This is a genomic window from Echinicola shivajiensis (assembly GCF_018642165.1).
Taxonomy (GTDB): Bacteria; Bacteroidota; Bacteroidia; order Cytophagales; family Cyclobacteriaceae; genus Echinicola; species Echinicola shivajiensis.
Window position 1 is genome coordinate 346,029 of the sequence record NZ_JAHHZM010000002.1, and the last position, 57,671, is coordinate 403,699.

Consider the following 57,671-nt stretch of genomic DNA (forward strand, 5'->3'; position numbering starts at 1 on the left):
AGCATATTCAAGCACTTATTTTATTGTTCTTTGCGACTACGCTTTTTGCTGCTGCGCAATCAGATAATATTAGTCCTCAAAGGAAACAGGCCATTGACTCTTTGGCGCTAGAAAAGGTAAAAGACCTTAGTAAATATATCAGTATCATTGGTAGCAAAGAGACCCAGTTTTCTGAAGCTAACCGTGTAATGGACAGAGCCGAGGAATTGTTTGCTCCAGGAGCTGAAATGGGAGTTTCCTCTATCAATTCACAAGAAGTGGCTTACTATCCAGTAAGAAGATACTTCGAGAGATTGATGGCCCTTAACTATGATAATGTAAAAATCAGCTGGTATGATATTCATTATATCTCTGATTTGGAAAGACAGCCTGACGGCCGTTATGTAGGAGTGGTAACTATCTATCAAAGATTTGAAGGTACTTCTGCAGAGACTGGTCTGAACTATAAAGATACCACCAAGAAAGATATCACCATTTACGTAGAGAAGAAACAAACTCAGGTAGCTGGTAGAACTATCGAGTTTTGGGACGTGATGCTGGGTGATATTAGAGTGACTGAAACTTCCGCATGAAGAAATTAAGCGTATTAGTAATTATAATAATTACATCCATACAATTTGCTCCGGGGCAGGGTTTATACGGCCCCGGACAAGTTAAGGATGATGGCAGATTTGCTGCTTCAACCAAACAACTAAACCAATTCTTTCGTCGATTTAACGCTGAAGAAAGCCAGGATGGTCTGACAAGATACTATGCTGGTGATGAGGAATATCATGATAGGGAGCTGAGAACTAAATACATCAGTTTACTTTTTGATAACCAGACTTCCAATATTCCCGAGAATCTTAAACAAGAATTTAAAGATCAAGTCTTATCAGAGAGCTATCCGCAATACCTTAATTTCCACAGGGGAAATTGGTTTGCAGAAGTTTCCACCGTTTTCCAATACAAGGGAAAAAGGGAGGACATTACCTTATTTATGAAGTTGGAAGAAGAAGGGCTAGGTTATGAATGGGTAATCGATAAAGTAACCTTTGATTCTTTCAAACGCTTTTTTGATAAGGCTGATGGAAATAAGAAGCCTTTCTTACACCCCTTGAGTCATGAACTTGGCTTCATGAATCTTAGAAAAGCATTACAGGATAATAAAAAACCCGAATCCTATACGCCGGATGAATTTAAACCGGATTACCTGACCATATTTCTTTATGAAATCAAAAATGGTAATATAAAATTTGAAACCGTTAAAGGAGTGAAGTTTCATTTCTTTCAAATAGATAACTGGTATTTTGAGGTTGCGCAGTTTAACAGGCCTGGTTTCAATACCGGATGGCTGGTAAGCAATCTTAGCAAGTACAGTGATGAAAAAGAAAAAGAGGTTATCCTAAACTATATTTATGATCAGGAATAAGTATTTTATTTTCTTTTGGTGTTGTATCATTTTGGCTCCCGGAATGGGGATTGCCCAGGATATGGGTGGCTATTCCAAGCAGGAAATCAAAGATTTCAGCCAAAAAGTAGAAGATCAGGTTCAGTTTTTGGAATATTTCCTTAACACGGTGGGGAGTGATGAAACACCTGCCCGTGATAAGGATGTGATTATTACCGAAAGTTATAAGAAGATTTTTAGAGACAGTAAAGTCCAAGTGGAGGATGATTTGGTGCTTGACCGCCAGGTAATTACCAATAAGGACGTGACAGCCTATTTAAAGGATGTTGAATTTTTCTTTAAGGATGCCAGCTTTAAATTTAAAGTGAGGGAGGTTAAGCCATTTCTTAGAGATAATGGTGAATTGTCTTTTAGTGTATCCATGGACAGGACCCTTTCAGCAACAGGACTGGATGGGGAAGAAATTGAAAATACCAAACCTAGATTTGTAGAGGTGAACCTGGATAGGCAATCCAATGAATTGAAGATAGCCAGTATATATACTACAAAGCTTAGTAGGGATAAAGAATTGATGGAATGGTGGGGTACCTTATCCTTTGAGTGGGAGACCTTTTTTAGGGAAAGTATTGACCTTAGTATGGAGGACTCCATTACCGTTGATCATTTGAATCAAATCAGTGCCATCGACAGCCTGAATTTGTCCGGAAATACATATATACAGGATCTAAATCCATTGGAAGCGCTTAGAGATCTGAAGTATATTGATATTAGTAATACCATGATCAGCGAATTGGGACCGATAAGTAATGTCACCTTTTTGACCTATCTGGATGTTTCCAATACTCCAGCGCAGGATATACAGTTTATTAAGTATGCTGAGAATTTGCAGTATCTGGATATTTCCAATACGCTTATCCAGCAAATTGATGATCTGCAATATCTTAGTAACCTGAAGGTGCTAAAGGCTGTGAACACACCGCTTATGAGCTTTGCTGCCTTGAATTCATTTGAGGTTCTAGAAGAACTGAATTTGGGAAGAAGTGGCTTTAATAATATTGAAAGTATCAACCAGCTAAAACAACTTAAGAAACTGGGGATCCAAGATAATTACCTGATTAATTTTAACTTTTTAGCTGAGCTTGAAAGCTTAGAAGAAGTGGATTTGTCACAGACCAATATAAGAGATTTGGCGCCATTAGCAGGGCTTGAACATTTGGAAGTTATCAATATTAACCAAACAGATGTGAACAGCCTAGAGCCAATGAATGGTAAGAAAAATATTCAGAGAATCTATGCTGACAGAACAGGTATTTCAGAAGGTCAAGCAGATGATTTTGCCAGAGAAAATAGGAGAGTGCTATTAATCCATAATGTTGAAAACCTACAGACCTGGTGGTCAACATTGCCAGAAGGTTGGAAGGATGTTTTGGAGGATGAATTAATAGGATATAGAGGAGGAACACCTTCTGTCGAAGCTATTTCAAGAATCGTTGGAGTGGACTCATTGGATCTTTCAGGAAGTCAAATAGTCAATCTTCGCCCAATTCTTAAGTTCAAAAAATTGGTGTCACTGAAATTTAATGATACCAAGATTAGCGATATGAGCCCTTTGAGGGAATTAAAAACCTTGAAGCGTATTTCTGGAAACTCAAGTGTCATTACTAATGTAGAGGATCTGGGTAAATTGCCAGGTTTAGAATTTATCTCCCTTAATAATACTGGCCTCGCTACAATAGCTCCATTGATGAGTCTGTCTAAGCTAGACTACCTTGATGTAAACGGTACTGATGTGCCGTTATGGGAGGTACAGGACTTGCTTCAGGTGGTGCCGAATGCTAATATCATCTTTAGAACGGAGGAGTTGAAGGCATGGTGGAATGGCTTGGATGGTGTTTGGAAAGAGATTTTTACTGACGCAGCGAATTTGTCCGAGGCTCCAAATACCCGTGAGCTGCATAAATTAACTTCTATCCGCAAGCTTACTATTCAGAAGAAAGGTATCAATTCGTTAAGGCCTTTGGTTGATTTTATTAATCTACAGGATCTGGAGATCCATGATTCGCCACTATATGATATTAGCGATATTGTGACTTTTGAAAAATTAACGAAGCTACAGATTTCTCAATCGCCTATTTCTAATTTGGAACCTATAGGCCAAGTAAAGAGCTTGGAATATTTGAATCTCTCCAATACAGGAATTGAGGATTTGCGTCCTTTGGAAAATTTGAAAACCCTTAAGAGTTTGATTATTTCTGGAACAGGAGTAAAAAGGTTAAAAGGATTAGAAACACTTTATGAATTGGAAGAGTTGGATATTGCCAGTACCAATGTAAAGAGTATAAATCCTATTGAAGATTTAACCAATCTTAAGCGTTTGATTTGCTTCAATACCAGAATCAATAGTCGTCAAATAGATAGTTTCAGGGAGTCTAACCCTGAGTGTGATGTGAGGTATTATTAATAAGCGTTTCCCAAATTGTGTTGAGGCATTGAGATCTATAAATGAATTATTAGAGTTGTGTTTTGTTTTGGGTGAGACTTGAACAGAGTAGACTTAAATAATACTCAAAAATTATTATTAAGGCATAAAAAAAATCCGATATCTGAATGATATCGGATTTTTTTTATGAAAGGTAAAATACTGATTCTATTTCATTCCTAAGGTTTTTTGAGGAGCATCTTTGACACATCTAAAACCTACATTGGATGTTCCACTGTCATAGGCATGTCCCTGTCTTGCGCTGGGACGATAGTTGATACAATAATTATCTGAGCAAAGGAAGGAACCTCCTTTTATCACTCTTTCTTGCGCGTATGGATTGGTAGGATTATAGCATTGGTTCATATTGGAATCCAATAATGGAGCACTTCCTGATAATCTTTGAAACTTAATGGCATCAAACCAATCATCTGTCATTTCCCATACATTTCCGATAATATCATACAGTCCAAATTGGTTGGGAGGGAAGTTCTTTACAGGAGCCGTTCCCATAAAACCATCTTCTCCTTTATTTCCGTTAGGGAAATTTCCCTGGAAAGTGTTGGCCATAAATTTGCCTTTTGGTCTTAGTTCAGCGCCCCAGGCATATCTTGCGTCCCTAAGGCCACCTTTTGCTGCAAATTCCCATTCAGCCTCTGTAGGTAGTCTTTTACCAGCCCATTCTGCATAGGCTACAGCATCATCAAAGGATATATGAACAACTGGGTGGTTCCATCTTCCTTCTAGATCTGATCCTGGACCCTCAGGATGCTTCCAATTGGCACCATCTACCCATTGCCACCATTGTGAAATGTCACGCTTATCTACAGGGTGTTTTGGAGCTACGAACACCATCGATCCCGCTTGCAATAAGGATTCATCTGGCTTAGGAGTGTCTGGGGGAAGTTGTTTTTTCATTTCTTCCCAATCTGGTTTCTGCTCAGCTACTGTAATATAACCAGTTTCTTCGACAAACTTTTTGAATTGGGTATTGGTAACTTCCGTTTCATCCATCCAAAAACCATTTACCGATCTTTTTACTGCTGGTTTTTCGGCTGGATAAGCTTCGTCCTCATTCGTTCCCATGATAAATTCTCCTCCCGGGATCCAAACCATACCATCTTCTTTTTTTACAATTTCTTCAGATGTTTGGCTATTTGTGGTTTTGGATTCTACCTCCTCCGCCTTTTCTACACTCTTTTCAGAACAACTTATAGTAGCTCCTAGCATACTGCCAGCTAATAACATACTATAAATTGGAGTTTTTATTTCTTGCAATAATTGCATTCTTCTTTTGATTTATTGTTTAATCGGATTTGCCATAAGGTCTAATATATAGCAAATTATAGCTAAGTTCTATAAATGTAAAGGTAATCATTAAGAATTTTATAAGCGGTTCCTAATCATTTAAAAAGTATGATATTTGTTTCGTTTGGTTCCTTTTTGAGCTGATCCCTTTAAGTGTTTGATGCATGCATTAAATTCAATAATGTATTCCCCTATAATTTTTTGTGGTTAAAGTAGTAATAAATTATTGTTAAAAATTGGTCAGAGGTTATTGAATGCTTATTCTATTTTTTATAATTACCTAGCTATATCTAAAATTGGTTTTATGAAAAATCGAATAAAAATAGGAATTTCCTTAGTTGCATCTGTTATTATGTTAATCGTTAGCCTATTTGGTATTGGAAAAGGCTTTTATTATAATCAGCTATGGAAGGTAATTGGAGCTACTTTATCCTCTGTAGTATTTTTGGTGTTCGCTATAATTTATATTAAAAATCTCAGGAAAATATCGATCGGTAAATAGCTCGTCTTTACCATCAATATTTAGTAAAATTTCACCTTTTGACATTTTTCTCGTAAAGGACTATCCAATCTTTTACACTCACTTTTTTTACAAGTTCCGCAATTAAAGAATAGGGTATATGCTCAGGCTTTTTAAACCTTATACAACTTTTTCCCATGTCTAGTTTATAGTTACTGTGTTTAGGGAATTCATTGACAAACCAATCCAATATTGCTTTATCAGCATAAATTCCACTATGGTAAAGGGCAATAAAGTGTTTTTGAGAAGCTATGCTCAGAAAGGGTAGGGGGAGCTTGGGATCGCAGTGATAACCTGCAGGGTATAGCTCATGGGGAACTACATAACCTATCATCCCATAACTCATGGTTTCCTCAAAACCTTTTGGGAGGTTGTTGATAATGGTATCCCTTAATTTTGAAAAAGCGGGTTTCCTATCTTCAGGTATTTTCTCTAAATATTCCTCTGGGCTTTGGACTTCTATTTTCATCTTGGCCTTTATTTTATCTTAATATAAGATGTAATAGCCTTGATTGAAATAGAAAAAGCGATCATTATATGATCGCTTTAGTATTTTTATGCTTTTGTTGCAATTAAGCCTCACCCACTTGATCGTGCAGTTTTCCCAATTCCTGATCAATGGTCCAAAGGCCGACTCCTTCTTCACCAATGATGTCAAATAGTTCGAGGGCTCTTCTTGCCAAAGATTCTTCTTCTCTTTGTTCAGTGACATACCACTGCATAAAGCTGAAAGAAGCGAAGTCTTTAACACCAAAGCAATGGTCCACGATAATATTGATAGATTTAGTTACTTGGATTTCATGCTCCAGAATAAGTTGAAATACTTCCTTTAAGGAATTAAAATGATGCTTGATACCAGTGATTTCTGGTTGAATGGCATGGCCACCAGCTTCATTGATATAATGTAAAAGTTTAAGCATATGTTGTCTTTCTTCTTCTGCATGGGCATATAGAAGTTTGGCCGCATTGTCATAACCCATCATATCGCACCATGAAGCCATGGAAAGATAAGAGGCTGAAGACTTTGCTTCCATCTCTATCTGCTTGTTCAACATTTTTTCTGTATCGTGAAGTAAAGAACGCTGAAGGGTAACAATTTCTTTTTCCTTAGTTTTCATAATCCATGGGTTTTATTTTGTATAACAAACATAACCAAATTTTGAAACAATAGTTCAGCATTTAGTCGTAAAATCTGAATTTAGAATTGGTATAAGTAAAAATATAAAGAATAAAATTTGGTTTATGTTAATTTGAATTAAATATAAATAAACTATAAGCACAGGTAATACAGACTGATTTTTCGATCAATTGATTCCTGTCCAATTAGCCCTTTCCACTGCTACATTTTACGATAAAAATGGGTTTCTGTTTAGGTCTTTGCATGGATAGTTGCGATTGATGTAATTTTAATTATCTGATCATTTTATTGTTGGTCAAGCTATGATGTACTAAGTTACTTTTCTGATTAGGGTGTCTAAGCAGTATATTGAGTAGAAGGATGGAAATCTGTGTTTCAGCTGATTTAATTCAATAATTTTGTTTAAAATTGCCCTATGAAAATAGTAGCAATGATTCCAGCCAGGTACGGAGCAACCCGTTTTCCAGGTAAGCTTACTTCTGATTTATGTGGCAAGGCTGTGATAGCCAGAACATACTTGAGTACGGTGGCTACCGGACTTTTTGATAAAGTTATAGTGGTTACTGATCATGAGAAAATCGCAGAACAGATCAGGGCTGAAGGAGGGGAGGTTTTTGTAAGCCAAAAGGAACATGAAAGTGGTTCTGATAGAATAGCTGAGGCTATGGTGAATGTGGATGCAGATGTGGTGGTGAATGTTCAAGGGGATGAACCATTTCAGGATAAGGAATCACTATCAGATTTGGTAAAGGTATTTGAAGATCCAAATGTCAAGGTAGCCTCTATGATGCGGAAAATTGAGGATGAAGTAGAGGTTATTAATCCTAATGCTGTAAAAGTGGTGGTAGATAAGGCCAATTTTGCGCTTTACTTTAGTCGTTCACCGGTTCCTTATGTAAGAGATAAGTTTTCTCCTGTTTATTATAGACATATTGGTGTTTATGCTTATACCAAAGAAATTTTATTGGAGTATACCCAATGGGAAAAATCTATGCTCGAAAAAGCGGAAATGCTAGAGCAGCTACGCTTATTGGAAAATGGAATAAAGATAAAAATGGTGGAAACTGAACATGAAGCCGTTGCCATAGATACCAAATTAGATTTGGACAGGGCTATAGCTTTTTACCAAAGAACGCATTCCTGATTAGGCTACTGCCTTAAGTCCGACGATTGAGCCTATCAGTAACATCAAAAATAAGATCCTTGGCCAGCTGGTAGGCTCATGAAAGAAGAGTATGCCTATAATTAAGGTTCCTGCTGCACCAATCCCGGTCCAGACCGCATAGGCAGTTCCCATTGGGATGCTTTTTATGGCATTATTGAGCAAGAGAAAGCTAAGTCCAATGCAGATAAAGAAGATAATGGACCATTTAAGGTTGGTAAAGTTGTTGGATAGTTTTAATGAAGTGGTGAACCCCACTTCAAAAATACCTGCGAGTATCAATAATAGCCAAGCCATACTTTTTTATATGTTTTTGCAAAAGTAGGTTTAAAGTTCTGTTGAACTTTTTACATAGGTTAAAAAATGACTTAATATTGGCCTCTGATTCTGCTCAGAGAGACCTGACTAATTCCTAGGAAGGAGGCAATATTGCCCAGTGAAATACGGTTTAAGATTTCTGGATGTCTATTGATCAGGTCCTGATACCTAGCTGTAGCAGACTTGGTTTGAAAATCTATCAAGCGTTTTTCTGTCTTTACCAATTCAAGTTCCGTTAATTTTCTTGACCAGTTGGCAATCTCCAAATTGCTCCTATTAAGGTTCTCAAGTTCATTATTGGAGATTCTCCAAAGCCTGCATCTCTCTAGTGTACTTATGTTTTCGTATCCGGGCTGATTGGAAATTTTACTGTTATAAGAGAATAAAAAGTCACCTTCAAAACCAAACCAAAAATTGATGTTTTTTCCATCATGATTAAGGTGTGCCTTTGCACAGCCCTCTAGAATTAGGTAACTGAATGTTTCTATTCTTCCTTCATGTATAATTGTTTCATTTTTGTTGACAACTTTTATCTCTCCCAAAGAGAGCAATTGTTGGGCGGATTTTTGGGAAAGCTGGTGTTCTGCAAGGAAGGTTTTTTCAATTTCCATTACTGAAAATTCTTTAGGCTTAAAGTGTGTACTGCAGCTAATCCAGCGGTCTCAGTCCTTAACCTACTATGTCCAAGACTACAGGCTTTAAATCCATTATCAAATGCCAATTTGATTTCTTCTTCCGAAAAATCTCCTTCAGGACCTATCAGCACCAGGTATGACTTCTTTTTTTCGGCTAGATCAAACAAGAGATTTTGGTTGTTTTCATCCACATAGGCGATGAATTTTTGTGTATCGCTTTCTTGTGTGGATTGAATAAGGTCTGAAAAAGTCCTTAATGGATTGATGATAGGAACCCTTGTTTTTAGACTTTGCTTACATGCTGAAATCATCTTTTTCTCTAGCCTTTCAGTTTTAAGAAAACTTCTCTCAGAATGGTCTGTCTTCAGTAAGCTGAGCTCATGAAAACCTATTTCAGTTATTTTTTCCAACATCCACTCGATTCGGTCGGTGTTTTTGGTAGGGGCAATGGCCAAATGGATATGAAAAGGATCAGCAGGGGTTGACTCCTTTTCTATAATACTTAGAATGGTTTTCTTTTGATTGATTTCTGTGATTTTACAGGTGTATAAATTGCCCAAGCCATCTGTAAGGTGTACTTCATCACCGACAGATTTTCTCAATACCTTGGCAAGGTGCTTTGACTCTTCGGGAGATAAAATGATGGTACTATCTTGAATGTCTTTGTGGAAAAATAACTGCATGTTAAAGCTCTTTGTATGCAAAAATAAAAACTTGAATGGATTTTATAAATGGCCAAGAATCAAAAAAGCACAAATCATACGATCTGTGCTTTTTTAAACCTTAATTAACCTTTATATAATTACTTAACCTTTTGAAAGTTCCATATTTACAGGTTTTCCTTTGATGGTATTGCTCTTCATTACGTTGATTACGTGAGCAGCATCTTTAGAAGGAACATCTACGAATGAGAAGCTATCAAAGATGTCGATTCCACCAATCTGTCTTCCTGGAATTCCTGTTTCACCAGCAATGGCACCAACGATATCATTTGGTCTAATTCTGTCTTTTTTACCTAGGTTTAGGAAAAGTCTTGACATATTGGCTTCTCTTTTTCCTTTTTCACGAGTACCGCCTCTTCTAGCACCTCTTTCAGAACGCTCGAAACGATCTCTTCCGCCTTTTCTTCCGCCTTTATCAAAACGATCTTTTCCTCTTCCTCTTTCGCCTCTGTCTCTATCTCTACTTAGGTTAAGGTCGAAGTTCATATCAGAAAGCTCTTCAATTGACTTACCGAATTTCAATTTCACCAATGCAAGTGCAATTTCATCCATAGTAAGCCCTTCAGCCAATAACTGACCTAAAGTAGCTTCAAAGATTTGGTTATCCTCTTCGTTAGAAATTGCTTCAGACACCTCTTTTACCAATTGATCCTTTTTCTGATCGATCATTTCAGATACAGAAGGAGGAGTCATTTTGGTCAGGCTTGTTTTGATGTATCTTTCAAGATCTCTTAATCTGAAAATGTCTTTTCTTCCTGTGATGAAAGAAATGGCCATTCCAGAACGACCTGCTCTACCAGTTCTACCGATTCTGTGTACGTAATATTCTTCGTCCAATGGAAGGTCATAGTTGAAAACAACTTCTACATTGTCAACGTCAATACCTCTGGCAGCAACATCTGTAGCTACAAGCACTGAGCAATGTCCTTTACGGAACTTGTTCATTACTTTGTCCCTTTGAGCTTGGGAAAGGTCACCGTGAAGTGCTTCAGCCATAATGCCATTAGCAATTAAGCCTTCAGTTACTTCGTCAGTCACTCTTTTGGTGTTACAGAATACTACACCTAAGTTGAATTGGTGGATATTGATCAATCTAGTGATCAATTCCATTTTAAGGTTAGGTTTAACCTCGTAGTATACCTGAGAAATATTTTCTACAGTAAGTTCCTTTTTAAGGATCTTAACGATTTCAGGATTGGTTTGGAATTTTTTGGTCAAGTCCATAATTGGCTTGGCCATAGTCGCTGAGAAGAAGATGGTCTGACGATCTTCAGGCATTTGACTCAATACCATTTCGATATCTTCTCTAAAGCCCATGTCAAGCATCTCATCCGCCTCATCCAAAACAATGGTTTTTACTGTTTCCAGCTTGATATTACCACGTTTCATATGATCCATTACCCTGCCAGGGGTACCTACGATGATTTGAACACCTTTTCTCAAGGTTCTGATCTGACGATCAATGGATTCTCCACCATAAATGGCAGTGCTATAAATTCCTTTTTTGTGTTTGGCAAGCTTGCTGATTTCTCCTTCTACCTGAACAGCTAGTTCCCTAGTCGGGCAAAGGATCAATGCTTGAGGCTTGTTGCTTGATGCGTCAATCATGTCTACGATAGGAATACCAAAAGAGGCAGTCTTACCGGTTCCTGTCTGTGCTTGGCCGATTACATCACGACCTTCTAGCATAAGAGGAATTGATTGAGCTTGAATTTCGGAAGGTTGGGTATAGCCCATATCTTCCACTGCCTGAAGAATTTCTGCTGAAATTCCCAGGTTCGAAAATAATAATTCGTTTTCCATGAAATTTACCTTACTCCTGTGCCCTGATTTCCTTTAATACATCCCAAAAGCGACCGAGTAAGGAAACTCACGACTCAGAAAAGTTCTGATTAATTGAGCTGCAAAAGTAGGAGGAATATTTCGATAAAGCAAATATTTTATGAATATTTGTAAAATAAATATAAAAATAATCCCCTTTTACTAAAGATTTATTTGGTGGGGATAGCTGTTTGTTGAATGAAATTTATCTAAAATTTTATCTTACCCTTTTAAGTGTGCTGGGCCTTTTTGATTCCATTTTGAGATATAACATTAGAATAATATTGTTTCAAGGAAAATTGGCAAAATATTTTTTATCCTTGAAAAGTAATGTGTGGCAGATTTAACCAATAAATTTAAAAGGATCTTAAATAAAAAAGCGGAATACTTTCGGATCCCGCTTTACTAAATATTATCTAATATTAATCATCTATCATTCATAGATACATAAGGTCTTTCATTAGCACCAGTGTAAACCTGTCTTGGTCTACCGATAGGCTCACCGTTTTCTCTCATTTCTTTCCATTGTGCTATCCAACCTGGAAGTCTACCCAGTGCAAACATTACTGTAAACATATCAGTAGGGATGCCCAAGGCTCTATAGATAATTCCAGAATAGAAATCTACGTTAGGATAAAGTTTTCTATCCACAAAGTATTGATCTTTAAGTGCAGCAGCTTCCAATTCCTTGGCAATTTCTAATACGGGATCATTAACGCCTAGTTTAGACAATACATCATCAGCAGCTTTTTTGATGATTTTTGCTCTAGGATCGAAGTTCTTATAAACTCTATGTCCAAAGCCCATCAATCTGAATGGATCATTCTTGTCTTTAGCTTTTTCCAAGTATTTCTTAGAGTCACCACCATCAGCCTTGATCGCCTCAAGCATTTCAATTACTGATTGGTTAGCACCACCGTGTAACGGTCCCCAAAGAGCGTTGATACCTGCTGAGATAGAAGCGTAAATACTTGCTTGAGAAGATCCAACAATTCTTACAGTTGAAGTAGAGCAGTTTTGTTCGTGATCAGCATGTAGGATAAGTAGCTTGTCCAATGCATTGGCAATAACCGGATCAATTTCGAATTTCTCTGAAGGAAGGGAGAACATCATTTTCATGAAGTTAGCACAATAATCCAGGCTATTGTCTGGATAGTTTACTGGGTGTCCCATTTTGTTCTTGTAAGACCATGCTGCGAAGGTTGGCATTTTCGCCATCAAACGGATGATGCTTAAGTTGATTTCTTCTTTGGTTCTATTAGGATCCAAGGAAGTTGGGTAGAATGCAGTCAATGAACAAATCAAAGAAGACAAAACACCCATTGGGTGAGCTACAGATGGGAAGCCATCCAACATCTTCTTTATATCTTCATGAACTAAGGTATGCGTGGTGATTTCTTTAGCGAATTGATCGTATTCTGTCTGTGTCGGTAGCTCGCCGTAAATTAAAAGGTAAGAAACTTCTAAAAAGTTGGAATTTTCGGCCAGATCTTCAATATTGTAACCTCTGTATCTTAAGATACCTTTTTCGCCATCCAAGAAAGTAATGGCACTTTTGGTAGATCCAGTGTTTTTGAATCCAGGATCAAGGGTGATCAATCCTGACTGGCCCCTTAACTTAGCAATCTCAATTGCCTTTTCATTTTCAGTACCTTCTGTAACTGGTAATTCATACTCTTTACCGTCGAAGGATAACTTAGCTATTTCAGACATAAATTTTACGTTTATCTATTTATGGTTTTGTTCTTATGACAAATCGCTTTTGGCGGCCTTAAGTTAATAAAAACAAGGCTTATTATCATAATGAACGGTGTTATTTACATTATTTATAATTAAGTATAATTACTTAATTATTTACTACGTGTTTATGTTGCGCAGATTTTGCGCAATTTAAAATTAAACTCCTGAATAAAATCAAATGATTCAGTTGAAAAAAAAACAAATAGTAAAATAAAATCCCATTGTTTGGGATTTGAAATTAAAGGAAATAAAAATAGTCCGCTTCAACGGACTATTTTATGTTATTTGCAAAAGTGCTCAAATACTTCGACTAGGTGTTCGCCAATGATTTGGGCATTTCTACCTTCAATATGGTGTCTTTCGATAAAATGTACCAATTCACCATCCTTAAATAAAGCCATTGCTGGAGAAGATGGAGGATAGGGTAAACACATTTCTCTCACTTTATTAACCGCTTCAGTGTCATTTCCGGCAAATACAGTGGCCAGGTTGCTTGGTTTAGCGGCAGATTTATCCAAGGCATATACAACACCAGGTCTGGCTGCACCTGCAGCACATCCACACACGGAATTAACAACAATGAATGTTGTGCCTTTGTGGTCCTTAAGATGATTTTCTACGTCTTCAGCAGTTTTGAATTCTTGAAAACCTACTTCAGTTAACTCAGCACGCATAGGTGCTACTAATTCTTCTGGGTACATATATTAAGTATTTAAATTATTCTTATAAAAAGCCAAGCTCCAATTTGGCAGCTTCGGACATCATGTCCTGGGAGTAGGGGGGATCAAAGGTCAATTCGACCTCAACATCATTGATGCCTTGTATTTGCTGGATCCTGTCTTTCACTTCTGAAGGAATAGCTTCTGCAGAAGGACAATTAGGCGATGTTAGGGTCATCAATACGTACACATTGTTTACAGGATACACGCTGATTTCATAAATCAATCCCAACTCGTATACATCTACTGGTATTTCTGGGTCGTATACCAATTTAATGGCCTGTACTACCTTGTCCCTGAGATCAGGAACATTTACCTTTTCTTGATCCGTTTTAGTTTCTTCAGCCATATAGCTAAACGTTTAATTTTGATTGATATGCCAATGCATATAGTTTCATCTGTTTGATCATGGCCGCCAAGCCATTGGATCTTTGGGATCCAAGAATATTGCCCATGCCTATTTTCTCAATAAAATACAGATCAGCATTGACGATTTCTTTTGGGCTTCTATCGGAAAGTACTCTTATCAAAAGACTGATAAGCCCCTTAGTAATATCAGTATTGGAGTCAGCCTTGAAAATGACTTTTCCATCTTTTTCCTCTGTAGTAAGCCATACTTTTGATTGACAGCCTTTGATGAGGTTTTCATCTAATCGAGCCTCTTCTGGGTAATCAGTCAATTTATTTCCCAGCTCCATAATATAAAATATGGTGGATTCTCTGTCTCCCTCAAGTATAGTGAATTCGTCTATTATTTCTTCCTGAACGTGCTTTATATCAGTCATTTATTCTTTAATTTGGCGATCTTGCTTACGCTTTCTACCAGCCTATCTACCTCTTCTTTGGTGTTATAAACAGAAAATGAAGCCCTAACAGTTCCCTCAAGATTAAATCGATTCATCAATGGCTGCGTACAGTGATGCCCTGTCCTTACTGCAATGCCTGAAGCATCGAGCATCATTCCAACATCGAAAGGATGCATGCCATTAATCAGAAAGGATAAAACGCTCACTTTTTTATCTGCTGTACCTATTGGGATGAATCCCTTTATACTTGAAAGCCTTTCAGCTGCATAGGAGAGCAAAATTTCCTCATGTGCTCTAATATTAGCTTTACCAAGTTCGTTGACAAACTCAATAGCTTTTTGGAACGCTATCACGTCTGCAATATTAGGGGTTCCTGCTTCAAATTTAAAAGGAATTTCATTATAGGTGGTTTTTTCAAAAGTAACCTCCTTGATCATTTCTCCACCACCTTGGTAAGGAGGCATTGCTTCGAGAACTTCCCTTTTACCATAAAGCACTCCCAAGCCTGTCGGACCGTAAATCTTATGGGCAGACATAACAAAGAAATCACAATCCAAGGTCTGTACATCTATGTCAAGATGGGCCGATGATTGTGCTCCATCTATCAATACCCTAGCTCCAAACTGATGGGCTTTGGTAATGATTTCCTCGATAGGGTTGATAGTTCCTAGTGCATTGGAAGCGTGAACCACCGAAACCAGTTTGGTCCTTTCAGTGAGCAGCTTGTCAAATTCATCCATTAGGATTTCGCCCTTGTCATTGATAGGGATAACTTTTAAAATAGCTCCTTTTTCCTCACAGAGCATCTGCCAGGGCACTATATTGGAGTGATGTTCTAAGTTGGAAATGATGATTTCATCTCCCTCTTTTATGAATTTTCTACCAAATGTTGATGCCACTAGGTTAATCCCTTCAGTGGTACCTTTGGTGAAAATGATTTCTTCTTCTTCCTTAGCATTAAGGAATTCGCGTACCGCAGCACGGGTTTTTTCATAGGTCCTGGTGGCCCTGTCCGCTAAAGTATGCGCTCCTCTATGGATATTGGAGTTGTCATGGGTATAATAAGAAGACAATGCCTCCAGTACCACCTTTGGTTTTTGGGTGGTGGCGGCATTGTCTAAATAGATTAGAGGCTTTCCGTTGACCTCTTGGTCAAGGACCGGAAATTGCCCCCGGATATTTTGGATGTCCAAAGTCATGAAAGGTATTTTATAAATTCCCTAATCTTTCTTGAACAAGAGAAATGCAATATTCCTTGAAAGCTTCGATTTTAATATGGTCTAATATTTCACCGGCAAAGGCATAAAGCAGTAGTCCTCTCGCTTCTTCTTTTCCGATTCCTCTTGCCTGAAGATAGAAAAGCGCCTCCTCGTCCAATTGGCCTGTTGTACAGCCATGTGAACACTTTACATCATCTGCCCAGATTTCCAATTGTGGCTTGGTATTAATAATAGCATCATCTGAAAGCAAAATATTATTGTTTTGCTGGAAGGCATTTGTTTTTTGCGCATCCTGCCTTACAAATATTTTACCGTTGAAAACTCCTCTGGATTTATCCCCAAGGATGCCTTTATAAAGCTCATTGGAGTCTGCATGTGGCATTGTATGATCCACATTAGTATGGTTATCTACATGGCTATTACCATTCAATAGATAAAGTCCATACATATTTCCTTCACATCCACTGTCCAGAAGATTCAAACTCAGGTTGTTCCTGATCATGTCTCCCTGTAGGGATAGGGTGAAAGCTGAGAAAGTGGCATCTCTATGGATGTCCGTCACAAAGTTGTTGACTTCAATGGCAGCCTTACTTTCATTCTGGATCTTATAGTAATGTAAGTGGCTATTGTCACTAACTTTTACTTCAGAGACAGAATTCAAGAAGTAAACAGCTTCATCCAGACTGATTATCTTTTCAATAAAGGTAGCTTCAGTATTAGCCTCTGCATCAATATAAAATCTTGGGCTTATAACCTGACCTTCATTTGCCTGATTGAAATACAGGATCAGGATTGGTTTTTCCACAACCTTGCCTTTAGCAATATGGATATAGGTTCCGCATCCAAAATTTGCTGTGTTTAAAGCAGTAAATGGGTCTTTTTCTACCTTGGCTATTTTACCGATCTTTTGAGCCTCTTCAGTGCTTAAATCTGCAAAGCTTTTAAGGGAGTAGTTATCTTCGGAAAATGAAGATAATTCAAGGTCTAGTTGCCCGTTATTGATTACCAACAAATGAGCATCAAGGTCTGCAATCAATTCAGCCTTAACTTGCTCAGTGCTGATATTAACTTTGGTAGCTGCTTTAAAGTTGGAAATATTTGTTTCCAGCTTTTTGCTCAAATGCGTGAATTTATATTCCTCTGCTTTTTGGGCTGGAAGTCCTTCTTTTTTTAGGAAATCGATACCTTCTTGCTGTAAGTCAACCAAGTTTTTAGCTTTGGTTGAAAGGGCAGCTTCAAGGAAAGATTCCGTGATTTTATTTTTGGTTAGTGTAGTCATCAATTAAGAAATAAGAGGTTTGACAATGGGATAATTAGATTAGACAGAAGCTCCGTCTACATCTTCTTTGATCCAGTCATATCCTTTTTCTTCTAGATCCAATGCCAGTTCTTTAGATCCGGATTTAACGATTCTTCCTTTATAAAGTACGTGTACAAAATCAGGAACAATATAATCCAACAAACGCTGGTAGTGAGTAACTACTATAGTAGCATTTTCTGGAGATTTCAATTGGTTTACACCATTGGAAACAATTCTCAAGGCATCGATATCCAAACCTGAATCTGTTTCATCCAAGATGGATAGGGCAGGCTCAAGCATGGCCATTTGGAAGATTTCGTTTCTTTTCTTTTCCCCACCAGAGAAACCTTCATTCAAGGCCCTGCTCATCAGCTTCTGGTCGATTTCAACCAACTTCATTTTCTCCTTCATCAATGAAAGAAACTTTACGGCATCAAGTGCTTCCTGACCTCTGTATTCTCTTACTTGGTTAACAGCAGTTCTAAGGAAGTTGGTGGTGCTTACACCTGGGATTTCCACTGGGTACTGGAAAGCCAAGAAGACACCTTCTCTAGCTCTATCCTCTGGGCTTAGGTCCAAAAGGTCTTTGCCATTGAACGTAACCTCTCCTTCAGTAACCTCATATTCTTCTCTTCCCGCCAAAACAGAAGCCAAAGTAGATTTACCAGAACCATTAGGTCCCATGATAGCATGTACTTCTCCTGCTTTGATCTCTAGATTGATTCCTTTAAGGATAGGAGTACCTTCAATTGATGCGTGTAAATTTTTTATCGATAACATGATATGTACTATTTCTTTTTTCAGTATTCGGTAATAATAAGTGAGGGGAGATCTAAACGAACTCCATCACCATAATTATTAAAGATTTGTATGTGGATTACCCTACGCTGCCTTCTAGTGTAAGCGCAAGTAGTTTTTGGGCTTCTACGGCAAATTCCATAGGCAGCTGATTCAATACTTCTTTTGCATAACCATTGACGATCAAGGCTACTGCATCTTCAGTATCAATACCTCTTTGGTTGCAGTAGAAGATTTGGTCTTCACCGATTTTAGAGGTAGTTGCCTCATGCTCAACTTTGGCAGAAGGGTTTTGGATATCTATATAAGGGAAGGTATGTGCACCACATCTGTCACCCATTAGCAAGGAATCACACTGAGAGAAATTTCTTGCGTTTTGCGCTCTTTTCATCACTTGTACCTGACCTCTGTAAGAGTTTTGTGATTTCCCCGCAGAAATACCTTTTGATACAATTCTGGATTTGGTGTTTTTACCAATATGGATCATTTTGGTACCGGTATCAGCTTGCTGATAGTTATTGGTAACAGCCACAGAATAAAACTCGCCCACTGAATTATCTCCTTTAAGGATACAAGAAGGGTATTTCCAAGTAACGGCAGAGCCGGTTTCTACTTGAGTCCATGAGATCTTGGAATTGTCCCCAGCACAAATACCTCTTTTGGTTACAAAGTTATAAATACCGCCTTTTCCATCTTTGTCTCCCGGGAACCAGTTTTGAACTGTAGAATATTTCACTTCAGCGTCTTTGGCAGCGTAGATTTCCACTACAGCAGCGTGAAGTTGGTTTTCGTCCCTTTGAGGAGCTGTACATCCTTCAAGATAGGATACGTAAGATTCGTCCTCTGCTACAATTAAAGTTCTTTCAAATTGTCCTGTATTGGCCGCATTGATCCGGAAATAGGTGCTGAGCTCCATTGGGCATCTTACACCTTTAGGTATATAACAGAAAGAGCCATCGGAGAATACAGCAGAGTTCAATGCCGCATAATAATTGTCGGTCATCGGTACTACAGAACCCAAATATTTTTTAACCAATTCAGGATGCTCCTTAACTGCTTCGCTAAATGAGCAAAAAATAATGCCCAACTTGCTTAATGTATCTTTAAAGGTAGTTCCTACAGATACAGAGTCCAAAACGGCATCCACAGCAATACCCTGTAATTTCTTTTGCTCATTTAGGTTAATACCAAGTCTTTCATAAATCTGAAGTAACTCAGGGTCTACTTCATCAAGACTTTTAGGTTTGGATTTTTGCTTAGGAGCAGAGTAGTATATCAAAGATTGAAAATCAACCTTTGGGTAATGTACATTGGCCCACTCTGGCTCTACCATCGACTGCCATGTCCTGTAGGCTTTGAGCCTCCATTCCAATAGCCATTGTGGTTCCTCCTTTTTAGCGGATATCCAATGGATAATTTCTTCATTTAAACCAGCTGGTGCTTCATCAGCTTCAAAATCAACTGACCAACCGTGTTCATATTCTTTTGAGGTGAATTCCTCTAAAATTTGATTGTCTTTGCTCATAAATCGAGTTATTTAGACTAATTACATTTTGTAGCGCAAAGATATAACATTAATCTAAATTTTTATGTTCAGACAGTAGTAAAATTCTTAGGATCTTATAAAAAAACAGCTATTAAGAGGTTGTAATACAGTTGTTTAATAAACCAAAAGTGCTTTGGTGACACTTTTGGTTTTATTGATATAGTGATAAAAATCTATAAAATACTTATGTAACTAATTTATTTAGATTTAATCTAAATAATTGATAGACTATTCTAAAATTACTTGGCATCTTGTTCAAACAACTGAATAGGCCTATTTATGCTTTCTTCAAGCACGATAAGGGTCTCAGTTCTGTCGATACCATCTACCTTTTGGATTTTATTCAAGACATCTCTCAGGTGATTCGTGTCTTTACAAATAATTTTTGCAAAAATGCTGTAATTCCCAGTAGTGTAATAAGCATTGATTACCTCCGAAATTTCCTTAAGCTTTTCGATCACATTGTCATACAAGGAGCTTTTTTCCAAATAAATCCCCAAATAAGCAGAGATATCATAACCCAATTTCGAAAAATCAATGTTGAGGGTAGCGCTTTTGACTATGCCCATATCTTCCAGCTTGCGCATTCTTACATGGACAGTGCCTGAAGATACATATACCTTTTTTGCTATCTCGGTATATGGGGTTTTAGCATCTTCATTGAGTAATGAGATGATCTTCAAATCAACATTGTCAATATCTAAATTTTTATCCATTATTTATTTATTTGGTTATTGTTATTTAAATAAAGATGCATTTTAATTGTTGAATTGTCAAAATTTCAGCTAACATTTTTTTTGATTTGCAAAATAATGAAAAATGTATTTACTTTGGGATTACATTGTGAATGGAAAGGAAAATTTGGTGTATAATCCATTGATTTAAAATAATTTTTGGTTTATAACGAAATTTTATTCTTTTGCAATTGTTTTAAAATCGAAACTTTTAATCTCTAAAGTTATATTTGGGTTTATATTCTGAAAAGGGTCTTGCCATTGGCAGGGCTTTTTTGTTTTATACCCTTTAGAAATTTGCTGTTCTATCTGATTGTTTCCATTTTTATGGCTTCTAAGGCTGAACTTTTTCCGGAATTATTATTTTGCTGCTTAAAATAAATTCTAACCATTGGACTAGGATTGATTGTTGAAAGTTGGTGGATATTTATAATTTGACCGTCTACTAATTATATACATAAGTTAATTTTCCCCAATATGACGAAAAGGATTACTATTGTTTTTTCATTGTTTATTCTGAGCGTTTCTGCCTTTGCACAGCAGAAAAGGCCTCTGACACATGAGGATTATGACCACTGGGAAGCTGTTTCTTCCACCAAAATTAGCAATAATGGTCTTTGGGTAGGTTATGAAGTGAATCCGCAAGATGGAGATGGTAGATTTGAAGTGGTGTCGCATGATGATCCTAGTAAGGTGATCAAGATTCCTAGGGGAGCTAATTTTAATTTTTCACATGATGGTCACTGGGCTGTCGGAAAAATCAAAGCCGAAAGGGATTCTGTTAGGCGGTTGAAGTTAGAAGATGTAGGCTCAAAGAAAATGCCTAAGGATAGCCTTTTTGTTTTGAACATGGAAAGAGGTGCCGTAGAGAAATTGTCGGCAATAAAGTCGTATCAGGTGCCGACGAAGAAAGGAAATTGGCTGGCAATACACTTTCATAAAGTAAAGGAGAAAAAAGACAGTACGGCAAGTGATTCTACCCAAAAAGTTGAAAAACCAAAGAAGCTTAAAACAGACGGGACAAAGTTATTGGTTAGGAATTTTGATGGGTCACGTAAGTATGAGTTTGATCGTGTGGAGAAGTATGGCTTTTCTGAAGAAGGAGATTGGATTTATATAATCAATGCCAGTCAAGATACTTTGAATAATGCAGGTATATCCTTGTTCAATCTTGAAAAGGGAGTGGAAGTGGCTGTTGACTCGGGTAAAACAAAATATGGGAGTGTAGCTTTCTCCAAGGATTTGAAGCGTTTTGCATTTATGGCTACAAATGATTCGGCCAAGGCTGAGAAGCCCTATTTTCAATTGTATCTGTTTGATATTAAAAAGAGGACAAATGCTGAGATTGTAAACAGGAATACCGAGGGCTTGATGAGCAGTAGTAGGATTGCAGAAAATGGTCACCTCCAATTCTCCGAAAACAATCAAGGTCTTTTCTTTAGTTTGACAGAGGATTATAAAAGTTATAAGTATGAGGATGATACTACAATGCTGGACGAGGAAAGGGTTTCCTTGGATATTTGGTCTTGGAATGATGTGGAAATTCAGCCAATGCAGCTGAAAAATAGATCAAAAGAAGAAAGCAAAACATTTCTAGCCGTATATGGATTGAAATCTGGAAAGGCGGTACAATTGGCAGATAGGGAATTGTACAATATTAATTTAGATCCGAAGGCCAAGCTGAATAAAGCTGTTGCTACTGATGATAGCCCATATCGAATTAATTATAGTTGGGATATCCAGATTGGAAGGGATATTTATCTAATAGATCTAAAATCTGGAAGCAGGCAATTGATTGTTGAAAATGCCAGTGGTTATCCTAGCATGTCACCTGGAGGAAAGTATGTAAATTGGTATAGTTATAGGGATAGTGCTTGGTTGGCTTATGATATTGCAGAAAGCAAATTGGTTAATCTTACTTCAGGTATTGAGGGAGAATTTTATGATCAGCTACATGATAGTCCAAGTATGCCTCGTTCCTATGGTTATGCAGGGTGGATGGAAAAGGATGAGGCTGTTATTGTTTATGATCAATATGATATTTGGAAAATAGACCCTAAATCAAAACATGACCCTGTTTGTTTAACAAAAGGTCTTGGTAAGAGAGAGAAAATTGTTTTCAGAAGAGAAGTATTGGATGTCGAAAAGGATTATATCGATCCAAAAACCCCTTTAGTGCTTTCAGCTTTTAATGATAGGAATAAGAAAAGCGGGTATTTTTTAGGAGATATAAAGGGGATTGTGGAGCCTAAAAAGTTGATATACTCTGATCATAGTTATTTTGGTTTGGATAAGGCCAAAAATATTGAAGATGTGATTATAAGAAGGTCAACATTTCAGGATTATCCTGATGTATATGCTGCCAAATTAGGGGATTTTGATTTGGAGCAATTGTCAAAGGCTAACCCCCAGCAGGACAATATCAACTGGGGAACGGTTGAGTTGGTGGAGTACATGACTTTGAAAGGTGATTCATTACAAGGCTTGATTTATAAGCCGGAAGATTTTGATAAAAGTAAGAAGTACCCGATGATGGTGTATTTCTATGAAAGAAGATCAAATAGCCTTCATAACTATATCGCTCCTGCTCCAAGTGCTTCGATTATCAATATATCGTATTTTGTGAGTAACGGATATGTGGTGTTTGTTCCAGATATTAAATATGAAATTGGTTTGCCAGGCCCGAGTGCCTATAATTGTGTGGTTCCAGGAGTACAGTCGGTTGTGGCAAAAGGATATGTTGATCCTGAAAATATGGCCATTCAAGGCCAGAGTTGGGGTGGTTATCAGGTTGCTTATTTGATAACCCAAACGGATATGTTCAAAGCAGCAGGGGCAGGGGCTCCGGTAGCTAATATGACTTCAGCTTATGGAGGTATCCGTTGGGGAACAGGGATGAGCAGGATGTTTCAGTACGAGCAGACCCAGTCAAGAATAGGAGGGACGCTTTGGGAGAAGCCCATGCACTATATAGAAAATTCTCCTTTGTTTTATGCTGACAGGGTCAAAACACCTGTTTTAATCATGCATAATGATGCGGATGGTGCTGTCCCTTGGTATCAGGGGATTGAGTTTTTTATGTCCCTTAAACGAAACAGAACACCAGCTTGGTTTTTGGTGTACAATGGAGAGGATCATAACCTTAGGGAAAGGAAAAACAGAAAGGATCTTTCTATCAGGCTTTCCCAGTTTTTTGACCATTATCTAAAAGGAGCTCCAGCTCCCTTATGGATGACAGAAGGAATTCCTGCAGTCGAAAAAGGGAAGACTTTAAAATATGAATTGGCGGAATAGAAAAAGGGAGGTTTTACCTCCCTTTTTTGCATTATCCAATAAAGAAACAGTTTGGAATAGGGATTATTTAACTTTTTGTAAGTCACTAAGTATATTAAGCTGGGCGACTACTGAACTTTCCAGTCCATCAATTGCACTTAAGTCCATATCCCATAGATTGGTGTTTGCCAATGCTTCATGGGTTACTTTTTCCAAGTTTTCAAATTCCCAAATACGCTTAAAGAAACTTACAATTTCCTCATCGTCATTTAAAGGTGTAGGCTGTCCATTGTAAGTGCCTTTGTAAAAAAGAAGCAGGGCTGCCAGAGAATGTACCAGGTTTTGAGGCAACTCTCCCTTTCTCTTTTTGTATTCCAAAAGGGAAGGAAGTACCCTGACTTTGAATTTTGAGATAGAATTAAGGGCTATGGAACTAAGTAGATGTTTTACAAAAGGGTTTTTGAAGCGGTCCATGACATCATTGGCAAATTGCTCCAGTTCTTCTTTCGGTAAATCTAATGTAGGGATGATTTCGTTCTGAATGGTGTCGTTGAGAAACTTCCCTACTTTTGGATCTTCCACCGATTTCCTTACTGTTCTTAGGCCATTTAAATAGGCAACAGGAACCAAAGAGGTGTGGGCTCCGTTCAAAATTCTTACTTTTCTAGTCCTGTATGGACTTTGGTCTTTTACGAATATTACATCCAAACCTGCTTTATCCGCTGGAAAATCTTCTTTGATTGCTTCAGGTCCTTCGATCACCCATAGGTGGAAAGGTTCAGCCTTAACAACCAGGTTATCTTCATAACCGATATCATTTTGGATTTCTTTTATAGTTTCTTTCGGAAATCCAGGAACAATTCTATCTACCAAAGTATTTGAAAAAGTATTGCTCCCATTTAACCAATCGATAAATCCTTTTGGGAGTTGCCAAAGCGAAGCGTATTGTAGGATGATTTCTTTAAGCTTTTCACCATTTTTATCAATTAGTTCGCAAGGAATAATATGTAGTCCTTTTTCCGGATTACAATGGAAAACTTCAAACCGGTGATATAATAGGGCTGTTAGTTTTCCAGGAAAGGAGTCGGGAATTTTATCTTTACTGTCATCATTAGGATTAAAAGAAATCCCTGCTTCAGTCGTATTGGAGATGATGAATTTCAAATCGGGGTTTTCTGCCAATTTCAAATAGGCCTGATAGTCCTCATATGGATTTAGTACCCCTTTCACACAGTTGATAAGACGGGTGGATTCTTGGGCAATGCCATTTTGAATACCACTTAGCTGTACATGGTAAAGCCCGTCTTGTTTATTGATCAGATCTCCCATTCCTTGTGGAATGGGTTGGATAATTTGAACATCACCATTGAAATCTGTTTTTTCATTCATGATGTCAATGATCCAGTCTACAAAGCCCCTTAAAAAATTGCCCTCACCAAATTGAAGTACCTTAACGGGCCTTTCTGGAGATTGGGGGATATTTTGTCTGTTGAGTGTTTTCATGGTTTATATGAGTTGCTATTGTTCAAACTGAAAGTAATTTTTGGCATTGTAATAACAGATGTCACTGACAATTTTTCCCAGCCATTTTTCATCCGCGGGAAGTTCTCCGTCCACCACATCATTTCCAAGAAGGTTACACAATGTCCTTCGGAAATACTCATGACGAGGGAAAGAGAGGAAACTTCTGGAATCTGTAAGCATTCCTACAAAACAACTTAAGAGTCCCATATTTGATAAGGCATTCATTTGTTTTTCCATGCCATCCTTTTGATCCAAGAACCACCATCCTGATCCAAACTGGATTTTTCCCCTGAAAGAGCCATCATTAAAATTACCTATCATGGTAGCCATGACTTCGTTGTCTGCGGGGTTCAGGTTGTAAAGTATGGTCTTTGCCAATTGGTCGGTACTATCCAATTGGTTTAAAAAGCTGGCAATGGCCGCTGCTTGAGAGAAATCCCCAATGGAGTCAAACCCGGTATCGGGACCAAGTATGCTCATCATCCTGTCATTTGTATTCCTTAATGCCCCTAAATGGAATTGCTGGGTCCATCCTTTAGCATGATACATTTTGCTTAAATGGAGTAGGGTTTCAAATTTGAAGTAATTGACTTCTTCTTGTGTCAATGATTGATGGGATTGAAGCTTAGAAAACAACTTATCTGAATTGTATTTGCCCAATTTGAAGAAGTATAGTTGTTCCAATCCATGGTCAGAAAGGCGTCCGCCATGCTGATGGAAAAAGTCAACCCTGTTTTCTAGCGCCTCTAACAGGGCACTGTAGTTCTTTATTTCAATACCGCTAGCTTCCTCCAGCTTTTGAATATACTGTAGGTAAGTGCCCGGATTTTCAACAGCATAAGATTTATCAGGCCTAAATGCTGGAAATAAATTAGGCTTTATACCTTTTTCCTTTGCTTTTACATGAAACTCAAGGCTATCAACAGGGTCATCTGTGGAGCAGACCGTTTCTACATTCATTTTCTTTAATAGTCCTTGCACGCTATAAGAAGAAGTTTGAAGCAGGGTAGATGCCTTTTCATAGATGCTGCCAGCAGAGTCTGAACTTAATAGGGTGTCAATCCCAAAGTATCTTTTTAGTTCCAGGTGTGTCCAGTGGTAAAGAGGATTCCTAAGGGTATAAGGGACCGTGTCTGCCCACTTTTCGAATTTCTCTTGATCAGTTGAAGCTTTCCCTGTAATATATTTTTCATCGACACCAAGTGTCCTCATGGCTCTCCATTTGTAGTGGTCGCCAGCCAGCCAAATTTCTGTTAAATTCTTAAACTGTCTATTTTCAGCGATGTCTTTAGGGGAAAGGTGACAATGATAATCGATGATGGGTAGATCTTTTGCATAATCATGGTAAAGGGTGCTTGCAAATTCACTTTGCAGTAAAAAATCCTCATCAAGGAAGTTTTTACGTTTATCATGCAATCGATTGCTCACTTCGTCCAACATTTTTTTCTTTTTATTTTGTTGTGTATAATATTTCTTATTTGACTTGTGTGACTTTTCTGGTCGAGGAACCGCGGATGATCAACTCTGGCTTAAGTACTGTTTTTTGCGGCACAAACTTTTTGGGATCAGCTTTCAACAGTTCAAAGAATAATTCTGCGGCCACATTTCCCATTGGAATACTGACTTGGTCAACGGTAGTCAATGATGGGGTGGTAAAAGATGTGAAAGGTTCGTTTCCAAAGCCGGCAATACCCACATCCTCTGGTACTTTTATGCCTTTTTCCTTGAGAATTTGTAAGGCTCCCATAGCAGCATAGTCACTGGATGAGAATATGGCATCAAAATCAATTCCTTCCTCCAGCATCTTTAAGGTGCTTTGCTGCCCATCTTCTAGTTGCATATTGCTTTCGATGATCAGGTTTTGATCAAAGGGGATACCATTATCTTTTAAGGCATCGGCATAGCCTCGCAGTCGTTCACTGTAGATATTTATTTTTCGAGGATTGGTAAAGTGTGCGATTTTGGTAAAACCATTTTCGATCAAGTGTTCTACAGATTTGTAGGCACCGATATAATCATCAATCACTACTTGGTTAACGGCTACTTCTTCTGTGATCCTATCAAACAAAACAAGGGGAATGCCTTTCTCTACAACTCTTTCCAAATGCTCAAAATCATCCGTATTTTTTCCAATTGACATGATGATCCCGTCCACCCTCGCACTCAATAAGGCATCAACTGTTTGTGTTTCCTTTTCGAAATTTTCGTAGGATTGACAAATGATTACTTTGTAATTGAGTTGGTTGGCAATTTCCTCTATACCTCTGACTACCGATGAAAAGAAATTCCTATTGGCTGTTGGAACAACGATACCAATTAATTTACTCCTTCCATTTCTAAGTGCAGCTGCTATATTGTTTGGTTGGTAATTTACTTCTTTGGCAGCCTTTTGAACCAGTTTTTTGGTCGCATCGCTGATTCTTGGATGGTTGTTTAAAGCCCTTGAGACAGTACTTGCAGTTATGCCGAGCTTTGAAGCTATATCATGGATGGTCGCTTTTTTTCTTTTGTTCATCGCTTTAGTCTGGTTGCCAAAAACTCAAATGTACTATTTAACTTTAATTTAAGTCATATAAATTTTATTGACTGACCACTCAAAGTTTTTTGGCTTTAGATAATAATGGGTAATGGCATTATCTTACATCTATACTAATTTATTGATGTAATCGTTTGCGCAATATAGCTTAATTATTCTTCCTATGTCAAGAAAATTAAATTTTATTTTTGTACTGTTATTGACTGTATTTTAAGTATAAAGACTTTGTTTGATTCTTTAAGCCGACTTGTTTATGATTATTTTGTCGATTTTTTAGGATAAAATTTTAAAGTGTCATAAAAAATATTTAACTATGCAATCGATTGCTCATTATGATATACAGATTGAGTAATCATCCTTTTGATAGGTGAGTGTTTTCACTTTCAGAGGGATAATTAAGAATTGTATATAATTAGTTTAGGGTTAATGATACGAAATGTCTCCTTCGCTTGAAGGAGATATTTCTGTTTGTTTGGATTTGAGACCTGAGCTTTTTATAAATAGTCAATTAAAACCTCAGATAACATGAATACATCCACTGATATTAAAATGGTGCTAGCAGCATTTTTTAGACAAATTCATTTTATTTTTTCTGATGTCGTTTTGGTTCCCATAATAATAAGAAACGATTAAGGTGAAGGATTTTGGAATTTATCCTTTAGCATCTTGGATTTAAGCCATCCCTGTAATAGACCTTATAGCTAATAATGTTAGAAAAATAACCTTTGCCTTATGTATATAACCCAAAAACAAATTGTTTCGAAAAAAATAATTCTTGCACTATCGTTTATAGTGGGATTGTTTTCCTGTCAGTCTAAAACCGTTGAAGAAAATAGCGGGGAGGCCAAGAGTACTGAAAAAGAAGCCAATGCCAAAGTGTATTCTACTTGGATGGCCGATTCAGAAATTAAAAGAAATCCTGAGGGATGGACATTGGACTTCAACGAAAAACCAAAGTGGGAATACACCCATGGTCTTATCATGACAGCTATGGAGCAAGTTTATGAAAAGACTGGTGAGGAAAGATTTTTGGACTATATCTTGAACTTTGCTGATTTCATGATCAATGAGCAAGGTGAAATCAAGACCTATAAAAAGTCAGATTTTAATATTGACAGGGTAAACGGAGGAAAGTTTTTGATTGGGCTCTACGAAGAAACAGGCAAAGAAAAGTATCATCTGGCAGTAGAGGAATTAAGAGATCAGATGAGAAAGCATCCCCGGAATACTGAGGGGGGATTTTGGCACAAAAAAGTATATCCACATCAAATGTGGCTGGATGGATTATATATGGGTTCTCCATTTTTAGCAAGATATGCTGCCGTATTTGAAGAGTCTACGCTCTTTGATGATGTTGCCAATCAAATTTACGTAATGGATAAATATGGCTATAGTGAAGAAACTGGCCTTTACCATCATGCCTGGGATGAAAGCAAAGAGCAAAGGTGGGCAGATCCGGAGACTGGTCTTTCCAAAAATTATTGGGGAAGGAGTATAGGTTGGTTTAGTATGGCCGTAGTTGATGTTTTGGACTATATACCTGAAAATCATCCTAAGCGAAATATGATTATTGATGTAGCAAAGAAAATAGCTGCAGGAATTGTGAAATACCAAGATGAAACGGGTGTTTGGTACCAAGTCGTGGATCAAGGTGATCGTGAAGGAAACTATTTGGAATCTTCATGTTCAAGCATGTTTACATATTTCTTACTTAAGGGATTTTCAAAAGGGTATTTGGATGAAAAATATAAAGATGCTGGAATAAATGCCTATAATGGTTTGATAAATGAATTTATTCGGGAAGATGAGGATGGAGGGATAAGCATCACTAATGTTTGTGGTGTTGCCGGATTAGGGGGGAGTCCTTATAGAGACGGTTCTTATGAATATTATATTAATGAACCGATAAGAATTAATGACCCCAAGGGAGTAGGCCCATTCATCCTTGCTTCTTTGCAGTATGAACTGATCAAATAACCCAACTTATGAAGATTTTATTTAATGCATGTTTCCTGATTTCCATGATATTCAGTCATAGGGTAAGCGCTCAGGATTTTGACATTGTGGTAGCCAAAGATGGTTCTGGTGATTTTAAAACCATTCAAGAAGCTTTTAACAGTATTCCCGATTTCAGGAAAAATATTACTCGAATTCACCTAAAGCCAGGGACCTATAAGGAGAAATTGACTTTAGCAGCTACCAAAACCAATGTACATCTTATAGGGGACAATGCAGAAGAAACAGTGGTTACCTATGATGATTTTGCCTCAAAGAAAAACAGTTTCGGAGAGGAACTAGGAACCACGGGATCATCCAGTTTTTTTGTTTTTGGGGATAACTTTTATGCCAAGAACATCACTTTTGAAAACTCTTCAGGCCCTGTAGGCCAAGCAGTGGCAGTAAGGGTGGATGGTGATAAAGTGTTTTTTGAAAATTGCCGATTTTTGGGATTTCAGGACACACTATATGTCCATGGAAAAGATAGCAGACAGTACTATAAGAATTGTTATATAGAAGGCACAACTGATTTTATTTTTGGATGGTCCACTGCGGTCTTTGAAGACTGCGAAATATATTCTAAAGAGGGAGGACACTATATCACGGCAGCCTCAACAGACAAAAGGAGCCTACATGGTTTAGTATTTATTAATTGTAAACTCACTGGAAATGCTCCCGAAAATAGTGTTTATCTAGGCAGGCCTTGGCGGGAGTATGCCCAAACTGTATTTATCAACTGCGAACTAGGAGCCCATATCAAAGCAGAAGGTTGGCATAATTGGGACAAACCAGAGGCAGAAGAAAACTGCTTCTATGCTGAATACAGGTCGGTCGGGCCGGGAGCAGCTCCGGATGAAAGAGTTTTATGGTCGTGGCAGCTCACTTCTGATATAGGGGAAGCTTATACCACACTTAATATTTTAAAAGGCGATGATGAATGGGAACCTTTGAGTTTTGTTGAGTAAAATCAATTTTTATCGTCCAATAATAACCTTAATCCCAAAATAATGAACTTCAGTAAATTCTTCTTAAACATTCTATTGTTGACTGTTTGGTTTTCTTTTTCGGCTAGATCACAAGATGCCAAAATATCAGATGTTTGGGTATCTGATCAAGGTGATGGTACTTTCATTAATCCAGTTTTACATGCTGACTATTCTGATCCAGACCTTTGTCAGGTAGGAGATGATTTTTATATGACAGCTTCTAGCTTTAACGCAAGTCCTGGTTTGCCAATTTTGCACTCAAAGGATTTGGTTAACTGGAATTTAGTAGGTTATGCTTTAGATAGGTTGCCACCATTTGATCACTTCAATAAGCCACAGCATGGCAATGGAGTTTGGGCGCCTGCCATAAGGTTTCATGACGGCGAGTATTATATCTACTGGGGAGATCCGGATTTTGGGATTTATATGGTAAAAACCAAAGACCCAGCAGGAGATTGGGAAGAGCCTGTTTTGGTAGAAGCAGGGAAAGGGTTAATAGACCCTTGTCCTTTATGGGATGAAGATGGGAAAGCTTATTTGTCCCATGCTTTTGCAGGAAGTAGAGCAGGTATTAAAAGTGTGCTTGTCGTAAAACCACTTAGTCCAGACGGGACCAAGACAATAGGGGCAGGAAAATTGGTTTTTGATGGTCATGAAAACCACCCCACCGTGGAAGGAACAAAATTTTATAAGCGAAACGGTTACTATTATATTTTTGCCCCAGCCGGTGGGGTTTCTACAGGCTGGCAATTGATCCTTCGCTCCAAACATCCTTATGGACCTTATGAAGAGCATATTGCTTTGAATCAAGGAAATACGGACATCAATGGACCTCATCAAGGAGGTTGGGTTGAATTGGAGAGTGGGGAAAACTGGTTTTTGCATTTCCAAGATAAAGAGGCTTATGGTCGTATTGTTCATATGCAACCCATGTTTTGGAAAAATGATTGGCCAACTATGGGGGAAGACCTTGATGGAGATGGCACAGGTCAGCCTGTGATGCAATATAAAAAACCAGATGTAGGGAGGTCTTATCCATTAGCGACACCAGCTGAAACTGATGAATTTGATGGTAATGATTTGGGGCTGCAATGGCAATGGCATGCTAATCCCAAAGCTACTTGGGCATATGTCAATCCTTCAAAAGGATATTTAAGATTGTACACAGATCAGGTTCCAGAAGACTCCAATAACCTATGGGATGTGCCCAATCTTTTGCTTCAGAAATTTCCGGCAGAAACCTTCACAACTACAACAAAATTGACTTTTTACCCTAACGAAAAGTTGATGAATGAAAAAACAGGATTGCTGGTGATGGGGATGAGTTACGCCTATTTGGCATTGGAAAGTCAAGAAGATGGCCTTTACCTAAAGTATGTGGAATGTGATGACGCCGAACATGGTAAGCCAGAAAAGGAAACAGTGATTAAGAAGCTTTCAGGCCAGTCCGTTCAACTTAAGGTTGAAGTAAAGGAAGGTGCCTCTTGTCAATTCAGCTATAGCGAGAATGGAAAAAGGTTTATTGAAATCAATAAGGAGTTTACAGCAGTTCCCGGCAAATGGATTGGGGCCAAAGTAGGCTTATTTGCAGTGAGAGATACCAAAATCAATGATTCAGGTTATGCCGATGTTGATTGGTTTAGATTTACAAAATAATATACCCAATGAAAAACACCTATTATATAGCTTTAATGCTAATAGCCTGTTTAGTTAGTATTTTACAGGTTAAAGCACAAAAAATCGCAGGAATCGACCCAAGTCTATATGAGGGGGTTGAGTTTGATATGCCTAAGGTTAAACTGCCTTCTTTTCCAGGCAAGACAGTAAATATTATTGACTTTGGGGCAAAAGGTGATGGCATGTTTAAAAACACAGCAGCTATTAGGCAAGCTATTGAAAAGCTCAGCCGAGAAGGAGGCGGTACAGTGCTTGTTCCAAGGGGAATTTGGCTAACTGGCCCGATCACATTAAAAAGTCATATCAATCTTCATCTGCAGGAAGGGGCTTTACTTTTGTTTAGCAGTGACTTTGATGATTATGGCTTGATCGAAACAAGTTTTGAGGGTTTAAACACAGTGAGGTGTGAGTCTCCAATTAATGCATTAGGAGCTGAAAATATAGCGATTACAGGTGCTGGAGTAATTGATGGAAACGGTGATGCTTGGCGTCCAGTCAAGAAAGGCAAAATGACAGATAGTCAATGGAAAGCCCTGAACAAATCTGGCGGTGTGTTATCAGAAGATGGCAAAATCTGGTTTCCGAGTGAATCTTCCAAAAAGGGATATATGAGCAGTACCAACTTCAATGTCCCAGATTTAATATCACAGGATGAATTAAAATCGGTAAAAGATTTCCTTAGGCCAGTAATGGTGAGTTTGGTCAAATGCAAGCAGGTGTTATTGGATGGACCAACCTTTCAAAACTCTCCGGCTTGGAATATACATCCTTTGATGTGTGAGGATTTGGTGATCAGAAATCTCAGCGTTAGGAATCCTTGGTACAGCCAAAACGGAGATGGCCTTGATTTGGAGAGTTGTAAGAATACATTGATCTATAATAATACATTTGATGTAGGCGATGATGCCATTTGTTTCAAATCAGGCAAGGATAAAGATGGTCGGGATAGAGGTATTCCAACTGAGAATGCTATTGTAAAAAATAATACTGTCTATCATGCACATGGCGGTTTTGTGGTAGGAAGTGAGATGTCAGGAGGAGTGAAAAATGTCCATGTATCCAAGTGCACATTTATCGGTACAGATGTGGGTTTGAGGTTTAAAAGCACCCGAGGTAGGGGCGGAGTGGTTGAAAATATTTATATATCAGACATTGATATGATCAATATCCCTACTGAAGCCATTAGGTTTAATATGTTTTATGGGGGGAATTCTCCAATTCTGGAAGAAGGTCAAGATGCCTCGGACGAAGCTCGGGACGAAACTTTGGTGCCCGTGACAGAAGAGACACCTGCTTTCAGAAATATATTTATGAAGAATATTACAGCAACTGGTACAGGTAAGGCGGGCTTTTTTATGGGGCTACCAGAAAAAAGTTTGGAGAATGTTCATTTAGAGCATGCTTTGCTAGAAGCTAAGCAGGGAATTACTGTGATCGATACGGATGGTTTGACATTGACTGACGTCAAAGTAATTGCTGAAAAAACCTCAGCTCTGACGATTTATAACAGTCAAAATGTTAAGGTAAAAGGCTTTGCTTTTAATGAAAATAGTAAAAAGCCTGTTAGGGTTTTGGGTAAGCTGAGTCGTGATATTCATTTTGACCTGACTGATTTTAAATCCTATCAGGATCAATTGACATTAGGGAAGGAGTTACCTAAAGATGCTGTAAAAATCCAATAATTATGAAAAGAATATTATTTGTAATTTTCTTAATATCAGTAGTTTGTGGTGTTATTTCCTTTAAGGGAAAAGACAAAGAGATTACTGTTTTTTTGATTGGCGATTCCACATTGGCCAATAAGCCCTATTCAGGAAGCAATCCTGAAAAAGGCTGGGGACAGGTATTTGGTCTTTATTTTAAGGATGGAGTGAAGGTAGAAAATCATGCGTTGAATGGACGTAGCACAAAGAGTTTCAGGGATGAGGGACACTGGGAAAAAGTTTATCAAAGTATCCAACCTGGGGATTATGTCTTGATAGAATTTGGCCATAATGATCAAAAAGAGAAATCTCCAGATCGATATGCAGCTCCCGATACAGATTACAGAAATAATTTGATCAGGTATATCCAAGAGACCTATGAAAAAGGAGGCAAGCCAATTTTGGCCACACCAATTTCCAGGAGAAGTTTTGATGAGAATGGAGTGCTCCTGGATACCCATGGTCGGTATTCGGAGGTAGTGAGAGAAGTCGCAGAGGAATATAACCTTCCACTTTTCGATATGCACAAAAAGACCATTGAAGTACTGGAGCAATTTGGAGTGGAAAAATCCAAGGAATTGTTTTTGCATTACAGGCCGGGGGATTACGCACAATTTCCAGAAGGAAGATCGGATAATACCCACCTTTCTCCTACAGGTGCATTCAAATTTTGTGACCTTGCTGTGGAAGAGCTGAAACGGGAAATACCAGAGCTGGTGATTTTCTTGAAAAATTAGGATTGAAATGTAGACCTATGAAATACATTAGCTTTTTAGTCATTCTTGTGTTGTCAGCCTTTTGGGGATTTCGACCAAAGGAAAAGGTTGTCAAGGTTTATCTGATTGGAGATTCAACCGTAGCAGATTATAGTGGTGATTATGATCCAGGAAAGGATTATATGAAAACCAGGTATCCGGTAATGGGTTGGGGGCAGACTTTTCAAGCATATATGAGCAATAGAAACCTGACTAATTTGAATAATCTGATTCAAGGAGACTCGGTGCTGGTGGATGATCGAGCCAGAGGCGGAAGAAGTACCAGGACTTTTTTTGAAGAGGGACGTTGGAGAAAAGTTTATGAAGCGCTTGAAGCGGGAGATTTGGTCCTCATGCAATTTGGTCATAATGATGCTGCAGAAAATAAGCCAGAACGGTATGTGAACATTGAGGGCTATAAGGAATATATTAGGCTTTATGTGAGTCAAACCAGACAGAAAAATGCAATTCCAATTGTGTTGACTCCGGTCAATAGAAACTATCCTTGGAAAGAAGGAAAGCTTCAAAATGTACATGGCGCCTATTACGAAGCTGCAATAGAAGTAGCTTCAGAACTGGATGTTTTGTTGATTGACCTGACACAATTGTCCTTGGATCATTTTACTCAGAAAGGGAAGGCATATGTAACGGAACACTATTTTATGAATTTTGGTCCGGGTATTTACGAGGCTTATCCTAACGGGAGCAATGACAATACTCATTTTCAACCTGAAGGAGCCAAAGCAGTGGCAGGACTGGTCTATGAGGCCATGACTCAATTGGAAAGAGACTATTAAAGCAATCACCACATATTTAAAGTAAAATAAGATGAGGTTAAAACTTGTGAATAGTATAAGGCTGAATTTTTTGATTTTACTTATCGGAAGCTTTGCCCAAGTTGGTTTTTCCCAACATGTCAATTCCTATCCTAAAGATGGCAAAATCAAAGATCTTAAAGGAAAAGTGCAGGAAGACATAGTAGTAGCTAAAGATGGTTCTGGGGATTTTTTGTACATAGCTGATGCCTTGGAGGCTATTAGGGTTTATCTGCCAAAACCAATAACGGTTTATATCAAAGAAGGAGTTTACAAAGAGAAGTTAGAGATACCGGGAACTATAACCAATGTTACTTTTAAAGGGGATGGTCCAGACAAGACGATCATTACTTATGATGATCATACCGGGAAGAACTATATGGATACTTTTGACTCCTATACACTTATGGTTTGGGGCAATAGTTTGATTTTTAAAGACTTGACTATAGAAAATACTGCAGGAAGTGTGGGGCAAGCAGTGGCTTTGCATGCAGAGGGAGACCGACTGCTGTTTGAAAATTGTCATTTTAAAGGAGACCAGGATACCATGTTTGCCTCGGGCGAAAATAGCAGGCAATATTACAAGGACTGCTATATAGAAGGTACTACCGATTTTATTTTCGGGTCTGCTACAGCTTTATTTGAGAATTGTGAAATTTATTCCAAGGCCAATTCTTATATCACTGCAGCGTCAACACCTAATTGGGTGGATTATGGTTATGTATTTAAAAATTGCAAGCTAACAGCTGCAGATGGAGTAGATAAGGTTTTTTTGGGCCGACCATGGAGGGATTATGCCCAAACGGTGTTTATTGCTTGTGAAATGGGTAAACACATTGTTCCAGAAGGTTGGCATAATTGGGGCAGTTCAGAAAAGGAAAAGACTACTTTTTATGCAGAATATAATTCTACTGGTGAAGGAGCTAATATAAAGGAAAGGGTAGGATGGTCTCATACACTTACAGATGAAGAGGGGAGGCTTTTTACTAAAGAACAAATTTTTAAAGGTATGGGTAAGTCTGTGAATGCTTATGGCTTTCCTTGGTATGGTTATCATAAAGACACCTCCTATACATTAAACAGTTCTTATGAGAAGTACCGTAAGAATATGCCTAATATTATCCCCGTTCATGCTGAAAGTATAGTTGGAGTAGAAGAGGAATTGAGTATTCCATATAAGGACCTAGGCTACCGGGAACTTCAGATGGATGTTTTTTACCCCGAAAAGCAAGGTAAGAAAGCGCTTCCTGGTATTCTGTTTGTACATGGTGGGGGCTGGAGATCAGGAGACCGATCATTACAAATCCCGTTAGCCAAGGCGCTAGCTGCAAGGGGTTATATTACAGCCGTGATGGATTACAGATTGTCCTTGGAAGCGCCATATCCTGCAGGAGTATATGATGTAAAGGATGCCATAAAATGGATTAAGGATCATGCTAATCAATTTAATTTAGACACATCAAAAATAGCTATATCCGGAGGGTCTGCAGGTGGACAGTTAGCCGCTTTGGTGGGGACGACCAATGGCGTGGAAAAATATGAATCCGATCATAGCGGTTATCAGTCGAGTTCAGATGTGCAAGCGATGATAGATATGGATGGTGTATTAGCTTTTTATCACCCGGAATCTGAAGAGGGAACTGTCGCTGCAGAATGGCTGGGAGGGACTTATGCTGAGGTACCAGAGATTTGGGATGAAGCATCAGCCTTATATCAGGTAAGCGATAGGGCTGTCCCTGTATTATTTATCAATAGCCAATATCCAAGGTTCCATGCAGGACAAGGAGATATGGTCAAAAAGTTAACGGAATTGGGCTTGTATGCTGAAATACATACTTTTCCTAATTCACCTCATCCGTTTTGGCTTTTTGATCCTTGGTTCACCCAAACAGTTAATTTTGTCGATAAATTTTTCGGAAAAATTTGGTAGGTAAAAAAAAAAATTGGCTGAATTACGGAATCGTTTCCGTGAAAGGTAATCGATTGCACATAATTTAATTGATTTAGTGTTTTTATTCTGAATATTTTAGTTTATAAATATTTTTTATTTGTTAATTAATCAGTTAAATGAGTTTATATATTGAAAATATCAATAAGTGTAGAATTTACTTGTATTTAAAATTTTAATTAATTAATATGCAATCGATTGCGCAACATTAAGCAGTTTGCACAATAATAAAAGTTACCTAATAAATAAACCCTTAATAAATAATATGGAATCCCACCGCATTAAACCCCCTCCCTAGGTATAGATGATTCTTGTTTTTTACTATGGAATAAGTAAAAGAAGATCTATAGAACTCATTGATTACAAATATTTAATTAACAAAACCCAATTATTATCGAAATGATGCTTACCAAAAACTTATCGGGCACTTCCCGATATCTCTCGCTGTTTTTGCTGCTCATGATATTCTCAGTGGTTGAGCTTTCTGCCCAATCATTGATGATAACAGGAGTAGTGAAGAGCTCAGATGGTGAAACCGTTCCGGGTGTCACTGTATTGTTAAAAGGAACTGGTATAGGTACAAGCACCGATATGGACGGTGCCTACACGCTATCCGTTGATGATCCTAATGGAACCTTGATTTTTTCATCCATCGGGATGATCAAACAGGAAATTGCAATTGAAGGAAGGAACACCATTGATGTGACCATGGAGATGGATGTGGCGCAATTGGATGTGGTAGAGGTCGTGGATTATGGTTATGGAACTGTAAAGCGAACAGATATGACCGGTTCTGTGGCTTCAATGTCTGGTAAAGAGCTGGCCAAAATTCCAGTTGCAAGTGCAGCTCAGGCAATTACTGGACGACTTCCAGGTGTCAATGTGCTGACTACAGATGGTTCTCCAGATGCAGAGGTTGTTATCAGGGTGCGTGGAGGTGGTTCTGTGACTCAAGATAATGCACCTTTATATGTAGTGGATGGTTTTATTGTAGGAAGTATTCGTGATATTCCACCTACGGATATTGAAACCATCACTGTATTGAAAGATGCGGCGGCAACAGCAATTTATGGAGCCCAAGCTGCCAATGGAGTAATTGTGATTACTACCAAGACACCTAAAGCAGGAAAAACAACTGTTTCATACAATAATTTCTTCCAATGGAAAAGCCTTCCTAAAGATAGAAAATACGAAGTACTGGATCCTTATGAATATGTTTTGGCCAATTACGAATATGCCAAATTACAATCCGATGCAGCTGTAAGGAATTTTGAGAAATTCTATGGAGTATATGATGATTTAGAACTTTATAAGCAAAAGCCAGGTACTGATTGGCAAGATGAGCTATTCGGGGATCCAAAACTCAGCCAATACCATAATCTGACCCTCACGGGAGGTACAGAAAAGACCAAGTTAATGCTCAGTTTGAGTAATAATACGGATGAGGGATTGATGTTGAACTCTGGTTATCAAAGGAATGTGATCAACTTTAAGTTGAACCAGGCCATCACTGATAGGTTGCAATTTGATGCGGGAGCTAGGATTACCCATACTGTTGTGGATGGAGCAGGAACTTCTGGTAATGCCCAAATCAATATCAAAGAGGCCGTTCAGACCAGACCTGTAAATGGTATCGCAGACGAACTGGATATTGATTTGACACAGGTAAATTCAGAAGATGACTTTCAGTCATTTTTGTTGAGTTTGGTAAGTCCAGTGGAATTGGCCGAGCAGGACTGGAGAAAACGGACTGATTTCAATTATATATTTAATGCAGGCTTGACTTGGAAAATTATTGATAACCTAAGTTTTAAATCTACATTTAACGGGTCCAGAGGGTTCAGGGAGAACCTGAGATTTTACGGCCCTCTTACAGGAGAATCCTTTAATAATGGAGGGAGTCTTCCGCTTGGTGTAAAAGATGAGAATACTTCACATTCTTACCGATGGTTAAACAGCGTTTCATATAAATTAGATGACCTTGGTGATCATGACCTTGATTTCTTAGTAGGACAGGAGATTTATTCCAGTGGTGGCAAAAGTGATATGGTCAGGGTGGAAGATTTTCGCCTGTCCATTACTCCAGAGGAGTTGTTTGCCAATATGACATTTGGACGTGTAGATCGTCACGAAACAAGTGAATCAATCGCTGCAAATAGGTTCTCCTTATTTGGAAGAGCTAATTACCAGTACATGAAAAAGTACTTATTAACAGCCACTGTTCGCTCCGATGCTTCCAGTAAGTTTGCTAAAGAAAACCGGGTAGGTATTTTTCCAGCCGTCGCAGTGGGATGGAAAATTTCAGAGGAAGATTTCTTGAAAGCTTCCTCTTGGGTAGATGAATTGAAGCTAAGGTTAAGTATCGGGGAGACCGGTAATGATCGTATCAGGACGGATGCTACCAAGTTCTTATTTGAAGGATCTACCAACAGGGGGCCAGGTTTTGGCAATGTGGATAATGTCTACTATACTCCAAGCAGTAGTACTTTATACAATCCAAACTTGGTTTGGGAAACTACTGTAACCAAAAATGCAGGTTTGGACTTTACCCTGTTCAAGGCCAAAGTGGAAGGTAGTTTGGACTTTTATGAAAACACAACCAGAGATTTGTTGTTGACCTCTGATATCCCATCAAATACAGGCTTTAATACCCAATGGAACAATGTCGGTAGTACTTCAAATAAAGGTGTGGAATTGGGGATAAATGCATTTGTTATAGACCGACCTGACTTTTCGCTATCTGTAAACTTCAATACTGGTATCAACAGAGCAAAAGTGGTTGCTTTGGATGGTACTGATGAACGTTTTTTTAGGTCCAATTGGGCAAGTACTGATCTCAACAATATCAATGATTTCTACTTGAGAGTAGGAGGCAAAGTGGGAGATATGTATGGTTATGTAACTGATGGTTATTATACAACAGATGATTTTGAGGGATACGATGCGGTTGCAGATGAATATATTTTGAAGGAAGGAGTTTCCAATTCTTCCTCCGTGGTTGGTAATACCAATATTAGGCCTGGCTTTTTGAAATTGAAAGATCTCAATGGCGATGGAGAAATCAATGCTGATGACCGTCAGGTAATCGGTAATGCCCTTCCTAAAAACCAAGGTGGTTTGGGGATCAATGCAAGATGGAAAGGCTTCGATGCAGCTATTTTCTTTAATTATCAATATGGAAATGATGTTTATAATACCGGCAAAATCCAATACAACCAGTTCAGAAGGGTGAGCTATGGTAATATGTTGACGACGATGTCATCAGATAACCGCTTTACTTATTTGGATGTGGATGGCAACTATACGGGTACTCCAGGAGAAATCGTCACAGATCTGGCACAACTTGAAGAATTGAATGCCGACAAAAATATATGGTCACATAATAGTTATGGTATCGCCGGGGCCGTGATTCACTCTTGGGCTATTGAAGATGGTTCTTATATCCGTCTGAATAACCTTACAGTGGGTTATTCATTGCCAACTGAGTTGATTTCAAGAGTAGGCATGTCTCAGTTCCGAGTTTATGCGACAGGAAATAATTTGAAATTATGGTCAAATTATTCAGGATACGATCCGGAGGTAAGTACTACCAGGAGCAGTAGTTATTCAGCGCTGACTCCTGGGGTGGATTATTCTTCCTTCCCTCGAAGCAGGTCTTTTACAGTAGGTATCAATGTGACATTCTAAAAGAGCTTATAATATCATGAAATTAAAATATCTAATAATAGCAGCAGCGGTTTCTTTTATGACTTCATGCGATAACTTCCTGGAGCCGGAATCGCTTTCGACCTTCGATACCAATTATGTGTTTTCGAATGTTGATGATGCAAGAAAAGGGGTAAATGCAGTTTATTCACATTTTGGTCAGGATGCTTTTAGGTCCAGACTCTCCAATAATATGACCGGCAATACGGATATAGAGCGCCAGAGTGGTTGGAATAGTAATGGAGACCGCTATCAGATTTGGAATTTGGATGCTTTGGAAAGTAACCGTGATTTGGAAATCGTATGGACTTATGCTTATCGGGCAATCAGGGATGCGAATATTGCCATTGAAGGTCTGTTGGCCAGTGGCAAGTTGGAATCATCCGATGTGACCGAGGCAAATACCATGAACCAATTGTTGGGTGAATCCTATACCTTGAGGGCGTATTGGTATAGCATGTTGATCTATTATTTTGGGGATGTGCCTTATATCACTGAAGCTCCCAAAGCCGGAAATGAATTTAATCAGCCCAAGGAAGACAGAAATGTGATTTTGGCTGCTGAAATTCAAAACTTGATAGATGTGGAGGCGAAAATGCTATGGGCGGATCAAGTGCCTTTTGGTATTGAACAGGTCAATAGAGAATATACCTTGGGAATGATTGCCAGATTGTCCCTTCAAAGGGGCGGATATTATCTGCAGCCAGACCTGAACATGTCCAGAGAGTCTGATTATTTGGACTACTATCAGATTGCTAAGGATTATAGTGCCAAATTAATTTCGCTTAAAGACCGTGAATTGCCAGAAGACTTCCGGCAGATCTTTATGAACCAATGTACTTTCCAGGCTCCTGTAAATCAGGACGTGCTTTTCGAGGTGCCATTTGCAATAGGCAATGGTGATGTAGCTTGGAATATTGGTGTAAGAGTGGAAGGTGGTCCTACGGCTGCACACAGCTATGGATCAGGAAACAATTATATGGCCATCCCGCCAACTTACTATTTGTCATTTGACACTTTGGATATAAGAAGGGATGTCACTTGTTCATTGTATAAGATAAATACCAGTTTTGAATACGAATTTGTCAATGGAGGTTTGGATATCGGACAGGGAAAATGGAGCCGTCATTTTTTACCAAACCCTCCAGGCCCATCATCCGCCAAAGGGACAGGAATCAATTGGCCGATGATGAGATATTCTGATGTGTTATTAATGTATGCAGAGGCTGAAAATGAATTGAATGGCCCAACTGCTGAAGCTCAGGAAGCGCTGAAAAGGGTCAGAAGAAGAGCCTTTGATCCTCAGTACTGGGCTAGCAGGGTAGATGCATATGTTTCTCAGGTATCTGCTGGCAAAGATACATTCTTTGAAGCTATTGTGGATGAACGTGCTTGGGAGTTTGGTGGAGAGATGATCAGAAAGTATGAACTGATCCGATGGGGGATTTATTCAGAAAAGATGGCTGAAACAGTAGAAGGCCTTAAGGAATTGGCTGATGCTGCTTTTAATGGTACTACCCAATATCCAGATTATATGTACTGGAAGGTAGACGAATCAGGGGATTTTACGATTCTTAATCCTAACCGTCGTGTGGTGGCGCCACCAGATGATACATGGACGCAACAGTCATTCTTACTTGCGCTACATAGTGACCAGTATACTTATCAAGAGTGGATTACCAAGGATTGGGAAAACCATATTAATGGTCCTAAACCAGGTGTGGCAAGATATATCTTCCCTATTCCAGCATCTGCAATAGCCAGTAGCCAAGGTACCTTGACCAATGATGGGTATGGATTTTAAGAATTAATCATCAATTCAAAAAATGAGAAGCAATGAATAATAAAATCAAAAATATATACCTGAGCGTCTTAATGTTTTCGGTGGCTATGCTGGCTTTTAGCAGCTGCGAAGAAGATGATGAGATGTTTGAAAGGACAAGGCTCTTTAGGCCTGTACTGACAGAAGATTTATTTTCTGAAGCAAATACCATCATCGTCAATATGGGCAAGATGAAGGAGGCAATATCCTATACCCTTGAGGTGAGTAGGGATACGTTTAAGACAACTGACTATGTAATAGAGACGGATACCAGTTATGTAGTGATTAATGAAGAATTGGTGGGAGAGACGTTATTCTGGAATACGCTTTATCAAGTAAGGGCCATAGCCCATGCTGACGATCCGGTGTACGATAGTAAAATATCTGATTTGGGAAATGTCAGAACACAGCGGTTTCCTACGATTCTGAATTTACCTGAAAGCTATGATGTGATAGATGTGGCTGCAAGGGTAACCTGGACAAGGGCAGGAGCTCCTGTAACCGGTGTTAAAGTTTTTGCCTCTACAGATTTGCGGTTAACAGAGCCGCTATTAGAACAATCAGTTAGTTCTGAGGAAGAAGTGGCGGGAGAAGTGATAGTAACGGGATTGGATCCTGAAACAGCATATCAAATAGCCATTTACAGTGATGGTGGACTTAGAGGTTGGGTAAATTATACCACATTGCCAGCGGATATTTCTCCTACCGCACCTGGAGTAATAGATATCAGAGAAAATGAAAGCCCGTCAGCAGTGTCGGATGCGGTGGCGGCTGCGCCTGATGGGGCCATCATCTTGGTAAAAAGAGGAGTTACTTATGATTTCCCAAGTCAGAATCTTAATAAGTCAATTACTATCAAGGCTGCTTATGGTTTTGGTGAGCAAAAAGCCAAATTGTATACTACAGGTAACTGGGATATAGATGATGGATCACAAATCGACCATATACGATTTATAGACCTTGAATTAAGAGGAGCGGATTATTCGGGAGATTATGTGTTCAATCCAAATAGAAGTGATGTGCATGTAGGAGAACTAAGTTTTGAAAATTGTGAAATAGGGACCTTTAGAGGAATACTTCGGGCGAGATCCTCTACGGTAATCGATAATTATATCATCAAAAACAGCGTAGTGGACAGCATCGGAGGTTATGGCTTATTTACAGTTGATACTGAAGCCACGGCAATGGTCAAGAATATCCGTTTGGAAAACTCCACCTTCAATAAGATTCAGTTTGGAGTGACGTCTAGAAGCCAATCCGATTCCTTTATCATTGAAAGCTGCACATTTGCGAACTTTGTAGGAGGTGGAGGAGGGTTCTTCCGGTACAGGGGAGGAGACGGTCAGAATAATGTGACCAACGGCATTGCTATCCGTAACAGCATCTTCGGTCATGGATGGGATGAATCCGGTAGTGAGAATTATGGAATTAGAGGGATATATGATGGTTTGGAGAATACCAATTTTGAAATTGTAAATGTCTATTCTACAGGAGACTTTAGTTTTTCAGGCGGTGAGATTGCAGGTTTTCCTGTAGGTAATTACTCAGGAGGACAAAGTGATTTATGGATAAATCCAGACCAGAACAATTTTAACTTTAAAGACAGCGGTTTTGCTGGAAGGTTTGATGCTGGAGATCCAAGGTGGAGAATAGTGTTATAATAAGAATCTTTTTAAAATGATTATTATAGGTGCGGTCAGCTTGGTCGCACCTTTTCAATAAACCTCAAATACCATGAAATTAAAGTGTCTTTTTTTTCAAATATTCATTGTTTTCGGGCTTTCTGGTCTTTCTACGGCTTGTAATAATTCAGATTCACCTGATCCTGAAGAGGAAGAAAAAGAGGAGGCTTATGATGGCCCAAAATACGCATTCCCTGGGGCTGAAGGATACGGACAATATACTACAGGAGGAAGAGCTGGTAAAGTTTATTATGTTACCAAATTAACAGATGACAATAGCCAGGGAACCTTGCGCTATGCCCTCAATCAAAGTGGTGCTCGGACCATAGTATTTAATATAGGAGGAACCATTGAATTGAAATCAACTTTGAGCATTTCACATGGTAATGTAACGATAGCTGGCCAGACTGCGCCCGGAGGTGGAATTACCTTAAAGAATTACCCTGTCACCATCCGTGCGGATAATGTGATTATACGCTATTTGCGCTTTAGAATGGGAGATGCTGCTCAGCAGGAAGGGGATGCTTTAGGAGGAAGATTTCATAAAGATATTATCATTGACCACTGCTCGATGAGCTGGAGTACAGATGAATGTGTCTCTTTCTATGCCAATGAAAACTTTACCTTACAGTGGTGTATTATAGCCGAAAGCCTTCGGAACTCGGTGCATGGAAAAGGAGCACATGGATATGGTGGGATTTGGGGAGGAAAATATGCTTCTTTTCACCATAATCTTTTAGCCCATCATGATAGTCGGAATCCCCGGATGGGAGAAGAAGCAGGAAAGGCCTTCGCACTTACAGACCTGGTAGATTTACGAAACAATGTACTCTATAACTGGGGAAATAATGCAGCTTATGGAGGGGAAGCAATGAATGTAAATATAGTCAACTGCTATTATAAGCCAGGACCTGCCAGCCCGTCTGGAAGTAAGCGAAACAGGATTATGTCTATCGATAAAAATAAGGTAGAGGGTACTGAGGTATATGATGTTTGGGGCAAGTTTTATATTGATGGCAATGTAGTAGATGGCAGCAACCAAACTTCTGAAGATAATTGGAACTATGGGGTTTTTAATCAATTTCACGGTAGCTATGGTTTGGTGAGTGAGGCTGATAAACAAAGTATAAAAATGGATGTACCCCATGAAGAGGAAGGATATACCGTTACGACTCATTCTGCTGCTGAAGCTTATGAATTGGTGCTTGAATATGCCGGTGCTAATTTAAAGCGGGATGCGGTAGATGCTAGGATAATTGCCAATGTGAAAAATGGAGATTATGATCAGGAAGGATCCAATGGAAGTACAAATGGTATCATTGACACCCAAAGTGATGTTGGGGGGTGGCCAGTATTGGAAGCTGGTGAGTCTGTTACGGATAGCGATGGGGATGGAATGCCTGATGAATGGGAATCAGGCAATGACCTTGATCCAAATAATGCAGAAGATGGTAAAATAATAAAGTCAGGAACCTCATATACTTATTTGGAGATCTATCTTAATAGCCTAATCAAGAATTTTCTATTTAATTAAATTCACAAGTGACTATATCAGAATAGAATAAGGGATTTGATTACATGAACAGTAAAAAGTTCAGAATGAGGTGCTGTTTCTGTTAGGTCATTGGGGACAGTAGAGATAAATCTATGTCTTACATATAAGTTCTTAGTAAGGCATGATACCTTCTATGGAAACTGGAAGCAAATGTGCCTGAAAAAATGTTACCTTAAAGGCACTGTATAATTATCTGAACTATTAAGAATAAATTAAAAACTATGAAGTTTGAGCATTTTGCAATTAATGTAGCCCAACCGAGAGCAATGTCTGACTGGTACGAGAAGCATATTGGCTTAAAAGTCATCCTGAAAAAGGATCAAAGTCCTTATATGACATTTTTGGCTGATGATAGTGGTACCATTATGATTGAAATATACAGTAATCCCAATGCGCCAATTTTGGAATTTGACAATCAACATCCATTGGTGTTACACTTGGCATTGGTATCTGAGGACCCTGCAGAGGATAGGGATAGATTGATTAAAGCAGGGGCGGAATTGATAAGTGATGACATCTTAGGGGACGGCTCACATTTGGTAATGCTTAAAGATCCTTGGGGCTTGGCCCTACAGTTGTGTAAAAGAGCTAAGCCCATGCTGGCATCAAAAACTTGAATTTAAGACATGAAAAGACTGATTGGATTAGTTATTATTATATGTTTTGCTGGATGGGCTTATGCCCAGAAAGATGGGGATAAAGAAGTTTTGGCATTTCCCGGGGCCGATGGTTTTGGGAAATACACTTTTGGAGGAAGGGGCGGAAAGGTGTTGGTAGTCAGTAACCTGAACGATGATGGTCCTGGGAGCCTCCGAGCAGCGTTGAGAAAGAAATATCCAAGAATTATCGTTTTCTCTGTTTCTGGAAATATTGAGCTTGAGTCAAGTTTGGACATTAATTATGGAGATGTGACCATTGCCGGCCAATCTGCTCCTGGGGACGGAATCACCATTCAGAATTATCCGATCAAAATCAAAGGGGACAATGTAATCATCAGGTATATCCGAAGCCGTTTAGGAGACCTTAGAGAGGTGCAAGATGATGCGATGACTTGTATTCGAAACAAGGATATCATTATAGATCATTGCTCATTGAGTTGGGCAACTGATGAGTGTGGCTCTTTTTATGATAATGAAAATTTCACCCTGCAGTGGTGTATTATTTCAGAAAGCTTAAATGAATCTGTCCATGCCAAAGGAGACCATGGATACGGTGGGATCTGGGGAGGGATGAAAGCTACCTTTCACTATAATTTATTGGCCAGTCATAAAAGTAGATTGCCCAGGTTTAACGGCGCACGGTATCATAAGATGCCCGAAAAGGAAGTGGTTGATTTCAGAAATAATGTGATTTATAACTGGAAGAGCAATAGTTCTTATGCAGGAGAAGAAGGGCATTATAATATTATTGGGAATTATTATAAAGCAGGTCCTGCTACCCAATCAAACCGGGATAGAATCGTGGAGCCCTATGCCCCTTATGGGCAATTTTATGTAGAAGGAAATATTATGTCCGCCTCAAAGGAAGTTAGTGAGGACAATAGCAAGGGGGTCGATGGGGTCGAAAATCTATCAAAGGTGCTAGTGACTGCTCCCTTTCCTTATGTTATCGCCAATGAACAAGTCAAGGCCGAAGTAGCTTTTAAGGATGTCTTGGCCAAAGCTGGTGCAAGCTTACGCAGGGATCAAGTAGATAAAAGATTGGTGAAAGAAGTACTATTGGGGAAGAGTGCTTTTGGGAAACAAGGTGATGGGATTATTGATAGCCAATCGGATGTGGGGGGCTGGCCATTGTTAAAGTCAGAAAAGGCACCTTTAGATACAGATCAGGATGGTATGCCAGATGCTTGGGAGAAAAAGCACCATTTAGATCCCAATTCTGATGAGGATGCAGCTGGTTTTGATTTGGATAAGCAATATACCAATATTGAAATTTACCTAAATGAATTGATTGAAGATTCAAGCTTTGACTGAAATTGTCATATTTCGTGTTCTCATCTTTTGTTTATTATATTTTTCGCTTGGTCTGTGAATAGATAATCAATAAATTGGATTTGATATTGTCATTATGAAAGACCAACGTATCCCTTTTTCCCAACTGCAGGATGTGCTGTGCAGTATACTTATAAAAAATCAATTTTCTTCAGAAAGGGCAGCACTTAGTGCCCGGTTATTTGCACAGTCCAGTTTGGACGGAGTGCCTTCGCATGGTTTAAATCGTTTTTTACATTATTTGGATTGTATTCACAAGGGGATTATTGACCCAGAAGCTGAACCTGTGTGTAAGGAAAGGTTCGGTGCCTTGGAGCGCTGGGATGGGCAACTTGGCCCAGGGAATATCAATGCCCATTTGGCAATGGAGAAAGCCATTCAGTTAGCAAAATCTTTTGGGATGGGGGCTGTTGCTTTACAAAATACCAATCACTGGATGCGGGCAGGAAATTATGGCTGGCAGGCAGTGGAGCAGGGCTGTCTTGGCATTTGTTTTACCAATACCAAACCGAATATGCCAGCTTGGGGAGGGAGTGAGCCTAAACTTGGAAATAACCCTTTGGTAATAGCAATACCAAGGAAAGACGGTGCAGTAGTTCTTGATATGGCCATGTCCCAGTTTGCATATGGTAAGATGGCTATCTATGAAAAGAATGGGCAAGATATGCCTTATGATGCTGGCTTTGACCAAGATGGGGATTTGACAAAATTTCCCAAGGACATAATAGAGAATGAGCTTGCTCTTCCCATTGGCTTATGGAAAGGAGCAGGACTTTCCTTAATGTTGGACATGTTGGCAGCGTTGCTTTCTGGAGGACAAGCTACTCATCAAGTAGGGAAAAGTGGTGATGAATATGGGCTTTCTCAAGTGTTTTTGGCACTGGAACCTTCCAAATTAGGTATGGAAGATTGGATGGAAAGTAAGGCAGGACAGATTATTGAAGATTTAAAACAATCGAAAACTTTTGATAAAAAGAAAGAGGTCAGGTATCCCGGAGAACAGACTTTGAGGATGCGAAAGGAAAATTTAGCCCAAGGTGTTCCTATAGATAGGGATATCTGGAATCAGGTTTTAAAATTATTGAAATGAGAAAAATTAAAGATAATGAAGTCAGGTGGGGTATTCTAGGTGTTGGGGATGTGTGTGAAAGAAAAAGTGCACCTGCTATGAATTTGGTAGGGAACAGTCGGCTTGTAGCTGTTATGAGGAGAAGTGCGGAAAAAGTGAGGGATTATGCCAAGAGACATCAGGTATCCAAATGGTATACAGATGCAGATGAGCTAATTAATGATCCAGAGGTCAATGCCATTTATATTGCTACACCACCCCATGTTCATAGAGAACTTACCTTAAAAGCTGCTGCTGCAGGAAAGCCTGTTTATGTGGAGAAACCTATGGCCAGGACTTATGAGGAATGCAAAGAAATGATTGAAGCGTGTGAAGCTGCGGGTGTGCCCTTGTATGTGGCTTATTATCGCAGGACTTTGCCTCATTTTGTTAAGATAAAAGAATTGATTCATGAGGGGAGGATCGGAGATGTTAGGTATGTCAATATCCAGATGAATCAGGTATTGGTCCCAGAAGTGGTGAGGAATTTGGATAATAATTGGCGGGTAAATCCTGAAATGGCAGGTGGAGGATATTTTTATGATCTGGCGTCCCATCAATTGGATTTTCTTGATTTTGCCTTGGGCCCCATCAAGTCTGTCAAGGGATTCAAGGGGAATCAAGCGGGGATTTACGAGGCTGAAGATTTGGTGACTGCCGTTTTTGAGTTTGAATCAGGTGTGATGGGGACTGGTAGCTGGTGTTTTTCAAGCAGTGAAGTTTCCGCTAAGGACCACACTACCATTATAGGAAGCAGGGGGCAAATTAGCTATGAGACTTTCGGAGCAGGTAAATTTATTTTGGAGACGGAAAATGGAGAAAAAGAATGTTTTGAATTTGATTTGCCTAATCATATTCAGCATTTTCTTATTCAGTCGATTGTGGGTGATATACTGGGGGAAGACTCAAGCCCCTCAACAGGCGTGTCTGCCGCTCGCACCAATTGGGTAATGGAGGAGATTGGCCGGTAAAGGGTCTTTGAAAATGAATAGCTTAGATTATATAGGTTAAAAATGCTGTAAATGTATTTTATAGGTTTAAATACCTATATATTTTATTTATAAGTTATTAAACCTATATTTATGAGCTAATGAATTAGAAATGAAAAATGTAGCAGTGATTTCGGGAGACATTATTTCTTCTACAAGTTTGGTGTTGGAGGATAGGGTGATTCTGGAGGAAAAATTAAAAGACTTATTGAAAACCCTTGATGAGAGATGGGGGATTTATGGAAGGGTGATAAAGGGGGATTATTTAGAATGTGTATGCCAAAATCCGGGGGACGCTTTGAGGGTAGCTATGTTAGTGAAAAGTTTTGTAAAGTCCTTTGATCCGAGACAGGCAGACAATAGAGAGGATAATAACCGAATCAGCCTATTTAAGACCCATGGGATCAGGTTGGCCATTGCCGTTGGCGAATTGTCTAGATTTGATCCTAAAAAAGGAGTCATTGATGGAGAGGCTGTCTATTTGTCAGGAAGGTTGATCAATCAATCCCCATCCAGCCAAGGGAAGGAAAGGGTAGTGATAAAAAACACTTTGTTTTTTACCTCACATTATGAAAGACTCAATGAGCAGATGGAGCCTGTAATGGGATTACTGGATGTAATTATGAGTAAATCCACAGCCAGGCAATCTGAAGTGTTATACTGGAAGTTGCTTGGGTATACCGAGTTAGAAATTGCCAAAAAATTGCAAATAAGTCAATCTGTAGTCAATCAGCACAGTACAAGCGTAGGCTGGAACAGCATTGAAAAAACTGTGGAATATTTTAGTAGAACCATTAAGTAACATCATTTATGAACCCAGTTCAGTTTTTTGTCTTACAGTTAATTGCCCATATATTGGCGGACTTTTTTTTCCAATCAGACAGGCTGGCCATTCAAAAGAACGAATTAGGGTTTAGAAGCCCATTTTTGAAGTGGCATATATTAATTGTGTTTTCGTTTTCCTGGTTGTTATCCTTTCAAATACAATTTGTGTTTGGTGCCTTGGTTATTGCCCTGATCCATTATATAATAGATGGTGTTAAACCTTGGATCAATAGAAGTAAGACCTTTGGTAAATATGCATTTTTTATAGACCAGGCATTGCATATTTTGGTTTTGTCCGTGGTTTGTTATGCTTATGCTTGCTACGCTCTAATGGATACTTGGCTTAATATTCCTGTTTCAAAATCCTATCTGTTGGTTGTTTTTTGCTATATGTTATGCCTAAAGCCTGCCAATATATTTATAAAAGAAGTATTTAGGGCTTATGAAATTAAGGTGCCCGGTTCGGATGATCTGCCCAATGCAGGCAAATTGATAGGAGTATTGGAAAGGGTGTTGGTTTTGACTTTTATATTACTTAGGCAATTTGAAGCTGTTGGTTTCTTAATAGCTGCAAAGTCCATTCTCCGTTACAAAAACGATGATACCATCAAAACGGAATACGTGCTGATCGGTACTATGCTAAGCTTTGGTATTGCCGTTATTTTAGGACTATTGGTTGGATTCGTCTGGTAATTGTTGTTTTTAAGTTTAATGGCTGATTTCCAGATTGGATTTGTTATATTAAAACAATAAGTTTAATCTATTTTTAGTCTATTCTATCATCAAATTCAGAAGCCATGAAACCAATTTATCTAATAATAATTCTTAGCCTGTTTTATTCCTGTGAGGAAAAAGAACAGGGGGGCAGGAACGAAAGCAGCGATACAGAAAACAGGAGTTTGAAAGGTAATATCATTGACCTGACCCATGCATTTTCTGACGAAACGGTTTATTGGGTCACTGCAAAGGAGTTTGAGCTAGAAGAGGTGGCTAAAGGCCAAACGGAAAAGGGCTACTTCTATTCTGCCAATAATTTTGAAACTTCTGAGCATGGGGGAACCCATATTGATGCCCCTGTGCATTTTGCGGAAAAGGGTGTTTCAGTGGATGAGATACCTTTGGAGCAATTAATTGGAACTGGAGTGAAAATAGATGTCAGTGAGAGAGGGCTTTCAAATCCCGATTACCAAATAAGCCTTGAAGATCTTGAAAATTGGGAGTCAAAAAACGGGCAGATTCCTGAAGGAAGTATTGTTCTTTTGCAATCGGGACATGGAAAGTACTATCCAGATAAAGTGAAATATTTGGGAACGGATGAAAGGGGTGCTGAAGCAGTCAAATATCTTCATTTTCCTGGCTTAGCTCCTGATGCCGCCAAATGGCTAATGGACCAAAGAAAAATAAAGTCAGTTGGAATAGATACGCCAAGTATAGATTTTGGGCAGTCCCAATATTTTGAAACCCATGTAGCCCTAATGACCAATGATATTCCTGCATTTGAGAATGTAGCCAATCTCGACGCACTGCCTGCTAAGGGGTTTCAAGTTATAGCCTTGCCCATAAAGATTAAAGGTGGCAGTGGAGGTCCACTGAGAATAGTAGCTGTTATTAATTAGGAAGGGTTTTGATCACATTTGACATGCTAATGCATATTTGGTTTTACGGTTTGGAATCAATGATAGCTGTAAAGGGACCAAATTTATGCTGGGATTCGGGAAAACTATCAGTGTATGGTCCAAATGGATGGTCAAATGGTTTTTTTGAAATATCTGGCCAATCACCAGATAAATCCATGTTTGGCCTGGGCATGGAGTTTACATATGCCGCTACGTCCCAAGCTTCTTCATCCGACAAAAAAGGATTTTCATGGTTGATTCCAAAAGGCATATTGGATTTGACAAAAGAAGCAAATCTAGAGAGCCTATAAAGTCCAGCTCCTATATTGTAACTGTTTTCTCCATAAAGAGGAGGGTAAAGCCATTCCATACCATTATTGGCTAATTGCCCCTGCCCATTATCTCCGTGGCAACGGGCACAATAATTTTTATATACTATGGATCCCCTTATTGGGTCTGCAGCTCTATCCAGTGGCTCTAGGGATTTAAGCCCAAAACCTGGCATCATTTGCCCCTTTGGAACTTCTTTTCCTACCCATTTCAGGTATGCTACCATGGCTTTCATTTCTCTGCTGTCTTCAGGAAGTTTCTCACCATTTAGGCTCCTTTCAATACAGTCATTTACCCGTTTTTCAAACCCCTCTACAGTACCAGACCTATTTCTGAGCTTGGGATAGGTAGCCGCAACCTTTCCATAATTGTTGCCAAATGGGATTGTTCCTGCCTTGAGGTGACAGTTCTGGCAGTTCATGCCATTGCTGATCTGGAAGGCTTTTCCGTTGGGGCCAAGGTAGACAGAAGTATGGGCAATTAAATTACGACCATACTTAATCAAGTCTCCTTCAGGTCCCTTTGGGATCGAGCTTGTATCAGGTGCTTGCCAATACTGTAAGTCTGTAGATTCATTGACAATCGCTTCATTAAAGTCCTCCTTTGGACCAAAAAGAGGCTTGATTTTGAAGAGTCCCAATTCCTTACTGATAAAAAAAGCACTTGAGCCTAAAACACAAACAATCATCAGCTGAACTGCTTTGATTAATTTTCTTAGTAAAGGGACGAATTTATCCTCCTTAGGCATTTTTGCTAAGTTTAATACGCTCTAGGAAATGAGGCCATTGTCTACGGGATTTCCTTGATATAGCCCCAGCCTTCTTTTTGTTTTTCGACCAGTTCAAGTATCCCATCAGGAACTGTTCCCACTCCAGGCAACAACTGGGATTTGTCAATATTATGTCTTTTCATAGTGCCTTCACAGACCTTAATACTTACATTTTTATTCCCTTCAAAAGCCTTGATCTGGTCAGCTACTGTAGATTTTTCATTTAAAACCATGGAGATAGCTCCACCGTAGACTACAACTTCGAATTCTGAATTCGGATAAGCTTCAGACATCATTTTTACATGTCTCATGGTTGTCTCGTGCGCAGCCTCTTCCTTGCTAGTAAGGTCAAAGGCTATTTTTACTGGAGTGGTTTGTGCCCAAACCCCAATTACCAAAAACATCAGTGGGATTATAAGAAACTTTTTCATGACTTTGTCTTTATGATCAACCTCCAGCATAGATATATCCACATTTGTGTTCTTGTGCTCTTCCCAAGGCCCAAACCCCAGAAGGAACCACTTGAATATGTGGTAATACTCCTGCTATCCATTCTTCTTTTACTGCTGCTGGATCCATTTCCATTTTTTGTGCTATCATGCTGCTGTAAACAGTTATAGCCAAATCGCATACACATATCATTACGCCTCTCTCTATTTGGCGCTCTAAACCATCAATTCCAGGCATGGGATAATCTCCGTCTTTTGGTTGATAATAAGGATTCCTTATTGCTGGAGCTCCGGTGGTGTTGTCTGTGATCTCAAAGGTTTCACCAAATTTATACTTTTCCCAAAGCTCATCTTTCATGGCAAAGGGAATGGCATTATGTCTAAGGACAATAACAGCTGTCATGTCTTTATCCGGGGTGCCTGTTTGATTGTTGGTAAGGTAAAAGGCCCAAGACCAAATAAAAGGAAAACCTTTGTGAGGTTCTGGAGCGTCATAAACTACTCGGTGAGTGCCTTTTACTTCCTTAAACCATTCGTCGGAGTCTTTGAATAATTTAGGATTACCAGTACCAGAAACAGGTTGCCCCATCAATGGTACGGCCACCGTGGAAAGTGTGGCTGTTGTCGCCAGAGTGCCTAGAAACTTTCTTCTAGATTTGAGTTGTATTGAATTCATGATTTTTTTAGTTTGGGTAATTGGAAATCTTATGGTGCATGGACACTTCATATGGTTTTACCGATTTTGGTGTCCTTTTTTAAAAGCTCGATTTTACTCGGCTATACCGATGTCTTGTAAAATATTATTGAAAAGTTTAACTAAAATTACACCCTTCCTATTAGTTTGTCTATCGCTAATGATTCAAATAATAGCAATAACTGTTCAATATCAGTTGGTTACTGTTCTTAAGGAAGCAGGTTTTCGGTTATGATGTTTTTTGTAAAAACCAATTTGGTGATGGATTTGAGCGTATTATTTTTTTTTAATCTTTTTGGGCAGGTTTTATTAGGTTAGTAATGCCTGCCGTTCTGTTCTGTATTGCATATATGAAATACTTGAATTGTTCTTTCTTTTACCTATTTTTAAAGATTGTTAACCTAAAAAATTGATTAATAAATGACAGTTGAAACAATTTTTACTGGAAAAAGAATAAGCAATTTATTGCTTAGCCTTGGTTTTTTAGGAGCCTTGGCCTCCTGTAAGGCCCCAGAGAAGGAATCTGAAAGCCCAAAAAGACCCAATATTATTTTCATCATGTCTGATGATCATGCTTATCAAGCGATAAGTGCATATGGATCGGAGCTGATTGAGACCCCAAATATTGATAGAATTGCAAATGAAGGGATGCTTTTTGAAAATGCTTTTGTGAGTAATTCCATTTGTGCACCAAGTAGGGCAGTAATACTCACTGGAAAACATAGTCATATTAATGGTTTGGTAGATAATGCGGTGAAATTTGACAGTACACAGGTTACCTATCCAAAGATACTAAGGGAGAATGGGTACCAAACAGCCATGATCGGTAAATGGCATTTGAAGACCCAACCTACAGGCTTTGATTATTGGAAAGTGCTTCCTGGACAGGGACATTATTATAATCCTGAGTTTAGAACCAAAGAGGGAATAGTATTGGATTCAGGTTATGTTACCGATTTGATTACTGATTTTGCGATTGAGTGGTTGGATGAAGCTAAAGAAAATGGGAGCCCTTTTATGCTGATGTACCAGCATAAGGCTCCGCATAGGGAATGGCTGCCAACTGAGGAAAATTTCAGGGAGTACACTCAAAAGGAATTCCCAGAGCCTGCAAGTTTGTTTGATGATTACAAAGGCATGGGACGTGCAGCTAAGGAGGCAGAAATGAGAATTTCTACACATATGGGATTAACAAATGACAGTAAAATACATCCTGATATTGTAGAAAGAATGGGGCATAAAGATTTTATTGATTGGTATTCTTACGCTTATCATGGCAACTTGGACAGGATGAGTAAATCTCAAAGAGCGGCCTGGGAAGAAGTATATGGGCCTATCAATGAGGATTTTGAAAAAGCAGACCTGAAGGGAGATGAACTTACCAAATGGAAATATCAGCGATATATGCAGGATTATTTGGCGAGTATAGAATCTGTGGATGAGAATGTAGGTAGACTATTAGACTATTTGGAAGAAAATGGTTTGGCGGAGAATACCATAATTATCTATACATCTGATCAAGGATTCTATTTAGGAGAGCATGGATGGTTCGACAAAAGATTTATGTATGAGGAGTCTTTCAGAACGCCATTGATGATTAAATGGCCAGGAGTAATCAAGGCGGGAAGTAAGAATAGGGATTTAGTGCAAAACTTGGATTTTGCTGAGACCATGTTAGATGCTGCAGGAGTGGCAATTCCTGATGAAATGCAAGGGTTGAGCATGCTGCCTTTATTGAAGGGAGAAAAGGTGGAATGGAGAGATGCTCTTTATTATCACTATTATGAATATCCAGGTATCCATGCGGTGAAGAGACATAATGGTGTTAGAACTGACCGCTACAAACTGATACATTTTTATTATGATATTGATGAGTGGGAGTTATATGATCTTCAGGAAGATCCTCATGAAATGAATAATGTGTATGATGATCCTGCTTATTCGGAAGTAAAGGAAAACATGCACAAAAAGTTAGAAGATCTTATGAAGCAGTATAAAGACGAAGTAGTGATACCTTCAAATTAATGTACGCAATAACAATAATTATGATGCCTTGGTGATTTTTTATTGCCAGGGCATTTTAATTGAATAAAAGTGATAATTTTTTTAAAGTTTTATCTTCCTCAGGAAGAGGGTGTTCTGGAATATAGTATTTTTACAATCTAAGACCATACCTTTTAATCAATGTTGGTTTCTTATGAAGAAGGTACTTATAATATCCTTGGTATCAATTGCTGGCATCTATTTTTTGCTATATATATCACCGTATTTTATTCGGAATCATTTTAATAAAAACGCTGAAGAATATATTGGCAGAAAGGCCTTTATGAAAGACCTCTCATTTAATCCATTTACAGGTGGGATTACCTCTGCTCAAATGGCAGTTTTTGAAAAGGAGGATTCCTCGGCTTTTGCGGGGTATGGAAATCTGTATGCCAATATCAACTTTTTGAAGCTTGTGACAGGTAGGGTCCAGTTTGAGGAAGTGCGATTGGACAGTCCTTTTGTTCATGTGATTTATGATTTGGGCGTTTTTAATTTTGATGATTTGATACCCAGCGAAGA

The 57,671-nt window shown here is 38.7% G+C and carries 47 protein-coding genes (2 of these 47 cut by a window edge); 25 read left to right on the forward strand and 22 right to left on the reverse strand.

The genetic code is table 11. The annotated features are described in order from the left end of the window. The 3 genes in view from KMW37_RS05940 to KMW37_RS05950 are tightly spaced (each overlapping or abutting the next) and all read left to right on the forward strand, a layout consistent with a single transcriptional unit that may run on beyond the window. A protein-coding gene (locus KMW37_RS05940; RefSeq protein WP_215223691.1) for a hypothetical protein crosses the window boundary here: on the forward strand, positions 1-572 show its 3' portion. It extends 7 nt beyond the left edge of the window; 572 of the gene's 579 nt are visible here — the last part of the coding sequence; its start codon lies beyond the left edge, outside the window; its stop codon occupies positions 570-572. After that, positions 569-1,411 carry a hypothetical protein gene (locus KMW37_RS05945; protein WP_215223692.1) on the forward strand — a complete coding sequence of 281 codons (843 nt, stop codon included), beginning with the start codon at positions 569-571 and terminating at the stop codon, positions 1,409-1,411. The genes KMW37_RS05940 and KMW37_RS05945 overlap by 4 nt, the downstream gene beginning before the upstream one ends. Next, the gene (locus tag KMW37_RS05950) at positions 1,398-3,851 is read left to right on the forward strand and encodes a leucine-rich repeat domain-containing protein (RefSeq protein WP_215223693.1); all 2,454 of its coding nucleotides are present in this window, start codon (positions 1,398-1,400) and stop codon (positions 3,849-3,851) included. The genes KMW37_RS05945 and KMW37_RS05950 overlap by 14 nt, the downstream gene beginning before the upstream one ends. Positions 3,852-4,037: 186 nt before the next feature. On the opposite strand, the gene KMW37_RS05955 is transcribed toward KMW37_RS05950, so the two are convergent. The 3 genes from KMW37_RS05955 to KMW37_RS05965 all read right to left on the reverse strand — a co-directional run bounded on the left by KMW37_RS05955 (position 4,038) and on the right by KMW37_RS05965 (position 6,815). Then, positions 4,038-5,156, reverse strand: a complete 1,119-nt coding sequence (locus KMW37_RS05955) for a formylglycine-generating enzyme family protein (protein WP_246581357.1) — start codon at positions 5,154-5,156, stop codon at positions 4,038-4,040. A 554-nt stretch (positions 5,157-5,710) separates the two neighbouring features. Further along, entirely contained in the window at positions 5,711-6,166 is a 456-nt protein-coding gene (locus KMW37_RS05960) for a DUF1801 domain-containing protein (protein WP_215223694.1), read from the reverse strand. Between the two features lie 103 nt (positions 6,167-6,269). Further along, on the reverse strand, positions 6,270-6,815 hold the full coding sequence (locus KMW37_RS05965) for a ferritin (RefSeq protein WP_215223695.1): 546 nt from the start codon (positions 6,813-6,815) through the stop codon (positions 6,270-6,272). A gap of 435 nt (positions 6,816-7,250) precedes the next feature. On the opposite strand from KMW37_RS05965, the gene kdsB reads away from it, so the two are divergent. Beyond that, positions 7,251-7,979 (forward strand): 3-deoxy-manno-octulosonate cytidylyltransferase, encoded by a 729-nt coding sequence (gene kdsB / locus KMW37_RS05970; RefSeq protein WP_215223696.1) that lies wholly within the window; start codon positions 7,251-7,253, stop codon positions 7,977-7,979. Here the strand turns inward: kdsB and KMW37_RS05975 are convergent, their stop codons facing one another. From KMW37_RS05975 to KMW37_RS06035, 13 genes are all read right to left on the reverse strand, one after another. Next, positions 7,980-8,294, reverse strand: a complete 315-nt coding sequence (locus tag KMW37_RS05975) for a DMT family transporter (RefSeq protein WP_215223697.1) — start codon at positions 8,292-8,294, stop codon at positions 7,980-7,982. Between the two features lie 71 nt (positions 8,295-8,365). Further along, positions 8,366-8,926 (reverse strand): Crp/Fnr family transcriptional regulator, encoded by a 561-nt coding sequence (locus tag KMW37_RS05980; RefSeq protein ID WP_215223698.1) that lies wholly within the window; start codon positions 8,924-8,926, stop codon positions 8,366-8,368. Beyond that, a complete protein-coding gene (locus KMW37_RS05985) occupies positions 8,926-9,633 on the reverse strand; it encodes a 16S rRNA (uracil(1498)-N(3))-methyltransferase (RefSeq protein ID WP_215223699.1) in 708 nt (235 codons plus the stop codon). Before KMW37_RS05985 ends, KMW37_RS05980 begins: the two co-directional genes overlap by 1 nt. Positions 9,634-9,756: 123 nt before the next feature. Continuing rightward, complete coding sequence (locus KMW37_RS05990; RefSeq protein WP_215223700.1) at positions 9,757-11,475, reverse strand: DEAD/DEAH box helicase; 1,719 nt, start codon at positions 11,473-11,475, stop codon at positions 9,757-9,759. A gap of 444 nt (positions 11,476-11,919) precedes the next feature. Further along, positions 11,920-13,206: a citrate synthase gene (locus KMW37_RS05995; RefSeq protein WP_215223701.1), complete on the reverse strand. Its 1,287-nt coding sequence runs from the start codon at positions 13,204-13,206 to the stop codon at positions 11,920-11,922. A gap of 308 nt (positions 13,207-13,514) precedes the next feature. Next, positions 13,515-13,934, reverse strand: coding sequence for a BrxA/BrxB family bacilliredoxin (locus tag KMW37_RS06000; protein WP_186756704.1), 420 nt, complete (start codon positions 13,932-13,934; stop codon positions 13,515-13,517). A 22-nt stretch (positions 13,935-13,956) separates the two neighbouring features. After that, positions 13,957-14,301, reverse strand: a complete 345-nt coding sequence (locus KMW37_RS06005; RefSeq protein ID WP_215223702.1) for a DUF59 domain-containing protein — start codon at positions 14,299-14,301, stop codon at positions 13,957-13,959. Between the two features lie 4 nt (positions 14,302-14,305). Further along, on the reverse strand, positions 14,306-14,737 hold the full coding sequence (locus KMW37_RS06010; protein ID WP_215223703.1) for a SufE family protein: 432 nt from the start codon (positions 14,735-14,737) through the stop codon (positions 14,306-14,308). After that, positions 14,734-15,957: a cysteine desulfurase gene (locus tag KMW37_RS06015; RefSeq protein ID WP_317195554.1), complete on the reverse strand. Its 1,224-nt coding sequence runs from the start codon at positions 15,955-15,957 to the stop codon at positions 14,734-14,736. The genes KMW37_RS06010 and KMW37_RS06015 overlap by 4 nt, the downstream gene beginning before the upstream one ends. A gap of 10 nt (positions 15,958-15,967) precedes the next feature. Further along, entirely contained in the window at positions 15,968-17,257 is a 1,290-nt protein-coding gene (gene sufD, locus KMW37_RS06020; protein WP_215223704.1) for a Fe-S cluster assembly protein SufD, read from the reverse strand. 39 nt (positions 17,258-17,296) lie between these two features. Next, a complete protein-coding gene (gene sufC / locus KMW37_RS06025; protein WP_215223705.1) occupies positions 17,297-18,058 on the reverse strand; it encodes a Fe-S cluster assembly ATPase SufC in 762 nt (253 codons plus the stop codon). Positions 18,059-18,155: 97 nt separating this feature from the next. Beyond that, on the reverse strand, positions 18,156-19,601 hold the full coding sequence (gene sufB / locus KMW37_RS06030; protein WP_215223706.1) for a Fe-S cluster assembly protein SufB: 1,446 nt from the start codon (positions 19,599-19,601) through the stop codon (positions 18,156-18,158). 260 nt (positions 19,602-19,861) lie between these two features. Further along, a complete protein-coding gene (locus KMW37_RS06035; RefSeq protein WP_186756698.1) occupies positions 19,862-20,338 on the reverse strand; it encodes an Lrp/AsnC ligand binding domain-containing protein in 477 nt (158 codons plus the stop codon). 495 nt (positions 20,339-20,833) lie between these two features. On the opposite strand from KMW37_RS06035, the gene KMW37_RS06040 reads away from it, so the two are divergent. After that, complete coding sequence (locus tag KMW37_RS06040; RefSeq protein WP_215223707.1) at positions 20,834-23,650, forward strand: S9 family peptidase; 2,817 nt, start codon at positions 20,834-20,836, stop codon at positions 23,648-23,650. 63 nt (positions 23,651-23,713) lie between these two features. Here the strand turns inward: KMW37_RS06040 and KMW37_RS06045 are convergent, their stop codons facing one another. From KMW37_RS06045 to KMW37_RS06055, 3 genes are read right to left on the reverse strand one after another with little or no spacing between them, the layout of a single operon-like run. Beyond that, a complete protein-coding gene (locus tag KMW37_RS06045) occupies positions 23,714-25,132 on the reverse strand; it encodes a tagaturonate reductase (protein ID WP_215223708.1) in 1,419 nt (472 codons plus the stop codon). 15 nt (positions 25,133-25,147) lie between these two features. Next, positions 25,148-26,593, reverse strand: coding sequence for a glucuronate isomerase (gene uxaC, locus KMW37_RS06050; RefSeq protein ID WP_215223709.1), 1,446 nt, complete (start codon positions 26,591-26,593; stop codon positions 25,148-25,150). Between the two features lie 34 nt (positions 26,594-26,627). Beyond that, positions 26,628-27,668, reverse strand: coding sequence for a LacI family DNA-binding transcriptional regulator (locus KMW37_RS06055; protein WP_215223710.1), 1,041 nt, complete (start codon positions 27,666-27,668; stop codon positions 26,628-26,630). 753 nt (positions 27,669-28,421) lie between these two features. Here KMW37_RS06055 and KMW37_RS06060 point away from each other — a divergent pair. The 18 genes from KMW37_RS06060 (at position 28,422) to KMW37_RS06145 (ending at position 52,864) form a co-directional block, all read left to right on the forward strand. Next, a complete protein-coding gene (locus KMW37_RS06060) occupies positions 28,422-29,666 on the forward strand; it encodes a glycoside hydrolase family 88/105 protein (RefSeq protein ID WP_215223711.1) in 1,245 nt (414 codons plus the stop codon). Between the two features lie 8 nt (positions 29,667-29,674). Continuing rightward, positions 29,675-30,652 (forward strand): pectinesterase family protein, encoded by a 978-nt coding sequence (locus KMW37_RS06065; protein ID WP_215223712.1) that lies wholly within the window; start codon positions 29,675-29,677, stop codon positions 30,650-30,652. A gap of 42 nt (positions 30,653-30,694) precedes the next feature. Then, on the forward strand, positions 30,695-32,329 hold the full coding sequence (locus KMW37_RS06070; protein ID WP_215223713.1) for a glycoside hydrolase family 43 protein: 1,635 nt from the start codon (positions 30,695-30,697) through the stop codon (positions 32,327-32,329). Between the two features lie 8 nt (positions 32,330-32,337). After that, complete coding sequence (locus KMW37_RS06075; protein ID WP_215223714.1) at positions 32,338-34,032, forward strand: glycoside hydrolase family 28 protein; 1,695 nt, start codon at positions 32,338-32,340, stop codon at positions 34,030-34,032. Between the two features lie 2 nt (positions 34,033-34,034). Beyond that, positions 34,035-34,790 (forward strand): rhamnogalacturonan acetylesterase, encoded by a 756-nt coding sequence (locus KMW37_RS06080; RefSeq protein ID WP_215223715.1) that lies wholly within the window; start codon positions 34,035-34,037, stop codon positions 34,788-34,790. 17 nt (positions 34,791-34,807) lie between these two features. Then, positions 34,808-35,605 carry a rhamnogalacturonan acetylesterase gene (locus KMW37_RS06085; protein WP_215223716.1) on the forward strand — a complete coding sequence of 266 codons (798 nt, stop codon included), beginning with the start codon at positions 34,808-34,810 and terminating at the stop codon, positions 35,603-35,605. Positions 35,606-35,636: 31 nt separating this feature from the next. Then, the gene (locus tag KMW37_RS06090) at positions 35,637-37,553 is read left to right on the forward strand and encodes a pectinesterase family protein (RefSeq protein WP_215223717.1); all 1,917 of its coding nucleotides are present in this window, start codon (positions 35,637-35,639) and stop codon (positions 37,551-37,553) included. A 417-nt stretch (positions 37,554-37,970) separates the two neighbouring features. After that, the gene (locus KMW37_RS06095) at positions 37,971-41,258 is read left to right on the forward strand and encodes a SusC/RagA family TonB-linked outer membrane protein (protein WP_215223718.1); all 3,288 of its coding nucleotides are present in this window, start codon (positions 37,971-37,973) and stop codon (positions 41,256-41,258) included. Positions 41,259-41,274: 16 nt separating this feature from the next. Then, positions 41,275-43,080 (forward strand): RagB/SusD family nutrient uptake outer membrane protein, encoded by a 1,806-nt coding sequence (locus KMW37_RS06100; RefSeq protein ID WP_215223719.1) that lies wholly within the window; start codon positions 41,275-41,277, stop codon positions 43,078-43,080. Positions 43,081-43,112: 32 nt separating this feature from the next. Continuing rightward, the gene (locus tag KMW37_RS06105; protein WP_215223720.1) at positions 43,113-44,759 is read left to right on the forward strand and encodes a DUF4957 domain-containing protein; all 1,647 of its coding nucleotides are present in this window, start codon (positions 43,113-43,115) and stop codon (positions 44,757-44,759) included. 73 nt (positions 44,760-44,832) lie between these two features. Further along, entirely contained in the window at positions 44,833-46,314 is a 1,482-nt protein-coding gene (locus tag KMW37_RS06110; protein ID WP_215223721.1) for a pectate lyase family protein, read from the forward strand. Between the two features lie 242 nt (positions 46,315-46,556). Continuing rightward, a complete protein-coding gene (locus tag KMW37_RS06115; protein ID WP_215223722.1) occupies positions 46,557-46,952 on the forward strand; it encodes a VOC family protein in 396 nt (131 codons plus the stop codon). A 9-nt stretch (positions 46,953-46,961) separates the two neighbouring features. Beyond that, a complete protein-coding gene (locus KMW37_RS06120) occupies positions 46,962-48,308 on the forward strand; it encodes a pectate lyase family protein (protein WP_215223723.1) in 1,347 nt (448 codons plus the stop codon). Positions 48,309-48,402: 94 nt separating this feature from the next. Further along, positions 48,403-49,416 carry a 3-dehydro-L-gulonate 2-dehydrogenase gene (gene yiaK, locus KMW37_RS06125; protein ID WP_215223724.1) on the forward strand — a complete coding sequence of 338 codons (1,014 nt, stop codon included), beginning with the start codon at positions 48,403-48,405 and terminating at the stop codon, positions 49,414-49,416. After that, a complete protein-coding gene (locus KMW37_RS06130; protein WP_215223725.1) occupies positions 49,413-50,405 on the forward strand; it encodes a Gfo/Idh/MocA family protein in 993 nt (330 codons plus the stop codon). The genes yiaK and KMW37_RS06130 overlap by 4 nt, the downstream gene beginning before the upstream one ends. A 130-nt stretch (positions 50,406-50,535) precedes the next feature. Beyond that, positions 50,536-51,225, forward strand: a complete 690-nt coding sequence (locus KMW37_RS06135) for a helix-turn-helix transcriptional regulator (RefSeq protein ID WP_215223726.1) — start codon at positions 50,536-50,538, stop codon at positions 51,223-51,225. 8 nt (positions 51,226-51,233) lie between these two features. Continuing rightward, on the forward strand, positions 51,234-51,941 hold the full coding sequence (locus KMW37_RS06140) for a DUF3307 domain-containing protein (RefSeq protein ID WP_215223727.1): 708 nt from the start codon (positions 51,234-51,236) through the stop codon (positions 51,939-51,941). Between the two features lie 104 nt (positions 51,942-52,045). Further along, entirely contained in the window at positions 52,046-52,864 is an 819-nt protein-coding gene (locus KMW37_RS06145; protein ID WP_215223728.1) for a cyclase family protein, read from the forward strand. Positions 52,865-52,907: 43 nt separating this feature from the next. Here KMW37_RS06145 and KMW37_RS06150 read toward each other — a convergent pair whose 3' ends face one another. From KMW37_RS06150 to KMW37_RS06160, 3 genes are read right to left on the reverse strand one after another with little or no spacing between them, the layout of a single operon-like run. Further along, on the reverse strand, positions 52,908-53,942 hold the full coding sequence (locus KMW37_RS06150; RefSeq protein WP_215223729.1) for a c-type cytochrome: 1,035 nt from the start codon (positions 53,940-53,942) through the stop codon (positions 52,908-52,910). 41 nt (positions 53,943-53,983) lie between these two features. Continuing rightward, positions 53,984-54,394: a DsrE family protein gene (locus KMW37_RS06155; RefSeq protein ID WP_215223730.1), complete on the reverse strand. Its 411-nt coding sequence runs from the start codon at positions 54,392-54,394 to the stop codon at positions 53,984-53,986. Positions 54,395-54,410: 16 nt separating this feature from the next. Next, on the reverse strand, positions 54,411-55,088 hold the full coding sequence (locus KMW37_RS06160) for a Tat (twin-arginine translocation) pathway signal sequence containing protein (RefSeq protein ID WP_215223731.1): 678 nt from the start codon (positions 55,086-55,088) through the stop codon (positions 54,411-54,413). Positions 55,089-55,526: 438 nt separating this feature from the next. On the opposite strand from KMW37_RS06160, the gene KMW37_RS06165 reads away from it, so the two are divergent. Both KMW37_RS06165 and KMW37_RS06170 read left to right on the forward strand, forming a co-directional pair. Then, positions 55,527-57,131 (forward strand): sulfatase family protein, encoded by a 1,605-nt coding sequence (locus KMW37_RS06165; RefSeq protein ID WP_215223732.1) that lies wholly within the window; start codon positions 55,527-55,529, stop codon positions 57,129-57,131. Positions 57,132-57,303: 172 nt separating this feature from the next. Continuing rightward, positions 57,304-57,671 carry the start of a DUF748 domain-containing protein gene (locus KMW37_RS06170; RefSeq protein WP_215223733.1) on the forward strand. Its footprint extends 1,825 nt past the window's final position, so the window shows 368 of its 2,193 coding nt (coding positions 1-368); the start codon lies at positions 57,304-57,306; its stop codon lies off the right edge, out of view.

What these genes read in the sequence shown, in the direction of transcription:
- KMW37_RS05945 (WP_215223692.1), top strand. Translation starts at nt 569, where the DNA reads ATGAAGAAATTAAGCGTATTAGTAATTATAATAATTACATCCATACAA.
- KMW37_RS05950 (WP_215223693.1), top strand. Translation starts at nt 1,398, where the DNA reads ATGATCAGGAATAAGTATTTTATTTTCTTTTGGTGTTGTATCATTTTG.
- KMW37_RS05955 (WP_246581357.1), bottom strand. Translation starts at nt 5,156, where the DNA reads ATGCAATTATTGCAAGAAATAAAAACTCCAATTTATAGTATGTTATTA.
- KMW37_RS05960 (WP_215223694.1), bottom strand. Translation starts at nt 6,166, where the DNA reads ATGAAAATAGAAGTCCAAAGCCCAGAGGAATATTTAGAGAAAATACCT.
- KMW37_RS05965 (WP_215223695.1), bottom strand. Translation starts at nt 6,815, where the DNA reads ATGAAAACTAAGGAAAAAGAAATTGTTACCCTTCAGCGTTCTTTACTT.
- kdsB (WP_215223696.1), top strand. Translation starts at nt 7,251, where the DNA reads ATGAAAATAGTAGCAATGATTCCAGCCAGGTACGGAGCAACCCGTTTT.
- KMW37_RS05975 (WP_215223697.1), bottom strand. Translation starts at nt 8,294, where the DNA reads ATGGCTTGGCTATTATTGATACTCGCAGGTATTTTTGAAGTGGGGTTC.
- KMW37_RS05980 (WP_215223698.1), bottom strand. Translation starts at nt 8,926, where the DNA reads ATGGAAATTGAAAAAACCTTCCTTGCAGAACACCAGCTTTCCCAAAAA.
- KMW37_RS05985 (WP_215223699.1), bottom strand. Translation starts at nt 9,633, where the DNA reads ATGCAGTTATTTTTCCACAAAGACATTCAAGATAGTACCATCATTTTA.
- KMW37_RS05990 (WP_215223700.1), bottom strand. Translation starts at nt 11,475, where the DNA reads ATGGAAAACGAATTATTATTTTCGAACCTGGGAATTTCAGCAGAAATT.
- KMW37_RS05995 (WP_215223701.1), bottom strand. Translation starts at nt 13,206, where the DNA reads ATGTCTGAAATAGCTAAGTTATCCTTCGACGGTAAAGAGTATGAATTA.
- KMW37_RS06000 (WP_186756704.1), bottom strand. Translation starts at nt 13,934, where the DNA reads ATGTACCCAGAAGAATTAGTAGCACCTATGCGTGCTGAGTTAACTGAA.
- KMW37_RS06005 (WP_215223702.1), bottom strand. Translation starts at nt 14,301, where the DNA reads ATGGCTGAAGAAACTAAAACGGATCAAGAAAAGGTAAATGTTCCTGAT.
- KMW37_RS06010 (WP_215223703.1), bottom strand. Translation starts at nt 14,737, where the DNA reads ATGACTGATATAAAGCACGTTCAGGAAGAAATAATAGACGAATTCACT.
- KMW37_RS06015 (WP_317195554.1), bottom strand. Translation starts at nt 15,957, where the DNA reads ATGACTTTGGACATCCAAAATATCCGGGGGCAATTTCCGGTCCTTGAC.
- sufD (WP_215223704.1), bottom strand. Translation starts at nt 17,257, where the DNA reads ATGACTACACTAACCAAAAATAAAATCACGGAATCTTTCCTTGAAGCT.
- sufC (WP_215223705.1), bottom strand. Translation starts at nt 18,058, where the DNA reads ATGTTATCGATAAAAAATTTACACGCATCAATTGAAGGTACTCCTATC.
- sufB (WP_215223706.1), bottom strand. Translation starts at nt 19,601, where the DNA reads ATGAGCAAAGACAATCAAATTTTAGAGGAATTCACCTCAAAAGAATAT.
- KMW37_RS06035 (WP_186756698.1), bottom strand. Translation starts at nt 20,338, where the DNA reads ATGGATAAAAATTTAGATATTGACAATGTTGATTTGAAGATCATCTCA.
- KMW37_RS06040 (WP_215223707.1), top strand. Translation starts at nt 20,834, where the DNA reads ATGACGAAAAGGATTACTATTGTTTTTTCATTGTTTATTCTGAGCGTT.
- KMW37_RS06045 (WP_215223708.1), bottom strand. Translation starts at nt 25,132, where the DNA reads ATGAAAACACTCAACAGACAAAATATCCCCCAATCTCCAGAAAGGCCC.
- uxaC (WP_215223709.1), bottom strand. Translation starts at nt 26,593, where the DNA reads ATGTTGGACGAAGTGAGCAATCGATTGCATGATAAACGTAAAAACTTC.
- KMW37_RS06055 (WP_215223710.1), bottom strand. Translation starts at nt 27,668, where the DNA reads ATGAACAAAAGAAAAAAAGCGACCATCCATGATATAGCTTCAAAGCTC.
- KMW37_RS06060 (WP_215223711.1), top strand. Translation starts at nt 28,422, where the DNA reads ATGTATATAACCCAAAAACAAATTGTTTCGAAAAAAATAATTCTTGCA.
- KMW37_RS06065 (WP_215223712.1), top strand. Translation starts at nt 29,675, where the DNA reads ATGAAGATTTTATTTAATGCATGTTTCCTGATTTCCATGATATTCAGT.
- KMW37_RS06070 (WP_215223713.1), top strand. Translation starts at nt 30,695, where the DNA reads ATGAACTTCAGTAAATTCTTCTTAAACATTCTATTGTTGACTGTTTGG.
- KMW37_RS06075 (WP_215223714.1), top strand. Translation starts at nt 32,338, where the DNA reads ATGAAAAACACCTATTATATAGCTTTAATGCTAATAGCCTGTTTAGTT.
- KMW37_RS06080 (WP_215223715.1), top strand. Translation starts at nt 34,035, where the DNA reads ATGAAAAGAATATTATTTGTAATTTTCTTAATATCAGTAGTTTGTGGT.
- KMW37_RS06085 (WP_215223716.1), top strand. Translation starts at nt 34,808, where the DNA reads ATGAAATACATTAGCTTTTTAGTCATTCTTGTGTTGTCAGCCTTTTGG.
- KMW37_RS06090 (WP_215223717.1), top strand. Translation starts at nt 35,637, where the DNA reads ATGAGGTTAAAACTTGTGAATAGTATAAGGCTGAATTTTTTGATTTTA.
- KMW37_RS06095 (WP_215223718.1), top strand. Translation starts at nt 37,971, where the DNA reads ATGATGCTTACCAAAAACTTATCGGGCACTTCCCGATATCTCTCGCTG.
- KMW37_RS06100 (WP_215223719.1), top strand. Translation starts at nt 41,275, where the DNA reads ATGAAATTAAAATATCTAATAATAGCAGCAGCGGTTTCTTTTATGACT.
- KMW37_RS06105 (WP_215223720.1), top strand. Translation starts at nt 43,113, where the DNA reads ATGAATAATAAAATCAAAAATATATACCTGAGCGTCTTAATGTTTTCG.
- KMW37_RS06110 (WP_215223721.1), top strand. Translation starts at nt 44,833, where the DNA reads ATGAAATTAAAGTGTCTTTTTTTTCAAATATTCATTGTTTTCGGGCTT.
- KMW37_RS06115 (WP_215223722.1), top strand. Translation starts at nt 46,557, where the DNA reads ATGAAGTTTGAGCATTTTGCAATTAATGTAGCCCAACCGAGAGCAATG.
- KMW37_RS06120 (WP_215223723.1), top strand. Translation starts at nt 46,962, where the DNA reads ATGAAAAGACTGATTGGATTAGTTATTATTATATGTTTTGCTGGATGG.
- yiaK (WP_215223724.1), top strand. Translation starts at nt 48,403, where the DNA reads ATGAAAGACCAACGTATCCCTTTTTCCCAACTGCAGGATGTGCTGTGC.
- KMW37_RS06130 (WP_215223725.1), top strand. Translation starts at nt 49,413, where the DNA reads ATGAGAAAAATTAAAGATAATGAAGTCAGGTGGGGTATTCTAGGTGTT.
- KMW37_RS06135 (WP_215223726.1), top strand. Translation starts at nt 50,536, where the DNA reads ATGAAAAATGTAGCAGTGATTTCGGGAGACATTATTTCTTCTACAAGT.
- KMW37_RS06140 (WP_215223727.1), top strand. Translation starts at nt 51,234, where the DNA reads ATGAACCCAGTTCAGTTTTTTGTCTTACAGTTAATTGCCCATATATTG.
- KMW37_RS06145 (WP_215223728.1), top strand. Translation starts at nt 52,046, where the DNA reads ATGAAACCAATTTATCTAATAATAATTCTTAGCCTGTTTTATTCCTGT.
- KMW37_RS06150 (WP_215223729.1), bottom strand. Translation starts at nt 53,942, where the DNA reads ATGCCTAAGGAGGATAAATTCGTCCCTTTACTAAGAAAATTAATCAAA.
- KMW37_RS06155 (WP_215223730.1), bottom strand. Translation starts at nt 54,394, where the DNA reads ATGAAAAAGTTTCTTATAATCCCACTGATGTTTTTGGTAATTGGGGTT.
- KMW37_RS06160 (WP_215223731.1), bottom strand. Translation starts at nt 55,088, where the DNA reads ATGAATTCAATACAACTCAAATCTAGAAGAAAGTTTCTAGGCACTCTG.
- KMW37_RS06165 (WP_215223732.1), top strand. Translation starts at nt 55,527, where the DNA reads ATGACAGTTGAAACAATTTTTACTGGAAAAAGAATAAGCAATTTATTG.